The 57,671-nt window shown below is 70.8% G+C and carries 45 protein-coding genes and 1 pseudogene (1 of these 46 running past the window's edge); 21 read left to right on the top strand and 25 right to left on the bottom strand.

Annotated elements, in window-relative coordinates; all coding sequences use genetic code 11:
• The 5 genes from AB0B35_RS29175 to AB0B35_RS29155 form a co-directional block, all read right to left on the bottom strand.
• Nucleotides 1-45, bottom strand: the 5' end (the start) of a protein-coding gene (locus AB0B35_RS29175) for a molecular chaperone DnaJ (RefSeq protein ID WP_361051142.1). Its footprint begins 939 nt before the window's first position; the window shows 45 of its 984 coding nt (coding positions 1-45); the start codon lies at nt 43-45; its stop codon lies beyond the left edge, outside the window.
• Nucleotides 42-773, bottom strand: coding sequence for an NUDIX domain-containing protein (locus AB0B35_RS29170; RefSeq protein ID WP_361051139.1), 732 nt, complete (start codon nt 771-773; stop codon nt 42-44). The genes AB0B35_RS29175 and AB0B35_RS29170 overlap by 4 nt, the downstream gene beginning before the upstream one ends.
• A 110-nt stretch (nt 774-883) precedes the next feature.
• A complete protein-coding gene (locus AB0B35_RS29165) occupies nt 884-1,453 on the bottom strand; it encodes a dihydrofolate reductase family protein (RefSeq protein WP_361051136.1) in 570 nt (189 codons plus the stop codon).
• 120 nt (nt 1,454-1,573) lie between these two features.
• A complete protein-coding gene (locus AB0B35_RS29160; RefSeq protein ID WP_361051133.1) occupies nt 1,574-2,830 on the bottom strand; it encodes an IS630 family transposase in 1,257 nt (418 codons plus the stop codon).
• Between the two features lie 96 nt (nt 2,831-2,926).
• Nucleotides 2,927-3,367 (bottom strand): hypothetical protein, encoded by a 441-nt coding sequence (locus AB0B35_RS29155; RefSeq protein WP_361051130.1) that lies wholly within the window; start codon nt 3,365-3,367, stop codon nt 2,927-2,929.
• A gap of 193 nt (nt 3,368-3,560) precedes the next feature.
• On the opposite strand from AB0B35_RS29155, the gene AB0B35_RS29150 reads away from it, so the two are divergent.
• Nucleotides 3,561-3,890, top strand: a complete 330-nt coding sequence (locus AB0B35_RS29150; RefSeq protein ID WP_361051127.1) for a hypothetical protein — start codon at nt 3,561-3,563, stop codon at nt 3,888-3,890.
• Nucleotides 3,891-3,920: 30 nt separating this feature from the next.
• On the opposite strand, the gene AB0B35_RS29145 is transcribed toward AB0B35_RS29150, so the two are convergent.
• Nucleotides 3,921-4,460, bottom strand: coding sequence for a HutD family protein (locus tag AB0B35_RS29145; RefSeq protein WP_361051124.1), 540 nt, complete (start codon nt 4,458-4,460; stop codon nt 3,921-3,923).
• Nucleotides 4,461-4,591: 131 nt separating this feature from the next.
• On the opposite strand from AB0B35_RS29145, the gene AB0B35_RS29140 reads away from it, so the two are divergent.
• The gene (locus tag AB0B35_RS29140) at nt 4,592-5,368 is read left to right on the top strand and encodes an NYN domain-containing protein (RefSeq protein WP_361051121.1); all 777 of its coding nucleotides are present in this window, start codon (nt 4,592-4,594) and stop codon (nt 5,366-5,368) included.
• Nucleotides 5,369-5,381: 13 nt separating this feature from the next.
• On the opposite strand, the gene AB0B35_RS29135 is transcribed toward AB0B35_RS29140, so the two are convergent.
• Nucleotides 5,382-5,864, bottom strand: a complete 483-nt coding sequence (locus AB0B35_RS29135) for an NADAR family protein (protein WP_361051118.1) — start codon at nt 5,862-5,864, stop codon at nt 5,382-5,384.
• Between the two features lie 373 nt (nt 5,865-6,237).
• Between AB0B35_RS29135 and AB0B35_RS29130 the strand changes: the two genes are divergently transcribed.
• A complete protein-coding gene (locus tag AB0B35_RS29130; protein ID WP_361051115.1) occupies nt 6,238-6,939 on the top strand; it encodes a response regulator transcription factor in 702 nt (233 codons plus the stop codon).
• 15 nt (nt 6,940-6,954) lie between these two features.
• Here AB0B35_RS29130 and AB0B35_RS29125 read toward each other — a convergent pair whose 3' ends face one another.
• Genes AB0B35_RS29125 through AB0B35_RS29110 form a run of 4 tightly spaced genes read right to left on the bottom strand, consistent with a single transcriptional unit; the run spans nt 6,955 to nt 19,017 of the window.
• Nucleotides 6,955-7,986 (bottom strand): hypothetical protein, encoded by a 1,032-nt coding sequence (locus AB0B35_RS29125; RefSeq protein WP_361051113.1) that lies wholly within the window; start codon nt 7,984-7,986, stop codon nt 6,955-6,957.
• A gap of 19 nt (nt 7,987-8,005) precedes the next feature.
• Nucleotides 8,006-18,382 (bottom strand): hypothetical protein, encoded by a 10,377-nt coding sequence (locus tag AB0B35_RS29120; RefSeq protein WP_361051111.1) that lies wholly within the window; start codon nt 18,380-18,382, stop codon nt 8,006-8,008.
• Nucleotides 18,383-18,427: 45 nt separating this feature from the next.
• Nucleotides 18,428-18,724, bottom strand: a complete 297-nt coding sequence (locus AB0B35_RS29115; protein WP_360535717.1) for a hypothetical protein — start codon at nt 18,722-18,724, stop codon at nt 18,428-18,430.
• Entirely contained in the window at nt 18,709-19,017 is a 309-nt protein-coding gene (locus AB0B35_RS29110) for a hypothetical protein (protein WP_361051108.1), read from the bottom strand. The genes AB0B35_RS29115 and AB0B35_RS29110 overlap by 16 nt, the downstream gene beginning before the upstream one ends.
• A gap of 329 nt (nt 19,018-19,346) precedes the next feature.
• Here AB0B35_RS29110 and AB0B35_RS29105 point away from each other — a divergent pair, with 329 nt between their 5' ends.
• The 6 genes from AB0B35_RS29105 (at nt 19,347) to AB0B35_RS29080 (ending at nt 24,695) form a co-directional block, all read left to right on the top strand.
• Complete coding sequence (locus AB0B35_RS29105; RefSeq protein ID WP_361051105.1) at nt 19,347-20,015, top strand: HEAT repeat domain-containing protein; 669 nt, start codon at nt 19,347-19,349, stop codon at nt 20,013-20,015.
• Nucleotides 20,016-20,022: 7 nt separating this feature from the next.
• Nucleotides 20,023-21,042 (top strand): MerR family transcriptional regulator, encoded by a 1,020-nt coding sequence (locus tag AB0B35_RS29100; RefSeq protein ID WP_361051102.1) that lies wholly within the window; start codon nt 20,023-20,025, stop codon nt 21,040-21,042.
• A gap of 337 nt (nt 21,043-21,379) precedes the next feature.
• On the top strand, nt 21,380-22,519 hold the full coding sequence (locus AB0B35_RS29095) for a hypothetical protein (protein ID WP_361051099.1): 1,140 nt from the start codon (nt 21,380-21,382) through the stop codon (nt 22,517-22,519).
• 225 nt (nt 22,520-22,744) lie between these two features.
• Nucleotides 22,745-23,632, top strand: coding sequence for a hypothetical protein (locus AB0B35_RS29090; protein ID WP_361051096.1), 888 nt, complete (start codon nt 22,745-22,747; stop codon nt 23,630-23,632).
• 59 nt (nt 23,633-23,691) lie between these two features.
• Nucleotides 23,692-24,144, top strand: a complete 453-nt coding sequence (locus tag AB0B35_RS29085) for a hypothetical protein (RefSeq protein ID WP_360535705.1) — start codon at nt 23,692-23,694, stop codon at nt 24,142-24,144.
• Nucleotides 24,145-24,233: 89 nt separating this feature from the next.
• Nucleotides 24,234-24,695 (top strand): hypothetical protein, encoded by a 462-nt coding sequence (locus AB0B35_RS29080; RefSeq protein WP_361051093.1) that lies wholly within the window; start codon nt 24,234-24,236, stop codon nt 24,693-24,695.
• A 42-nt stretch (nt 24,696-24,737) separates the two neighbouring features.
• On the opposite strand, the gene AB0B35_RS29075 is transcribed toward AB0B35_RS29080, so the two are convergent.
• The 3 genes from AB0B35_RS29075 to AB0B35_RS29065 form a co-directional block, all read right to left on the bottom strand.
• Nucleotides 24,738-25,130 (bottom strand): GntR family transcriptional regulator, encoded by a 393-nt coding sequence (locus AB0B35_RS29075; protein ID WP_361051090.1) that lies wholly within the window; start codon nt 25,128-25,130, stop codon nt 24,738-24,740.
• Nucleotides 25,127-25,846, bottom strand: coding sequence for a hypothetical protein (locus AB0B35_RS29070; RefSeq protein ID WP_361051087.1), 720 nt, complete (start codon nt 25,844-25,846; stop codon nt 25,127-25,129). The genes AB0B35_RS29075 and AB0B35_RS29070 overlap by 4 nt, the downstream gene beginning before the upstream one ends.
• Nucleotides 25,847-25,925: 79 nt before the next feature.
• Nucleotides 25,926-26,408 (bottom strand): GNAT family N-acetyltransferase, encoded by a 483-nt coding sequence (locus AB0B35_RS29065; RefSeq protein WP_361051084.1) that lies wholly within the window; start codon nt 26,406-26,408, stop codon nt 25,926-25,928.
• A 32-nt stretch (nt 26,409-26,440) separates the two neighbouring features.
• On the opposite strand from AB0B35_RS29065, the gene AB0B35_RS29060 reads away from it, so the two are divergent.
• On the top strand, nt 26,441-26,731 hold the full coding sequence (locus AB0B35_RS29060; protein WP_361051291.1) for a hypothetical protein: 291 nt from the start codon (nt 26,441-26,443) through the stop codon (nt 26,729-26,731).
• Here AB0B35_RS29060 and AB0B35_RS29055 read toward each other — a convergent pair.
• Both AB0B35_RS29055 and AB0B35_RS29050 read right to left on the bottom strand, forming a co-directional pair.
• Nucleotides 26,715-26,849, bottom strand: coding sequence for a hypothetical protein (locus AB0B35_RS29055; protein ID WP_361051288.1), 135 nt, complete (start codon nt 26,847-26,849; stop codon nt 26,715-26,717). The genes AB0B35_RS29060 and AB0B35_RS29055 overlap by 17 nt on opposite strands.
• A gap of 130 nt (nt 26,850-26,979) precedes the next feature.
• Nucleotides 26,980-27,111, bottom strand: a pseudogene (locus tag AB0B35_RS29050) (NUDIX domain-containing protein); the annotation flags it as partial.
• Between the two features lie 423 nt (nt 27,112-27,534).
• Between AB0B35_RS29050 and AB0B35_RS29045 the strand changes: the two are divergent.
• The 3 genes from AB0B35_RS29045 (at nt 27,535) to fxsT (ending at nt 34,039) form a co-directional block, all read left to right on the top strand.
• Nucleotides 27,535-30,837, top strand: a complete 3,303-nt coding sequence (locus AB0B35_RS29045; protein WP_361051082.1) for a hypothetical protein — start codon at nt 27,535-27,537, stop codon at nt 30,835-30,837.
• 402 nt (nt 30,838-31,239) lie between these two features.
• Nucleotides 31,240-31,614 carry a hypothetical protein gene (locus tag AB0B35_RS29040; RefSeq protein WP_361051079.1) on the top strand — a complete coding sequence of 125 codons (375 nt, stop codon included), beginning with the start codon at nt 31,240-31,242 and terminating at the stop codon, nt 31,612-31,614.
• A 13-nt stretch (nt 31,615-31,627) separates the two neighbouring features.
• Nucleotides 31,628-34,039 carry an FxSxx-COOH system tetratricopeptide repeat protein gene (fxsT, locus tag AB0B35_RS29035; protein ID WP_361051076.1) on the top strand — a complete coding sequence of 804 codons (2,412 nt, stop codon included), beginning with the start codon at nt 31,628-31,630 and terminating at the stop codon, nt 34,037-34,039.
• 87 nt (nt 34,040-34,126) lie between these two features.
• Here fxsT and AB0B35_RS29030 read toward each other — a convergent pair whose 3' ends face one another.
• From AB0B35_RS29030 to AB0B35_RS29020, 3 genes are all read right to left on the bottom strand, one after another.
• Nucleotides 34,127-34,927 carry an FAD-dependent monooxygenase gene (locus AB0B35_RS29030; protein ID WP_361051072.1) on the bottom strand — a complete coding sequence of 267 codons (801 nt, stop codon included), beginning with the start codon at nt 34,925-34,927 and terminating at the stop codon, nt 34,127-34,129.
• A 51-nt stretch (nt 34,928-34,978) separates the two neighbouring features.
• Nucleotides 34,979-35,713, bottom strand: a complete 735-nt coding sequence (locus tag AB0B35_RS29025) for a VOC family protein (RefSeq protein ID WP_361051069.1) — start codon at nt 35,711-35,713, stop codon at nt 34,979-34,981.
• 77 nt (nt 35,714-35,790) lie between these two features.
• Nucleotides 35,791-36,801 (bottom strand): hypothetical protein, encoded by a 1,011-nt coding sequence (locus AB0B35_RS29020; RefSeq protein ID WP_361051066.1) that lies wholly within the window; start codon nt 36,799-36,801, stop codon nt 35,791-35,793.
• Between the two features lie 173 nt (nt 36,802-36,974).
• Between AB0B35_RS29020 and AB0B35_RS29015 the strand changes: the two genes are divergently transcribed.
• The gene (locus AB0B35_RS29015; protein WP_361051063.1) at nt 36,975-37,802 is read left to right on the top strand and encodes a hypothetical protein; all 828 of its coding nucleotides are present in this window, start codon (nt 36,975-36,977) and stop codon (nt 37,800-37,802) included.
• A 108-nt stretch (nt 37,803-37,910) separates the two neighbouring features.
• On the opposite strand, the gene AB0B35_RS29010 is transcribed toward AB0B35_RS29015, so the two are convergent.
• From AB0B35_RS29010 to AB0B35_RS29000, 3 genes are all read right to left on the bottom strand, one after another.
• Complete coding sequence (locus AB0B35_RS29010) at nt 37,911-38,618, bottom strand: GGDEF domain-containing protein (protein WP_361051061.1); 708 nt, start codon at nt 38,616-38,618, stop codon at nt 37,911-37,913.
• 256 nt (nt 38,619-38,874) lie between these two features.
• On the bottom strand, nt 38,875-39,534 hold the full coding sequence (locus AB0B35_RS29005) for a hypothetical protein (RefSeq protein WP_361051058.1): 660 nt from the start codon (nt 39,532-39,534) through the stop codon (nt 38,875-38,877).
• A 123-nt stretch (nt 39,535-39,657) separates the two neighbouring features.
• Nucleotides 39,658-41,460, bottom strand: a complete 1,803-nt coding sequence (locus tag AB0B35_RS29000; RefSeq protein WP_361051055.1) for a discoidin domain-containing protein — start codon at nt 41,458-41,460, stop codon at nt 39,658-39,660.
• 161 nt (nt 41,461-41,621) lie between these two features.
• Here AB0B35_RS29000 and AB0B35_RS28995 point away from each other — a divergent pair, with 161 nt between their 5' ends.
• Nucleotides 41,622-42,449, top strand: coding sequence for a methyltransferase (locus AB0B35_RS28995; RefSeq protein WP_361051052.1), 828 nt, complete (start codon nt 41,622-41,624; stop codon nt 42,447-42,449).
• A 48-nt stretch (nt 42,450-42,497) separates the two neighbouring features.
• On the opposite strand, the gene AB0B35_RS28990 is transcribed toward AB0B35_RS28995, so the two are convergent.
• The gene (locus AB0B35_RS28990; protein WP_360535662.1) at nt 42,498-43,049 is read right to left on the bottom strand and encodes a peroxidase-related enzyme; all 552 of its coding nucleotides are present in this window, start codon (nt 43,047-43,049) and stop codon (nt 42,498-42,500) included.
• 204 nt (nt 43,050-43,253) lie between these two features.
• Here AB0B35_RS28990 and AB0B35_RS28985 point away from each other — a divergent pair, with 204 nt between their 5' ends.
• The 3 genes from AB0B35_RS28985 to AB0B35_RS28975 all read left to right on the top strand — a co-directional run bounded on the left by AB0B35_RS28985 (nt 43,254) and on the right by AB0B35_RS28975 (nt 46,371).
• Nucleotides 43,254-44,417 (top strand): M20/M25/M40 family metallo-hydrolase, encoded by a 1,164-nt coding sequence (locus AB0B35_RS28985; RefSeq protein ID WP_361051049.1) that lies wholly within the window; start codon nt 43,254-43,256, stop codon nt 44,415-44,417.
• 108 nt (nt 44,418-44,525) lie between these two features.
• Nucleotides 44,526-45,659, top strand: a complete 1,134-nt coding sequence (locus tag AB0B35_RS28980) for a glutamate--cysteine ligase (RefSeq protein ID WP_361051046.1) — start codon at nt 44,526-44,528, stop codon at nt 45,657-45,659.
• Between the two features lie 112 nt (nt 45,660-45,771).
• The gene (locus AB0B35_RS28975) at nt 45,772-46,371 is read left to right on the top strand and encodes a nitroreductase family protein (protein WP_361051283.1); all 600 of its coding nucleotides are present in this window, start codon (nt 45,772-45,774) and stop codon (nt 46,369-46,371) included.
• Here AB0B35_RS28975 and AB0B35_RS28970 read toward each other — a convergent pair.
• Nucleotides 46,345-47,922, bottom strand: a complete 1,578-nt coding sequence (locus tag AB0B35_RS28970; protein ID WP_361051043.1) for an NAD(P)-binding domain-containing protein — start codon at nt 47,920-47,922, stop codon at nt 46,345-46,347. The genes AB0B35_RS28975 and AB0B35_RS28970 overlap by 27 nt on opposite strands.
• Before the next feature lie 121 nt (nt 47,923-48,043).
• Between AB0B35_RS28970 and AB0B35_RS28965 the strand changes: the two genes are divergently transcribed.
• A complete protein-coding gene (locus tag AB0B35_RS28965) occupies nt 48,044-48,700 on the top strand; it encodes a hypothetical protein (protein ID WP_361051040.1) in 657 nt (218 codons plus the stop codon).
• 43 nt (nt 48,701-48,743) lie between these two features.
• Here the strand turns inward: AB0B35_RS28965 and AB0B35_RS28960 are convergent, their stop codons facing one another.
• A complete protein-coding gene (locus AB0B35_RS28960) occupies nt 48,744-49,586 on the bottom strand; it encodes a CHAP domain-containing protein (RefSeq protein WP_361051037.1) in 843 nt (280 codons plus the stop codon).
• Between the two features lie 445 nt (nt 49,587-50,031).
• On the opposite strand from AB0B35_RS28960, the gene AB0B35_RS28955 reads away from it, so the two are divergent.
• Both AB0B35_RS28955 and AB0B35_RS28950 read left to right on the top strand, forming a co-directional pair.
• Nucleotides 50,032-56,517, top strand: a complete 6,486-nt coding sequence (locus tag AB0B35_RS28955) for an RHS repeat-associated core domain-containing protein (protein WP_361051034.1) — start codon at nt 50,032-50,034, stop codon at nt 56,515-56,517.
• A gap of 132 nt (nt 56,518-56,649) precedes the next feature.
• Nucleotides 56,650-57,366 (top strand): hypothetical protein, encoded by a 717-nt coding sequence (locus AB0B35_RS28950; protein ID WP_361051031.1) that lies wholly within the window; start codon nt 56,650-56,652, stop codon nt 57,364-57,366.
• Nucleotides 57,367-57,671 lie beyond the last annotated feature (305 nt).

The following is a 57,671-nucleotide window of genomic DNA, read 5'->3' as shown; positions in this document are numbered from 1 at the left end:
GCGAGCCGCCAGCACGCGGGTGACCGCGTCGTCGAAGCCGCTCATCGCCGTTCCTCTGCCGACGGTCGCAGCAGCGCCGGGTGCAGGATGCGGGCGTCGCCCGCCCGGAAGAGCTTTGCCCGGGGGCCGCCGCGCTCGCCGCCGCGCTGGGTCGTCGCGCCGGTGTCCTCGACGAAGCCCGGCACGGACAGCACCTTGCGGTGGAAGTTGCCGGCGTGCGGCTCCTCGCCCCAGACCGCCGTGTAGACGCCGCGCAGCTGCGCGATCGTGAACTCGTCGCCGACGAACGCGGTCGCCAGCGGCGTGTACTCGATTTTGGCGCGGGCGCGTTCGAGTCCGGCGGCCAGGATCGTGTCGTGGTCGAACGCGAGGCCGGTCGCGGCGGCGACCGGGACCCAGCGGGCGGCGGCGGCGTCACCGCCGACGGTCGGTTCGGGCAGGCGCGGCGCGAAGGCCAGATAGGCGACCGACATCACCCGCATGCGCGGGTCGCGGCCCGGGTCGCCGAACGTGGCGAGCTGTTCCAGGTGTACGCGGGGGAGGATGCCGGTCTCCTCGGCGAGTTCGCGCAGTGCCGCCTCGTCGAGGGTCTCCTCGCGGACGAAGCCTCCCGGCAGGGCGAGGCGGCCAGTGTAGGGCTGCTCGCCGCGCTCGACCAGCAGCACGTGCAGCACGCCGTCGCGGATGGTCAGCGTGACGACGTCGACGGTGACCGCGACCGCCGGGTAGGCCCGCGGGTCGTAGCCGTCGAGGAATTCGCGCTCGGAGACCATCGCATGTCCTTCTCGAATCGAGATTAACTCTAACTGAGAAGAACTGTAGAGCCGGGTCCGTCCACTGTCAACGCCAGGACGTCAGCTATCGGCAGCGGCCGACGTGCACATCAAGCCGTTGCCCGCGCGGGTCGGTATCGCAGAGCGGCCGCCCCAGACCGGAACTCGTGGCGATCCACGAGTTCGAGCTGGATGCGCTCGCGCAGACCGGCGAGCAGCGTCGGCCCGTGTCCAGCAAGGACCGGCTGCACCACGAACACGTACTCGTCGATCAGTCCCAGATCCGCCAACGCCAGGGGAAGCGTCACGCCACCGACGAACAGGCCTTCGCCCGGCTCCTGCTTGAGTCGCTGAACCGCCTGCCCCAAGTCGCCTCGCAGCAGCTCGGCATTCCAATCGACCCCGCTCGCCTTGCTCGACACGACGTACTTCTTCGCCTGGTCGATGGCCTCGGCGAACGGGACCTGCCACGCACCCATCCAGTCGGGCCAGGTGCCCGTGGCCGGCCGCCGCCACGCCGATTCCATCATCTCGTAGGTCACCCGGCCGAACAGCAGGGCATCGGCTCGTGCCATCTCCGCGGTCCAGAAGCGCATCGACTCCTCGTCGGGGGCGAGCCCTGCCTCGTGATGGCAGCAGCCGTCGAGCGTGACGTTGATCGAGTATCGAAGCGTTCTCATCTCGTGGCTCTCCCTCGATGCGCGCAGCGCGTTTCGCCGGACCGTCCTCAGGCTACTGTCGGCACCGGCTCTGATCGTCGACGCGCGGCCCGCCCGGCCGCGCCTCGTTCGGCTGGACGCCTAGACGGGCTGTGGGGTGGGCGCTGCCGCGACGGCACCGGCCGCGCGAGTCTCGTGCATCATCAGCAGGCCGTTGACCGCCATGAGCGTCGCGGTCAGGCCGTGGACGCCGAGCGCGGTGGCCGCTGAGCCGTGGTGGGCCAGCACGTTGGCCATGTCGCCGTACGCGGCGACGCCGCCGCCCCGCGGGCCGCGCTGATGGATAGCGTCACTGATTACCTGCGTTTGCCTGAGGAAATCAGGCGTTTCGGGCGGTGGCGTGACCGTGTCGTTCGGGGTGACGACCTTGCGCTGTACGACGGAGAAGTAGATCTCCACCTGGTTCAGCCAGCTGGCGTGCAGCGGGGTATGCACGATCGCGGCAGTGGGCCACGCGGCGGCCATGCGGTCGGCGGACGCCTGCCCGCGGTGGGAGGAGCCGTTGTCGACGATCCAGAACACCCTGCGTGCCGAGGCGTAGGGTTCGCGGGTCATGACCTGCTCGACCAGCCGCGCGAACGGGGCCAGGCCGGTTGTGGGCTCGCAGCGGCCGTAGACCTTCCTGCGGTGCACGTCCAACGCGGCCAGGTAGGCCAGCGCTTCGCCGCGGTCGTACTCGTGCTCGACGCGCATCAGCCGAGACCAGCCCGGTGGCAGGGTCGGATGACAACGGCAACGGGCCTGGATCGACGTCTTTTCATCTGCGCTGATCACGAACTCGTCGTCGCTCAACTGCCTGTTCTGCCATGTCCGGGCATACAGGTCGAGCACGGCCCCGGCCTTGGCGGCGAAGTCCGGATCGCGCGGGAAGATCCAGGACCGGTACCGCCAGGGCTTGATCGCATCCGCGGCCAGCCAACGGGCGAACGTCGAAGCGGAGATGTCGGCGACGATCCCGGCAGTGACCGCCTCATCGGCCAACTCGTCGGCGCTCCAGCGTGACAGCGGCACCCCGTGATCGGCCGGAAGCTCACACGCTAGCGCTTTGACCTGCGCCTGCTGCACCGGGGTGAACTTGGACGGTCGGCCGGGCCGGTCTGCGTCGGCCAGTCCCCGCAACCGCAGCGCCCAGAACCGTCGCCGCCACTTGCGCACCGTGCCCACGTGCACCGCCTGACGCGCGGCGATCGCCGTGTTCGTCGCGCCGCCCGCGGCGGCCAGCACGATCCGCGCCCGCACCACCAGCCGATGCGCGCTGGTGGGCCTTCGAGCCAACGCCACCAGGGCGGCATGTTCCTCAGAATCCAGGACGATCGGGTACGGGCTCGTCGGGGGCATCGACATGTTCTGCCACTGCGCGCACACCGCCGCGCCCCACCGACACGCCGCACCAGGAGCGGCACTATGACAGCCGTGGCCAAAACACCGCCGCCATCAGGTGTCGTATTCGCCGCTGTCCCACGGCTCGGAAAAGGCCATGTAGTCGCCCGGCTCCATAGTTACTTGCCAGGTGTCATCCTCGTCTTCGGGCTCCTGAGGGATGAGGCCGAACTCCACCCCGAAACGCTCGACACAGAACGGTGCCACCTCGATCCGCTCGAAGCTGACTTCGCCCAGGCCAGCCAGCCGCGCATCGTAAACCCTGCGCCGGGCGGTCTCGTCCATGGTGTCCCGACTGCCGAACTCGTCGACCTGCGCTTCAAGCAGGCCACCGGCCGTGTCGAAGAGATACAGCGCAACGAACTCATTGCCCTCAGGCCCTGGCACGAAGGGCGTCGTGAGCAGAAACTGCCGACCGTCCGAGGTCCTACCGACGTGCTCGGCGTGGTAGTCGTCATGATCTATCGCGATGATCTTCGGTGCGTGGGGGCGCATCTGCACACCGTAGCGATCAGAGGCGGCGGATCGGAGCCTGGAAAGCGGGCTTCGAGGGCCATACAGCCTTCATACTATGAGCTGATCCAGGACGATCGGGTACGGGCCCGTCGGGGGCATCGACATGTTCTGCCACCCCGCACACCGCCGCGCCTCACCGACACGCCGCACCGGGTGCGGCACTATGGCAGCCGTGGCCAAAACCCCGCCCGAGTCGACCAAGATCTCACTGCACAACCGGTTGGCCGAACACGCCCGCACCCACTGGCCAGCCCTGACCACCGTCGACGTGCGCTACCACGGCGTGTTCGCCTACGTCGGCGGCCGTCTCGGTGACGGCACCACCCCGCCGCTGGTCAGGCTGCGTTACGGCGGCTACGCCAACATGTGGGGCTTCGCGATCTACCTCGCCGGCAAGGACGGCTACGAAGACTCGTACCTGCCCAGCGGCCACACCGCCGGCACGGCCGAAGAAGCACTCGACTGCGCCTGCGGTCTCTACCTCGACAACTCGGTCACCTAACGACCCCCGACGAATTAACGCCGAGCAGCACTAAGGCAGGTCGATCAGGGCCACGGTCGTCGCGCCCTGCGGCTGCAGCACCGTGTCCGTCGCGCGGTCCACGAGCGCGGAGTCCGGTGTGTGCATAGGGTGCCCGTGCACGGTCGCGGATCCGCGTACCACGACGATCGCGGCCGGGCCGGTGACGGTCAGCGGTTCGGTGACGTCGATGACGCGGACCGATCCCCGATCGCCTGCCCGCACGATGAGGTTGAGGTCGGTGATCGGCCCACCCGGCAGCGAGCAGCTGGTCTGGGCGCCGCCGTCGAACTCGAACGGCTCCAGCGGTCCGACGTCGTGCCCGGCGCCGTCAACGGTCAAGCGCATGCCCGCGCCGGTGAGGACCGTGATCACGCGCCGGTAGCCCGGGAAGGCCGAGAACGGTCCGTCCACGACGACGTCGGCGATGCTCAGCCGCCACCGGAACTCTTCGGCGCCAGCGGGTTGGACGAAGATCTCCCGAGTGATTCCGCCGCCGTTGCGCCACGCGACGGCGATACGGTCGACGGCCGGCAGCAGCGTCACGCCCATGACGCGCAGCCTATGCCCTTTGGCGCGCGAATGCGGCGAATCGCATCGGTGTTCAGCCGCGGATATGCTCGTGTTGCAGCAGACGCTTTCCGGGCGCTCCGGGCGACATTCTTCACCATCGACGGAGCAGCATGGTCATCGCCAGCGACAACGCCGCCAAGCTCGCGGTGCTCATCGACGCCGACAACGCCCAAGCGGCGATCGTCGAGGCGTTGCTGGCCGAGGTTGCCAAATACGGCACCGCGCACGTCAAGCGTGCTTATGGGGATTGGACCGGCACGAGCCTGAAGGGCTGGAAGGATCAACTGCTCGCTCAGTCGATCCAGCCGATCCAGCAGTTCGCCTATACCAACGGCAAGAACGCCACCGACGCCGCGATGATCATCGACGCGATGGATCTGCTGTACACGGGTCGACTGGACGGATTCTGCATCATTTCCAGCGACAGCGACTTCACTCGCCTGGCCGCGCGTATCCGCGAATCCGGCCTGACCGTGTACGGCTTCGGCGAGCGCAAGACGCCGAAGCCGTTCGTGGCGGCCTGCGACAAGTTCATTTACACCGAGAATCTCACCTACCCGCGGATTCCGGCCGTCCGAGCCGAGGTGTTGCTGAAATCCCGTCCGGTGGCTCCGACGATGCTGCTCACGGACGACACGGTGCTGACGGACCAACTGCGCAACGCGATCGAAGCAGCCTCCGACGACGACGGCTGGGCTGACCTCGCCAACGTCGGCCACATCATCACCAAGCAACGCCCGGACTTCGACTCACGTAACTACGGCTACGCCAAACTCAGTGCTCTGATGGCTGCCACGGACCTGTTCGAACTGGATCGCCGCCATCCGGGCGAAGGGAAGCCTGCGGTTGTCTACGCTCGGGACAAGCAGCGCAGACCTGCCGTCTAGCGCTCTGACCGGATCACCGCCTCGGGCGGCGGCCGTCGCCGGCAAGCGCTTCGGCGAGCTCGGCGCGCAACTGGTTACGGCTACGCACCAGAATCCGCCCGAGCATGTTCTTGCCCTTCCCGGTCCTGCCCCGACCCCAGTAGTGATCGGTCGTGGTGTCTTCGACGATCTCTTCGTCACCGGTGGACAACAGAATGTCCCGGATATCGGCATGGGCGTGGAACTTGGCTGCCACCGCGCGGCGCATCACGTCGTCTTTGACCCGCTCCCAGTCCCTGCGCAGCGGTTCGGACGAGTTGCGGCCCAGCTCCGCTGCCCGCAGTGGCGTACGCGCACGCCGGATGAGATCCGCATGGCGGGTGCCAGGGAATTTCTGTGCCTGGAAGTAGTGCTCCGAGGTCGGCCACCAGACCCCGTCGAGGTGGAAGCCGTGATCGGAGAAGTTCGAGAAGCATCCATAGGGCGCTTCACCAGCGCCATAGAAGTAGATCGTCATCGGAACCTCACGGGTGTTACGGAACTCGCACCGTGTCAGGCATGCCCAGCCTCCGCAACCAGTTTCTTTGCCGGGTCGGCGTCTTCGGCGCACTTTCGCGCTGGCGGGCGCTGGTATGCGAGGTCGGGCGGGCGAGCCGTCGGTCGGCCTCTGGCCCGTCTTGGGTCGGGGCCTACCGGAACGGGGACGATGTCGGCCCGGGTCACCGTGCCCGTAAGGCCCGGTCGGGCGGCCATACGAGATGGATGGCTATGTGCAGCGGGGCAACCGTTCACCGGCGCGCCACCCGCGCTTCCGTAGGCCCGCCTACGTTGCTGGTGGGAAGAGCTACGGGCAACCCCCGCTCCACCGGCCACCGACCTAGGAGAGCCACATGATCACGCATGCCCCCAGCAGTCCGGCGACTCGCGTGCGCGCCCTGATCAGCGACGACAATCTGCTGGTCAGGCTGGGCATACGTGCGGTGCTGGAGGGCAGCGACATGATCTCGGTGATCGGGGAGGCGGGCGACCGGACCGAGACGGTCAGCCGGGCCAGGAGCCTGTCGCCGGATGTCATCGTGGCGGGCCACGGCGCGCTGGCCGCCGACGATTCCGCGCCCCCGCTGCCGGACCAGGCTCTGGTGCTGGTCGTGTCGCACAGCGAGGAGCGGCACCTGGTCGAGCACGCGTTCCGCAACGGCGCGACCAGCTACCTGATCCACGGGCAGTTCGCCGCGGCCGACCTGGTGGCCGCGGTGGTCGCCACGGCGGACCGGCGGCCGTACCTGTCGCCCGGCGCGGTCGCGGCGATGGTCGAGTCGTTCCGCACCCAGTCCGTTCCGGAGCCGGAGCCGACGCCGGAGCCCGAACCGGAGCCGAGTCCCCGGGCCCGGGTGTCGCGGCGCGAGGCGGAGCTGATGGAGCACATCGTCTGCGGTCGCACCAACCGGGAGATCGCGGCCCGGCTCTACGTCACCGAGAAGACGGTCAAGAACCACATCAACCACATCTACACGAAGCTCGGGGCCCGTAGCCGCGCCGAGGTGATCGCCATCTGGCTCGGTCTGGCCGACCGGACGGCCGCGCCGCGCTGACCCGTACGCCGGGGCTCACGATGAGAGCAGTGCCGCGGTCGCCCGGTGCAAGGCGGCCCCGTCGACGTGGGGGTGCCGGAAGCGGTTCGCGCGGATCCAGGCCGTGAGCTCGGGGTCGGGTGCGAGCCGGTGCCGGTCCAGGTAGTACGCGGTCGCTTCGGTCCAGATCCAGCGGCCGTCGGTGCGGAACGTCATCGGGACCACGTCGCCTTGCCGGGGGTCGAAGGCGTCGGCCATCAGCGCTCCGGTTGCCAGCAGGGGGACGCCGCCGGTCAGGTAGGCGAGCAGCCTGGCGCGTTCGGCGTCGTCGGGCACGAGGGGATGTGCCGGGTCGAAGTAGGGCCCGGTGGCCGGGCCGGTGCCGTCGTATACGCGGGCGAGGGTGATCGGTTCGGCCGGGCTCGCCGCCCAGAGCAGTGCGCCGTAGGCCCTGGCGTGGCGCTGGAACGGGGGCAGGGACATGCCGTCGGTATAGGACTCCACCAGCGGATCGGGCTCCCCGGCGGCCGCGAGTGCCTGCTGCATGGCCAGGGTGACCTGGGGCAGCGCCGTCGGCGGCCCGGCGCTCACCTCGACGACGTACATCCGTTTGGGCCCGGCCCACGGTGTGGCTGCCGTGGGGTAGCGCCACACCCGCCACAGCCCGGCGGTCCGGGGCAGTGACGCGGCTGTGGCCGACGCGGTGAGGTCCAGGGTGTCGAGTTCGCGGATCTCGTCGTGCGGGTCGCCGGGGACGGTGAGGTCCAATGTCTGCGGCACCTGGTCGCCGTGTGCGGTGAGCAGCTTCGGGCTGACCGGGGCGAGCCCGTACGGCGGTGGCACGTCGTCGTGCACGGGGTCGGCCGCAGTGGTCCCGAGCAGCGCGGCGGCGTCGGCGGGCAACGCCGGTTCCATTGCCGAGACCCAGGTGCCGACCTGCTGGGCGAGTTCGTCGTGCCGTTCGTGGGCGAGCAGTTCGCGGGCCTGGACCAGGAGCCCGTCGGGGATGTGGCCGGACAGCAGCAGCAGTAGGCGGTGCCAGGACGCCGGGTCGGCTGGGGTGGTCAAGGCTGTCTCCGTTCGGTGCTCAGCGGGCCAGTGCGGCCAGTAGCCGGTCCAGGTCGGTCAGGGCCCGCTGCCAGGCGGTCAGTGCCGCGCGGCGACGGTCGTCGCGGTGGCGTCCGGCGGCGCCGGTGAACTCGCGTTGCGCCTGTTCGAGCCGGCGGGTGAGTTCGGCGAGGGTGCGGCGGGCCTGATCGAGGGTGCCCAGCGTGGTGGTGAGCGCCGGGGCGGGCAGCGCGCCGACCAGCGCTCGCGCCTGCCGGTCGAGCGACTCGGCGGCCCCGCTCAGGGCGAGGACGGCCCGATTGCGCTGGACGATGGTGCCTGGCATCTGCCCGGTCCAACCGGGCACGGCGCGTACGGCCGGGGTGAGTGCGCCTGCCGCCGTCTCGACGTGTCTGCGTGCGTCGGCCACGGCGTCGAGCGCGGTGTTGACGGCGTCGACGTCGAGGACCGGGGAGGTGAGGGTGTCGTGCAGCTGCTGCCGGGCGGTGTCCCAGCCGGTCAGGCGGCCGGCGAGCTGGTCGGCGACCTCGTTGAGGCGCGTGGTGGTGGTGCCGGCGGCGCTGAGCCGGGAGCCGCCCAGGTTCGCGGCGTCGTAGTCGCGGATGCGATCGCGCAGCCCCTGCAGCGAGGTGCCGACTTCGGTGCGGGCGGTGTCGTGGCCCGGTGCGGCGGTGGTGAACGCGGTTACCTGACCTGTCCAGGCGGCCATGGCCTGGCTGACGATGCCCTGCTGGGCGGTCCGTGCGCCGTCGAGTTCGTCACGGCGGGTGGTCGCCGTGTCGAGGTCGTCCTGGGTGCGCCGGTAGGCGTCGCGGCTGGCGGTGTCGGCGACGCCGAGCAGATTGGCGTGGGCGGTCAGCAGTGCGGCGGCGTCGACGGGAGCGGCGGCTGCCAGGGCGTTGGTGGCCGCAGTGTAGGCGTTGTCGTGGTCGAGCGCGGCGGCGTCGGCGGCGCGGCGCTGGCGGGCCAGGTCGGTGCCGGTCGCCGCGAATCCGTCGGCTTCGGTCTGCGCGGCGGTGGCCTCGGTGATCAGGTCGGTGGCGCGTTGCGGCGGGCGGGTGCCGGGTGGGAGGCCGGTGTTGACCACACGGGTGACCGAACTGACCGCGGCGGTGGCGGCCTGCTGGTATGCGGCCAGGGCGGGCTGGACGCGGACGATGGTGTGCTGGTGGCCGGCCAGGGTACGGCTGTGCTGCCGGGCCGTGTCGCGTAGTGCGGCGAGGGCGTCGACGGCCGCCTGGGCGGTGTCTCGAAGCCGGCGCAGGGGGGCGTTGGCGGGCTGGCCGGGATCGAGTCGTGCCGCGGCGTCGCGGACGGCCTGGAGCTGGGCCGGGGTGGGCTGCGGCGCCAGGGCGGCGACGGCGGTGTCCCAGTCCTGGCGGCGGCGGCGCAGCTCGGTGTTGTAGGCCGCGATCGCGGTGTCGGCGACGGCGCGCGGTGTGGGCTGGGCGGATGCCGGTGGGGTGAGCCAGTCGCGTACGGCCGCGGCTGCCGCGGCGGCGGCGGTGGCGGTCTGTCGGGGTGTCCGCCCGCTGGTCGTTTCGGGGTGGTCGAGGTCGGCGGCGGCGCGGTGGCGGGCGTCGAGGTGGTCGCGGTCGGTCCAGGCCGCGGCGGGGACGAGCGGGTCGGTGCCTGCCGGGGGGTGGGGCCGGTGGACCATCGCCTGCCGGGCCAGGTCCGGGTCCAGGTGGGCCAGCACATGGTTAGCGGCGTCACGCAGGGCCTGGGTGTCGGCCTGCACCCGCAGCACCGGTCCGGCGGGCACGGCCGGGGCGTCGTGCGCGGTGCGGGTGTCCGCGGCGGCGGGGTCGGCGGCGTCGCGGATCCACAGCCCGGAGGCGGTCGCCTCGACCCGGACACCCGGGTGCGCGGCCAGGGTGAACACCCCGGGGCTGTCCGGCACCGGGAGGAGGCCGTGGCCGGGCAGCGCCCACGTGCCGACCGGGCGCACGCCGGCTGGAGTCGTCGTGACCGGGCCGTTCCGGTGGGGCGTGTGGCGGATCTCCTCGACGACGGCCGGCCAGCCGGGGTCGCGCGCCAGGTCGGTTCCGGGCCGGACGGTCACGCCCGTGTTCGGGGCGAGAGCCCGCGCGCCGTTGGCCACGACGACCGGCACGCCGGTCGCGGTCGCCAGGGTCGCCGCCTGCGCGGGGGTATGGCCGTCCGCGCGGATCGCCGGCGGCCGCGCGGTGGGCGGCAGCGCGGTGACGAACGCGGCGGCCTGCGCGTCGGTCACCCCGGCGTCGACGACCAGGACCGCGCCGGAGTCCGAGGGCAGGTCGGTGATGTCGCCGACCGGTGGCCCGGCGCCCGGTGCCAGGTGCAGTTGCCCGTTCACGACCGCCAGGTGGGTGCCGGGGGCGACGGCGACGCCGGTGAGGTCCGCGGGATCGTCGAGGCGTTCGCGCCAGCCGAACATGCCCATCGCGTTCACGTCGCCGGCCCACAGGCGCAGCTGGGCGCCCCAGTCGACGACCACCGACGCCGGTGTCACCGGCAGCTGTCCCTCGACCAGGGGCAGACGGCCGTCGGTGTGGTCGGGTTCGACGTACAGGGCCAGGCCGACGCCGTACACCCCGGACCAGTTCTTCTGTTTGATCTTCGTGCCGCCGCTGAGGCCGTCGCCGGACGAGGCGCTGTCGCGGCCGCCGGAACCGGGCGCGATGTCGGCCAGCAGCTCGTTCGGCTTCCAGTCGAACGCCCGGCGGGCGGCATCGGTGTCCGGCTGGGCCCCGACGACCGCTCCGGAGCGTACGCCCGCGGCGCCGGCGTTGACGTCGACGCCCGACGATCCGGACTCGCGTTCGATCTCGCCGACCTCGTGCTGGGCCTCCTGCTCCACCGTGGTGCTCTGGGACAGCAGCAGTGGTCTGCCGTGCAGCCGGGCGGTGACTTTGAAGCCGCCGAGCCGGACGACGAGCCCGGAGTCGTCGAACAGGTCGCCCGAACGCAGTTCGCCGTCGAGCATCGTCTGCACCCGCGGCAGCATCGTCTCGCCGCCGGTGATCCGGTCGAGCACGAGGTCGGTGACGTAGTCGGTCAGCAGCCGCGGCGTGCTCGCCCCGGCCGGGGTGAACGCGCGGGTGATCGCGTCGCGCAACGCCGCGCCCGCGACCACGCCTTCCAGCGAGTACGAGGTGCCGGGTGGCAGGCTCCAGGCCGGTGTGGCGCCGTCCCCGCCGGGGGTGTGCGTGACCGCGGGCGGGGTGTCGCGGGCGGGTGCGGTCTGGCCGATGCCGTTGAGCTTGGTGTCCAGGCCCGCCGGGCGGTCGGTCGAGGTGACCGGCACCGCGAGGGTGACCGCGTTGTGCTGCACGACCGGGGTGCCCGGCCAGACCTGGCGGCGTACGCCGTCGAGGAAGTGGGTGGCGGCGCCGACCGCGACCGTGGCCACGCCGAGTTTCGTGGACACGCGCTGGCGGGTGACGGTCACGGTGTACGTGTGGTCGGCGTCGACGCCGGTCAGCGGGCCGGACTTCTCCACGTAGCCGGACGTGTTGCGGCTGGCGGCCTTCAGCCGTGACCAGTGGCGCACCTTGTTGACCGCCGCGGTGAGGCCCAGCGGCACCGACTGCAGGCCGGTGCCGGCGCCTTCGCCGGTGGTGAGCCGGGAGCCGCCGCCGTAGATCGCGGGAACGCTCAGGCCCATCACCCGCTGGCGGAACCGCTGCCATTTGGTCCCGGTGGCCGCCGAACTGAACAGCGACGCGCGCAGCGCGGCCGGGACCTGCGCCGCGGCCGCGCGGTGGTTGCTCGCGGCCGCCTCGACCACGACCTTGACCTCGTCGCGGTACAGCACGCCGTCGATGGTGAACGTGTCGGACACCCCACCGTCGTAGAGGCCGTCGACGGTCGGTTTGAGCCGGTGCAGGGTGATCAGGTCGGCGGCCATGTCGGCGGCCCGTCCGCGGATGCGCGCTGGCACGGCCTGCGGCAGCGAGTCGGCGAACCGGTCGCGCAGCGACGGCTGCGGCGGGGTGCCGGCGGGGGCGTTGGCGGGTGGGGGCACCGGATCGTGCGGCGGCACCGCCCGGTGTACGACACCCAGCCCCAGCATGCGGGAGAGGAACGGCGGCATCCGGGTCGCGGCCGGCGCCGCCGCGGGCGCGGCCGGTGCGGGCTGCTGGTTGGCGACCGCGATGAGCCTGGCCGCTTCGGTCTCGGTGACCAGGAACAGCAGCGAGTCCGGCGCGGTGACGCGCACGGTCACGTCCGGCGTGTGCGACGACGCGATGACGTTGCGCGCGGACAGCCCGCCGGTGAACGTGACGACCAGGTCGGCGAGCATCGCGGTGCTGACCTGGTTCTCCACGACTTCGCGGCGGGCGATGCCGTGCACGTTCTCGGCCTCGGTGCGCTCGCCGGTGCGGGAGCTGTGCCCGACCTGCGGCAGGGCGGTGACCCGGTGCACGCCGCGGGGGTCGGTGGTGCTCGACGGGGCCGCCTCGCTGTTGATCTGTACGGCGGCCGTGATGTCCAGACCGCTCTCCTTGCGGCGGCCCGATTCGGTCTTGTCGGTGACCTCCGCGGAGTCGTAGATGCTGTAGCCGGTGTTGGCGGTCATCGCGCGCCGGGGGTTGGCCAGCTGCACGGTCATGGTGAGGTCGCCGACGATGTCGGTGAACGTGCCGCCGCGCAGCACCGTCGCGGGGCCGCCGCCGCGCTCGTACACGTCGAGCGCGGAGCGGATCGCGTCGGGGGTGAGCCGGTTGCGTACGGCCATCTCGGCGGGCGAGCCAGGCTCGGTCACCGGAGTGGACTGGTAGGTGTAGGTCTGCCCGCTCGTGGACGCCACGCCCGCGGTGCTGCGCCATCCGCTCCACAGCCGACCGACGCGCCCGCGCACCGAGCGGGGGCCGGGACCTGGCTGTTCGCGGGTGATCGCCTCGCCCAGCGCGATGTCCGCGGCGGTGAACAGGGCGTCGTCGGCGATGTGCGCGTCGAGGAACTGGTGCGGCCCTTCGATGTGGACGGGCGCGGCCTGGGGTGCGGCCGCGGTGTCGACGATCTCCACCCGGGGCGGGCCGCCGGGTGCCGCGAGCTGGTGCACCTGGTCGAACTCCGGCAGCCCGGCCCGGAATCCGCCTGCCACGGTCAGCGCCGGGCCGGGCAGGGTGACCTGGTGGAACCTGCCGGGTACGGGGTTGGCCGGGGCGTTGAGGGTGCGCGGGCGGTCGGCGTACTCGGCGCGGACGGAGAAGGCCAGGTCGGCGGTGTGCGCGCGCAGCGCCCGGTCGACCTTGGTCAGGTGGCCGGTGGCGGGGGCGGTGCCGCCGGACAGCGACCGCTGGTGCCGCCAGGACATGACCGCGCCGAACCGGATGAAGAACGACCGGACCTTGCTGGCGGCGGTGCTCGCCTTGCCGGTGCTCATGCCCAGTTGGGCCTGCGCGCCGGCGCGTGCGCCGAGGCTGACCGAGCGTCCGTCGGTGTGCGCCTGGGCGGCCCGGGTCGTCTCCTCGATCTGCGTGCCGGTGATGTGGGCGTCGTCGGCGGTGAGCGGTGAGCTGAGTTCGGCGCTGATCACGATGGAGACGTACTGCGAGGCGCGCATGGTGTCGTGGGTGAGGTCGGAGGGCCGCTCCAGCGATACCCGGATCCCGGATTCGAGCAGGGTTCGCCAGTTGCCGCGCAGGTGGGACTGGGTGACGGCGTTCTGCAGCGCCTGCAGGTTGCGCAGCCGCGCCCGGTCGGGGGTGACGCCGGGGCGTGGCAGCAGGTCGGGGTCGACGGCGTTGACGGTGCCGACGACCCGGTCCCACAGCCGGGTGCCGTTGTCGGCGGTGGTGCGGATCTCGCGGACGTCGGGCAGCGCCATCGGCTGCCAGGCGCCGATCGCCGGGGGCAGCGGCGAGGCGGGTGCGGTGGCCTGCGCCGGTACGGGTGTGGGCGCGGGTGCGCCCGGGTAGCCCAGGCGGTGGGCGTCCAGCGGCGTCACCCACAGGTAGACGTGTGCCGGACCGGTGCCGATCTGCCGGGCCGGCGATGCGGTGCGGCCGACGTGGTCGTGGGCGTACACCGTCAGCGGCACCCGGTAGAGCAGCATGTCGCCGGTGACTTTGCTCTTGGCCTCGATCTGCGTCGAGAACTCCGTCGAGCTGCTGCTGCCCGAGCCGCGTTCCACGCCGAATACGCCCGACGCGGCGAAGGTGCCGTAGTTGAGCGGGTCCTGCACGTCCTCTCCGAATGCCACGCCCACCCCGGCGGTTCCCTGCAGCCGCAGCGTGGTTTCGTGGCTGGTGGAGCTGCTGCCGGAGGCGCCGGCCCGGATCGCGGACTCGGCACGTCCGGGCAGGGTCAGCGGGTTGACCATGAGCACGGGGGTGCCGGCCACGGCGGTGAGCGTCGTGTAACCGCGCTGGGTGGCCGTGAACGGCCGTTGCCAGGCCGGGGTGTCCTCGCCGCGCCGTGACGTGATCTTGTCCGTGGACAGGCCCGCGTTGGCGGTCCCGTTGGCGGGTGCGGGCTGACCAGGCGGCACGACCAGCCCGTGGCGGTTCAGGCCCAGGGTGTCCGCCCTGGCCAGGTCGGCCAGGGCGGCGCGGTGGTCGCTGCCGGGTTTGCGGAAACCCGGTGGGATCTGGCCGTGGTTGACGAGGGCGTCGAACAGGTCGCCGGGCACCGACGTGGTCTCCAGCACCGCGTTGGGTGGCAGCGTCCAGCCCCGCTGCGGCGACTGCGGCTGCCGGTTGCCCGCTGCGGGCACCGCGGTCAGGGCGGTCATCGCGTTCAGCGCGGACACCGTCACCTGCAGGCTCCCGCCGCCGGGCAGCGCCTGGGCGGCATGTCCGCGCCGGGTGACCTCCACGGTCACCGCCGCCGTGGTCTGCCACGCCTGCGCCTGGGCCGCTGCGGTGCCGGCGGCCGGTGCGGTGATCTCCTCATTGGTGCGCAGCCGCGTCTGCGCGGACTGGCTCAGCATGGTGGTGCTGGTGCCCTGCACCGACACCGAGCCCAGCGGGACCACCCGCACGGCCGGGATCGGCGCGTCGGACATGCCCACCGCCGAGTAGCCGACCGCGGCGGTGAGGCTGCCCGCGCTGCTCTCGCTGCGGGTGTTGTCGACGGCGGTGCGCTGCGGCGTACGCCGGTCGGGACTGTTGCCCGCCGACACCTGCGCCGCCGAGGCGTCCGACCCCAGCAGGGGAGCCGAGCGAGACTGCGCGCCCGCCACCGCGGTCAGGCGCACCTCGATCGCGTCGCGGCCCGTGCCCAGGGTGACGCGCAACCCCGAGCCGTCGAACAGCGACCTGCCGCGTTCGGTGAGCACGGTGTCCGGCAGCTGGGCGTCGACGGCGTCGGTGAGCTGCTGCTGGTCCCAGCCCCGTGGCGCCAGGGCGGTCAGCTGGGCGGCGATGTGCGCGCGCAGGGCACCGCGGGGGTCGACGACGTCGTGGATCGGCACGTTCTGCCCGCCGATGATGCCCGGCACCCGCAGCAGCACCGGGGTGTTCTGCGCGGGCCCGAACGTGCCCACGGGGGAGACCCACCGGTGCCAGCTCACCGCACCGGCAGGCTGCGGGACGGCGTGCGGGGTGGACTCCGGGGGCAGGACCGCGGCGTCGTCGGTCACGTCGATCGAGTCCGCGGTGGCCGGGTCGAGGGTCCCGCCGAGGTCCTCCATGCGCACACCGCCCGAGCCGTCCGGCGTGTGGCGCACGAAACGGCCGTCGGGCGCGCCGCCCGGACCCAGCCGGGGCCGCAGCCGGCCGGACGGGTCCACGGTCGCGGCGATCGCCCGCGACCACGAGGGCGCGCCGGGACCGACGGCGGTCCACACGGGAGTGGTCGCCCCCACCACCGGGCGGTCCAGCGCCACGGCCAGCGCCCCGGCGAAGGTCCCGGCGGTGGGCGTGGTGTTGCAGCTGATCAGCTCGATCGCGGTGCCCAGCGTGCCCGGTGGCAGCGCCGACAGCACCTGGGCGAACTGCTGCGGCGTCAGCAGGCTGTCACCGACGCGGACCAGGCCGCCCTGGGCATGCACCAGCACCCGGGTCGAACCCCTGCCCGACGGCACCCACCGTGCGGCGTTCACGTCGGCGCCGCCGTACGGCCCGGGGAACAGCACCTTGCCGTCCTCGATCACCGCGAGCGCGGCCAGCGCGGTGGCCGTCTGCACGGTCAGCGCCGTCCCGTCGACGATCGCGTCCGTGCCCACGGCGGCGTTCGCGGCGTCGGCGTCCAGGGCGGCGGTGCCGTCGGCGGCCGTCGCGGGGGCGGTCGCCGCGGTGCGGCCGCCCTCGGCGAGGGCCGTCGTCTGGTCCGCGCGCAGCGGCACGTGCAGCACGCCGGTGTCGCCGGTGGCGAAGTAGAGCCCGAACAGGTCGGCGCGCACCAGGGAGGCGTCCGGGCTGCCCGGGGTCGGCGCCGACGGCGGCAGCGGGCTCCACCTGCCGTCGGTGGTGACCAGGACACGCTCGGCCGGGTGGGCGAAGCCGCCGGGCACCGTGTGCCAGCCGTCGGCCGGCACGGTCCGGTCGCGTACGACGACGGTGCGCTCGCCGTCGGCGGGCTTGCCGTCGCGGGCGGCACCGGGCCGGGGTGCCGGCCCACCCCTGCCGAGCAGGCCGCCCGCACCTGGAGCGAGCACGGTCGGGGCGGCGGTGAACGTGTCGGCCGGCGCGGCCGGCGGGGTCGCCGAGATGGGGGCCGGGGTGATCGCGGCGGTGCCCGAGCCGGTCGGTGGTGTGCTGTCGGTGTCCGCCTGGCTGCCGGTCTGCGCCGCGGTGTGTGGCACGGGCGCGCCCTCCGACGACGTCTCGGCGGGTGGTGCCGGGCCGTCGGACATGGCGGTGACCGGCGCGAACGAGCCGGGTTCGGTGCCGCTGACCGGCGGGTGAACCGGGGTCGTGTCCGTCGCCGGTGCCGTCGGTGACGGTGATGTGCCCGGGGATGCCGGCGCGGTGGTCCCAGACGGTGCCGACGACCCCGTCGTTGCGGTAGATCCGGAAGCCGCGGTGGACCCGTGCGGCGCGGTGGACGTGGGTGGCGCGGTGGAGGTGGGTGGCGCGGTGGATGCAGGTGGCGTGGGCGGGCTGGTGACGGTGAGGCCGCTGGTCGGCGGTGAGGCCGGTGCGGAGCCGGGCCGCGGCGCGGAGGCGGGCGGGGCAGCGGCGGCCGACCCCGGCCGGGTCTGCGGCGACGTGCTCTCGCCGACAGTGCCGGGCACCGGGCTGAAGGAGCCCGACAGGTGGAAGTCCCCGTCGAGGCGGCCGCTGCCCCTGACCTCGCCCACGATCGTGTCGTTGCGGGTGCCGAGCCGCGACCTGTCGAAAGCCCCGTCGAAGTTGCCCTGGAACGCCCCCGAGCCCGTGAACGTCGTCTTCTGCGGCGGTGCGCCCGGCGGGTTCAGCGTGCCGGTGAAGGTGATGTTGCCGATGAACGTCTTCGGGTCGGGGAAGATCCCGATGAACGTGAAGTCGCCGTCGGCGAGCGCCGGGCCCGTGAACCGGTCGGGGCCGGGGTCGAAATCGAAGGGGTTGCCGTCCAGACCTGGGATGTCGAGGTCACCGACGCCGCTGTCGAGGTCCGCGCCGGCGGAGTTGCGGCCGTTGCGGTGACCGATCCAGTCCAGTACGCCCTCGACCGCACCGGCCGACGCGGAGGCCCACTCGTCCTCGTTCTGCTCGCGCCGCCCGGTGAGGATCAGGTCGGCCAGCGCCTCGGTGCTCCACTCGTGCAGCGCGCCGATGCCGGCGAATCCCACGATCGAGGTGACGAACTTCTGCCCGAAGATCCTGCCGAAGCCGCTGGACAGGATCGGTCCGAGCACGCCGCCCACCGCTCCGGCCAGGGCCGCGCCGCCGGTGCGCTTGGTGTCCCACTTGTCGCGGGTGCCGGTGATGAACAGCTGGGTGAACTGGATCGCCACGTCCAGGCCGACCTGCAGCACGATGCCGAACAGGATCGACGTGATCAGCCGCCGGAAGAACGTGGCCGACATGTAGCGCCCGAAGGTGATCAAAGCGGAGATCCAGCCGGACGCCCACGCCGACGTCGGCGGGAACGACACCCACGGCAGCAGCATGACGATCTGCACGGTCAGGATGAACAGCTGGCCGATGATCGACGCCTTCGTGTACTCCACGTTGGTGCCCGCGCCGTCGGCGAACCGCGACAGTTTGCCCGCCGCCCCGACCAGCTCGCGCAGGCTCCCGCCGTCGACGAGTTCGGCCAGCCGGCCGCGTACGGCCACGGCGGCGTCGCCCTCCCAGCCGCCGCTCTGCACCACCCGGGTGAGTTCGGCCAGCTCGGTCTCGATGGCGGCCATGTTGGTCTCGAACGTCGCCCACGCCTGGGCGATCTCCCAGAGCTGGTCCTCGTCGGCCTGCGGCCAGGACTCACCGGTGACGACGAGGAAGAACCTGCTCACCCATTCCGGCACGTGCATGCCCATGGGTCACACCCGGCCCGGCGACGCTGCGATCATGTGACGCCGCGATCATGTGTTGTGGTGCTCGACCGAGCCGAACGATCTGTGGGTCGTCCGTACGTGCTCACCCATGTCGTTCAGGAGCCGGGCGAGGTTCTTCGTCCCTTCGAGCACCTCGTCGTGGCCGGGCCGGTACTCCGCGACGAACTTGCGCGCGAACTCGTCGTCGCGGCCCCACGCGTTCGGCGTCGTGCCCAGCCCGCGCTCCAGGTCCTGCCGGTAACGGTCGACCTGGCCTGCCGCCATGAGCAGGCGGTGCCCGACGCCGTCCACGGTGTTCCCGTCGACCGTCAGCTGCTGGGCCATCGGTCGTCCTCCGTCCGGGTCACAGCGCCGGCGGCGATCCGGCCGGCTCGGTCGCAGAGCCCGGACAGCGCCGCCGAGACCTGTTCGGCGCCGTTGAGGACCGAGTCGCAGGCCGGGGCGTAACCGTGCGCCGACCACGCGGCGATCTCGTCGGAGCCGCCCCAGCAGCCGTCGGCCGTGGCCAGGCCCGACCGCAGCGCGGCGTGCGCGTCCTGCACCAGCTGCGCCACCAGCAGCAGCCGGTGCGACACCTCGAAAGCGTCCTGGTCAGCCTGCGACTGCGCCTGTGTCATCTCCCTGCACCCCCTGGTCGGCTGAAGCGTCCGGCGTCGCAATGGCCGATCACCTTGGGCAGCGCCGCCTGACCGACCGCTTCGAAGCTGAAGGTAGCCAGGTCGACCGGTTCGGCTAAGGCCCAAAGACACCCGGCGTACCGCGCCGGTCACGCACCGCCGAACGTGGGCCTGGGAACTCATCCAGCCCCCTGACGAGGCGATATGTGTAAGGGCCCCCGGGGTGGCGGACGGCTCCGGCCCGGTCCTCCCGGCCTCGCTCACCTCGCGCACTCGCTTGACCTTGACACGGTGACAAGGTCTTGACTGCGGTGTTGGAGGTGGCACCCATGACCACGCAGGAGCAGGACAAGACCATGACACAGGCGCTCAGGGCCCTGGAACACCGTGACCCTTCGGTCCGGCTGCGCGCGGCGCTGGTCGTCGGCACGACCCCGGACCCGCGGACCGTCGCGGCGCTCGTCGAGCGGTGCGCCGTCGAACCCGAGTTCTACGTACGCGAGATGCTCACCTGGGCGCTGACCCGCCAACCGTCGTCGACGACGGTCCCGGACCTGGTCGGCGAGCTGCGCTCCGAGCTGCCGCAGGCGCGTAGCCAGGCCCTGCACACGCTGTCCAAGATCGGAGACCGGCAGGCGTGGCCGGCGATCACCCAGGCGCTGCTGACCGACCCCGACGACACGGTCGCGCAGGCCGCCTGGCGGGCAGCCGTCGTGCTGGCGCCCGAGGAGGCACAATCCGAGTTGGCAGCCGTCCTGGCCACGCAACTCGGGCGCGGCGGGCGGGAGACGCAGCTGAGCCTCAGCCGGGCGCTGATCGCGCTCGGTGAGGTGATCACGCCGATCCTGCACGCCGTGGCCGAGCACTGCGACCCTGCCGTACGCGAGCACGCGTTGGCCACGCACCGGCTCTGGCTCGACCCGGACGCCGGCTTCCAGCTCGCGGTCGAGCAGGCCAAACGTGTCGCGGCCCTCGGCAGGGCCGCCGAGGAAGGATGATCGCCCGATGCTGATCGGTGAGGTGGCCCGCAGGTCCGGGGTCAGCGCCCGCATGCTCCGCCACTACGACTCGCTCGGCCTCGTCCGGCCGACCGGGCGCAGCGGCACCGGCTACCGGGAGTACTCCGACGACGACATCCGGCGGATCTTCCACATCGAGAGCCTGCGCTCGCTCGGACTGTCGCTGCGTGAGGTCGGGCGAGCCCTCGACGACCCCGACTTCACGCCCTCGAGCCTGGTCGACGACCTCATCGGCCAGACCGTCGAGCGCATCGCCACCGAGACGGAGCTGCTCACCCGGCTGCGCCGGATCGGCGCGGCGGAACCCGGCGACTGGGCGGACGTCCTGCAGATCGTCGCGCTGCTGCAGGCGCTGGGCTCCGACAGCGCCGGCAGGCGCCAGCGCGCCGCGCTGTCGACGGCACCGGCGGACCGCACACCGGTCGAGGCGCTGGTCGAGGCGGTGCTGAGCGAGGCCGACCCGAACGTCGCCGGAGCCCTGCGCTGGGCTCTGGCACGTTCGGGTGACGACGGGCTGGCACTGCTGGCACCGGGCCTGCAAGCGCCGCAAGCCGAGGTGCGCGAGCGTGCCGTGCACGCCATCGTCGCCATCGGCACCGAACCGGCCCACACACTGCTGCACGAAGCGCTCACCAACGCCGACATCGTGGTCCGCAGGCGCGCCGCCCTGGCCCTCGGTCCGCACGGCGTGGCCGACACGATCCCGACGCTCATCGACATGGTCGTGGCGGAGGTCAACGACGTCGAGGCGGCCGACGCCCTGGGCGTCGTGGCACGCGACCCTGCCTGCGCGGACCGGATCGCCGCCGGACTCGTCGCCCACCTCGACTCCGCAGCCGCGGACTCGTCCGCGCGCCGGCGGCTGACCCAGGCGCTCGCGGACATCCCGGGCGACACCGCCTCCCGCGCCCTCGCCGCGCTGGCCCAGGACGAGGACCGCGGCGTCGCGCTGACCGCGGCGTACATCATCCGGTTGCGCGACGCCGGCGACGAGCACCGACGCTGATCAGCGGCGTGGTTCACGGGTGACCAGCAGCCACGACCGCGCTGCGGGCCGGACGTTTCGCAGTGACGACACGCCCGTTCCTCGGCCACGGCCGACGAGTCCCGCCGCTGTCACCAGCGGCGAAACAGGGTTGCCGCCGTGGTATCGAAGTCCGCACGATGCCGTCGTGGATCTGTTGCCCTGCGGTCACGCCGCCCACGCCGGAACCGGTCGGATGTGCCGGCATCTACTGGCCGACGCCGAACGTCACGGCCATGTCCGGTTGCTGACCGGCCGCGGGATCGAATACGACATGTGCTGCCGGGACTGCGCCAAAGGTGCTGATCAGGGCGAACCGGTGGACCTTCTGGCCGCGTGCGAAGGCTGCACGGCCCGATGCGAGGCCGACTGGAGCATCATCGGCTGGCAGGGCACACCGGGCATCGGCCGACGTCCCGAGCCGTGCGACTCCACGGTGCGGGACACACCGCTGCCGGTCGACGTCGTCGACTTCGCCCCGGTGGACGGTGGTGGCTCGACATGGCTGCTGCTGGACCGCGACGGGCGGATCGGCAGGTTCGACGCGGACAGCGGCGACTGGACGGTGCTGGCCGCCTCGTCCGTGCCCGCCGAGCCGGACCATGATCCATGGGCGGGACACGAGCTGCGTCGACGGCTGCACGCCGGCGCCGGCGGCCGGTTCGCCGCCGTGGTCAACGACTTCGGCCACCACGGGCAGGTGCTCGACCTGCGCTCAGGTGCGGTGACGCTGGTCCTGGACGGCGGCGACGAGCGGCCGGACACCGTCCCGTTCTCGGCGGCGATGTTCGAATATCGCGGCCGCACTCTGGTGATGCACCGAACGGCGTGGAACCGGCTCGACGTCTCCGACGCCGCCACCGGCGAACTTCTCACGTCCCGGCAACCGACCTCCTACACCCATGGCCAGCCGCGACCCGGAAACTACCTCGACTACTTCCACGGCGCCCTGTACCTGTCCCCGACGGGACGCCACGTGCTCGACGACGGCTGGGTGTGGCACCCGGTCGGCGTACCCCACGTCTGGGACGTCCATCGGTGGCTGAACGGCAACGTGTGGGAGTCCGAGGACGGCCCGAGCCTGCACCCGCTCGCTCAGCGGGCCTACTACTGGAACAACCCGATGTGCTGGCTGGACGACCAGCGGCTGGTGGTCTCCGGCATCGGCGGCGACGACGAGGCCATGCTCGCCGGTGTGCGTGTCTTCGACGCCGACACCGGACGCGAGACTACGGCGTTCGCCGGTCCGACCGGAGCACTGTTCGCCGACGGGCGGCGGCTGTACGCGGCCGCGGCACACGGCCTGGAGGTGTGGGACCCGGCCACCGGCGAGCACACCGGCACCGTGCCCGGTTTCGTGCCGACCCGCCAGCACCGCGGCGCGGGCGAGCTCGCCTCCACCGACGGGTCGGTGCTGCGGCGATGGCGCACACCGTCCGCGCCGACCACCGCGAGCTGACCGAAGAAGCCCATCAGCCCGGCGGCCGGTGATCGCCGCCTCGCCGCTCGGCTCCGTCCGGTCCTGTCCGGTCTGCCGACCCGGCCGAACCCTGTCACCAGCGCCGACGCTTGAGCGGTCCGGAGCGCGTCGGTGACGGCCCGGCGCACCTCGTCGCGGCGGCAGGCTGCCCGTGCAGGCCGCCCCGTCCCGGGTCGGCGACCGCGAGGGGTACGGGGAGCTGTGATGTCGAAACCGTGGCGTTGGATCGCGTCAGCCGCCGCCGCGGTCGCGCTCGCAGGGGTCGTCGCGGCGACTTCGCAGGGCGCGGCCGCGCCTGGCCCAGTCGCCACGCCACCGGGCAGCGAGGCCGATCTGCTCCATGACGCGGAGCAGATCCTGATCGGCCGCTGCCTGGCCGAACGTGGCTTCTCGTACTGGCCGCAGCCCCGCGACCCGGTGCCGGAGCTGCGCGAGTTCCCGTACGTCGTCGACGACATCGGCTGGGCCCGCCGCTACGGCTACGGCAGTGCGCTGCAGCGCCGCTTCGACGAGCCGGACCCGGACGATCCCTACACCCGTTACCTGCGGGGACTGTCGCAGGATCGGCGCGCCTCGTTCCTGCTGGCGCTGAACGGGAAACCGGGCGGCGCCGGCGACCTGGTCGCGAAGCTGCCCAACGGGATGGAGGTCAAGCGCAGCGACACCAGCTGCGTATCGCTGGCCGAGCAGCGCCTGTACGGCGATGTGCGGGCCTGGTACCAGGCCAAGCGGGTCACCGACGGACTGGCCGGGGCTCGGGCCGGTCTGGTGCTGGCCGACCCGGCGTACGCCGCCGCCGTCCGTGCCTGGAGCGGCTGCATGCGCGCCGGTGGATTCCGGTATGACACCCCGGACGACGCCCGGGCCGCGGTTGCGGACGGCACCGCGCCCGGTGCGTTCGACCGTGAGGTGGAGATCGCCGTGGCCGAGGCGACCTGCGCCGTCGACACCGGCATGGCGGCGACTGTCGCGTCTCTCGACCGGCGTTACGCCGCGGTCGTCACGCGTGACCACCAGGTTGCCGTGGACACCAGGGCACGGCTGCAGGCCGCGGCGCTGCCCCTGGCCCGCGAGATCGTCCGGGCCGGCTGACCGCCACATGGATTCCGCGGCTGACCGGCCGCGGTGCACCACACACGAGGGAGAAAACCATGCGTCTGCTCTACAAGGGGTTGATCGCAACCGGAGCCATGCTCATGGCACTGCTGCTGACCCCGGTGGCCGCCCAGGCGGGCGGCACGCCGTACTGCCAGACCTCCGACGGCAGGGGCTGCCTGAACGCCTGGGAGCTGGACAGAACCAACGGCTACCAGTGCTCCTGGTTCAACTCCGACAGCAACTGGGGTGACGACTGCGTCAACGCGCACCTGCCCGGCGGGTTCCGCAACCAGGCCTCGTCGCTGGAGAACGTGACCGCGAACAACAACTACGCCCGGTTGTACTACCACCCCGGCTACACCGGCGCGTGGGCGTGCATCGGTCCCGGCGAGTACTGGAACGACCTCTACTACTGGTGGTTCAACCACGGCTCGGGTCTCGACGGCTACCAGACGCGGATCAACAACGAGATCGCCGGCTTCAAGTGGTCGAAGTCCTGCGGCTGAACCGACCGGGGGCGGCGCTTCAGGGGGGCGCCGCCCTCAACCTGCGCGGACGGCGGCCGGCGTTGCACGAGACTTCAGGAGAGAATCACATGCGCAAGATCTACAATGTACTGATCGCGACCGGTGCCATCATCGTGTCGCTGCTGCTGAGTCCCGCGGCCGCCCAGGCGGGTAGCGGGCACACCTGGTGCTCGTCCGCCGACGGCACCGGGTGCCTGTGGGCCTGGGACAGGCCGTACGCCGACCCGTACGGCGTGCAATGCGCCTGGTTCAACTCCGACACCAACTGGGGTGACGACTGCGTCTTCGAGGAGACGCCCGGTGGTATGCGCAACCAGGCGTCGTCGCTGGTGAACGGCACCTCACGCAACAACTACGCCCGGCTGTACTACCACCCCGACCACACCGGCGCGTGGGCGTGCATCGGTCCCGGCGAGTACTGGGACAACCTGTACAACTGGTGGTTCAACCACGGTGCGGGACTCGGCGGCTACCAGACCCGCATCGACGACGAGATCGCCTCCTTCAAGTGGTCGACGTCCTGCGGCTGATCCCACGACAGGTGGCGGCGGCACGCCGGACGCCGCCGCCTGTCAACCGGCCCGGCGCTCGTCCGCGGCCGGCCAATGCCGGGCGACGGCGGCGAGGGCTTCGTCGACGGTGAGCCCGAGCTGCTTGGCGGCCTGGGCGTACTGGCGGGCCAAGGTATCCCCGCGATCCTCGCGCGGTTGTCGGGCCGGTCCGGCCACGACGGTTCCGGCGGCGCGGCGGGTGCGGACCAGCCCGGCCGACTCCAGTTCCTGGTATGCCCGCGCCACGGTCCCGGGGGACAGGCCGAGGTCGGCGGCGAGTTGCCGGATGGGCGGCAGCCGGTGGCCGGTGGGCAGGGCGCCGGTGTCGACGAGGTCGGCGATCTGCCGGCGGATCTGCTCGTACGGCGGCGTGTACAGGTCGGGGTCGACCGCGATCTCGGGCAGCTGGGTCATGCCCGCACCTTGCGGCCGAACAGCAGCACCGAGACGAGGTAGACCCAGAAGACGACCAGCCCGACCGCGGCCAGGGAGGCCACGGTCAAGGCAAGGTCCAGCCCCGGCTGCCGGTCGAAGCAGCGGATGGTCATGGCCCCGTGGACGGCGGCGAGGGCGACCCCGGCCAGCGGCGTCAGCACGGCTATCCCGTACCCGCTGATGATCACCTCGGCGGCGCGACGGCGGGCCCCGTCGTCGCCGTCGAAACGCGGCCGGCGGGCGACCGCCTGCAGTGCGACGACGGCCAGCCCGAGGCAGGCGGCGGTCGCGACGATGATCGGGATCGAGTAGTAGCTGCCAGGCCACGGCGTGTTGGTCTGCAGCTGGCCGCTGCACCAGTTGGTGATCGCTCGTCCGGCCCTGCCCAGGTCGTCGGCGACGCCGACCGCGGTGGTGGTGGTGAGCAGCGCGACGAGCAGGACGGTGCCGAGAGCTGCCACCCACGTCGGGTAGACGGGCAGGTAGTCCCGGATGCGGCGCGCCGCCAACGAGGCCGAGCGAGGCCCGGTCGCAGCGGGACGGGGAGCGAACCGCTCGGCTGCCAGCGCGGTCAGCAGCAGGACCACCGCGAAGGCGGGCCCGGCCAGGGCGTAGCCGCGACCCAGTGGCAGGTGGACGGCGGTCTGCCAGGCAACGGCGACGCCCAGGGCGATGCCGGCAAGGCGAAGCAGCATGGCGGCTCCTTGTATCGAGGGGTCGGTACAAGGGTAGAACTTGTGTCAACCCCTCCATACAAGAGGAGGGTTCCCGGCCTCAGGTCCGCGGTCGGTCGGCCGCCTGGAGCCGGAACCGCAGGAAGCGCCGGCCTTCGATGCTGGTCTGTCCATCGGGGACGAAGCCGAGCCGCGTGACACCGTGCCCGCCGCGGCGGGTCGGCGGCAGCAGGATCGTCACCGCGTCGAACCCGAACGTGCCGAACGCCTCGTCCAGGACCCGGGCGCAGATCGCCTGGCCGTGGCCCCAGTACCGCGGATGCAGCACCAGGGCCAGGTCGACGTCGCCGTCCTCGGGCTGCAGGCCGCCCCAGCCGGCGAACTCGCCGTCGACGAGGAAGGCCCACGGGCCGTAGCCGTGCTCGCGCCACAGGGCCTCCTTGGCGGACACGAACGCCCAGCACTCCGCGAGGCCGAATGCGCCGTCCGCGAGCGGCATGTGCCGGCGGACCCGCGGGTCGCCCATCAGTCCGATCAGGTGGGCCGGGTCGATCTCGGTGAGGCGGGCCAGACGCAGGTTCATCGCCGTTCACCCTGCCGCCGGGCGGCGCGCCCGTGCTGGACGGCTACCAGGTGCTGCTGGACCGCGCCGCCGACGGGATCCGGCAGGCCGGTGGCTTCGGCGAGCCGGAGCAGTGGCGCTACGAGGGCGAGCGCACCTACACCCGCGACGAGTGGCTGGACCAGCTGACGACCTCCGGCGCCCTCACCCGGCTCCCGGCCGACCGGCTCGCCCAGGTGCTCGCCGGGGTCGGGGACGTCGTCAACGCGCTCGGTAGCAGTGTCGTCATCGGATACAGCACCGTCGCGGTCACCGCGGTCCGCCTGCTCACCCGGTTCGGGTGAGCAGGCGCGACAGCACGGCCGCAGCTGTCGGGGTCAGGTCCAGCTGGGTGACCTCTGGGAGCTTGACGAACACCGCGGCCTGGCCCTCGCCGATGACGATGGCGTCGGACGGCACCACGTCGCATCGCCAAGTAAGCGCGCACGTCGACGCCTGACGTGCCTTCGGCGAGGTCTGGACGCATGTCCTGCCAGATGAGCTGAAACTCCGCGTCGATGACCAGTCCGGTCTCCTCTGCCAGTTCGCGGCGAGCAGCCTGTTCGTAGTCCTCGCCTGCCTCGACATGTCCTCCGACCAGACCCCATTGCCCTGGCTCGGCCCGGGCATGGCGGTCACGAAGCTGCAGCAGGACCGCTCCAGTGGGGTCGACGAGCAGGACCACCGCGATCCGCACCGGCGGAGCGGTCGGTGTCGACAGGGGCGCACCCTCGACACGGTGCAGGCCTGAGCGCACCCGGTGCCGGAGGAGTTCATACTGTCCGCGACACCGGTTCGGCTAGCACACAGCGAGATCACAACCCCATGAATGGCCGACCGCGATCACGTGGTGACACCGCCCGCCGCACGGATGCCCTCAAGGTCGGCGATCGCTTCTTCCATGGCGTGCGGGCCGCCGCCCGAGCGGCCGACGCCGCGCGGTTCGGGCTACCAGGCACGATGGTTCGCGGCGCGATGTCGTCTCGCTCCAGGCACTGCACACAACCGGGACCACCGGTCAGGACGACGACATCAGGGCCGTGGCAGTGATGGCAACACCCGGACAGACGACTACCGCTGGCACAGCACGAGTTGGTTTGATCGATAAGTGGACACGTGGCATGTGCAGGGTGGGATGTTCGGGAACTTCAATCGGCAGTTCAATGTTTACCCGTCTGCACGTCCAGCGCGATCAGCCTATCTGCACCAAGTACGCCGGATCGCATCGCCCACGTTGGAGGGCAGGCAAGCGGAACTCGATGAGTTGACCGAATTCTGCCTGGCCGCCGGCGACGGCGGATACATGTGCTGGTTCGGTCCGGCTTGGGCCGGCAAGACGGCACTGATGTCATGGTTCGTGCTGCACTCGCCAGAGCAGACCGAAGTGGTGTCCTTCTTCATCACAGCCAGTATGCCCGGGCAGAACGACCGGGCGGCGTTCGCCGAGGTCCTGATAGTGCAGCTGGCCGCATTGCTGGGTCAGCCGGTACCGACCTTGCTGACACCGGCGACCCGCGAAAGCCATTTCCTTGACCTGCTAGAGCAGGCCGCCACAGCATGCCGAGAGCGGGGCAAGCGGTTGGTACTCGTGGTGGACGGGCTCGACGAGGATTGCGGGGTAACCGCTGAATATGACGCATACAGCATTGCGGCCCTGCTGCCGGCCGACCCGCCGGCCGGACTACGCGTGATCGTGACCAGCCGGCCTCACCCGCCAATCCCCGTCGAGGCCGAGCACCCGCTGCGCCAGCAGGAATCGATCCGCAAGCTGACGGTCTCACCTGTCGCGCAGATCGTGCGCACCGACGCACGACGAGAACTCAAACGCCTCCTCCGCGGTGAAACCATCGGGCAGGACCTGCTCGGCTTGCTCGTCGCTGCAGGCGGCGGGTTGAGTGCGACGGACCTGGCCGAGCTGGCCAAAGTGCGCATTTCGGAGATCGACGAGAAGCTTGGCACTGTGGCGGGACGTACCTTTCAGTCCCGGACCAGTTTCCTTCGTGCGAGCCGACCCGATGTGTTCGTGCTCGCACATGAGGAACTGCTGCAAATCGCAGCCGCGTTCTTCGGCACTGAACGGCTCATGCGCTACACCGAAAGCCTGATGACATGGGCCAACTCATACCGGGAACGCAGTTGGCCCACCACCACTCCTGACTATCTGTTAAGCGGCTACTTTGTCCTTCTGCGCGGTCACGACGACCTCGCAGCCATGATCGAACTGGCTGTGGACCGGAAGCGACAGGATCGGATGGTCGCCGTCACCGCAAGCGACGCTGGGGCGCTAACCGAGATCGGAATTTGCCTGAGTGCTTCAGCCACCCGCCACGACCTGGATCTGGCTGCGATAGTCAGGCTCGCGATGCACCGTGACCATCTGAACGGTCGTAATGCTGTCGTGCCCGAGGGGCTCCCGGAGTTGTGGATGCGACTCGGATATCCAGAACGCGGCGCTGCGCTCCTGCAAACCATGTTCGCCTCGGCGGGGTACGGCGACGCTGCGACACGATTCGTCGAAACAGCCGTCGAATCGGGGCAGGAGCCCTGGATATGTGAATGGTTGCGGGCGCCATGGTCTATTCAGCCAGAACAATATCAACTGGACGAACGCCAGGCGCTGCAGGCAACGTTCCATATGAAGAAAGGCGAGTTGCGCCGAGCAGAACAGGTTGCCGGGAGTATCGCCGACGCAGAAATGAGATCGCATCTCATTTCACGGCTCCGGGCGATCGAGGCCACCGCAGACGACTCGGGACTTCAAGACACTCTTTCGGCATCTACAGTCGACTCCGAGGCGCCTGCGTCCGATCCAGCCAGGTGGGTACTCCTGCCACCCGAGCCGGACGAGCATGAAGCCGTCGGCCTCTGGCGCGAGCCGGTTTGCGCAAGGGACATCGAGGCAACCGAGCAGGCCCTCCGGTGGGTGCGTGCTGGCAGATGGGACAAGGCCGAAGCTGTAGTCAGCCGCATCAGAGACCGGCGACAGCGCGGGCGAACCGTCCTGGGGGCAATCGCCGTCTGCCTCGTCGCCGGAGATCGCGGGCGCGTCGACAGTATCCTCGGGGCATTCGGTGCCCCTTTCGAAGGCACGGTCTTCGACAGGGAATCCTGGAACATGTGCGCGACCGCGCTCTCCACGGGCACTGCCATCGAACTTTTCCCCGACGAGACACTGGCGCTTGTCGGTGGCACCATCATCGAGGAATTGGCACACCGCGATGAGCCGAGACGGGCTGAAGAGTTCGCAGGCTGCTTCGATGATCGTGACCTGCGGGCGCGTCTGCTCGTGAGATTCGCCGCCACGGCCTTCGCCGCCGGACGGCCCGCTCAGGCAGAACAGTTCGCGTTCGCCGCGGCTCACCTCGCGCGCGATGCCGACGTCGTCGAATGGCTGGCCGACCTCTCCCGTGAAGTGGTTGATCTCTTGGCCGACACTGGGCACCGGCAACGAGCGAAGGACGTCATCACGCAGACCATGCTGAGGCTCGGGACACGAAGTGACCACGACGGTGGCTATGGTGTCACGGAACTGACGCTATTGGCCACCGTAGCGGACGATGAAGAGGTCCTGCCCCTGCTCCGCAGAGCGGCAGAGGTCGCCGAAACCGATGAATGGGGGCCGCTCGAAGTAGCCGAAGCAGCAATCCATCGTGGCCTACATGCATTCGCGAGGAAGCTCGCCGGACTTCTGGATGATGGGCAACTGGCCGAACTGGCGATCACGGCACTGCTGGGTGACTTGCCGGACATCGCAGCCGACTGCTGGGGCAAAATCAAGTCCAAGGAGGCGCGCACCTGGGCGATGACACGTGCAGCGGTTCGGTGTGTCGTCGGCGGAAGAATAGAACTTGCGAAATTCGTGGCGATTGCGACACGGGAAACTGTCGACAGCGATGGTCTTGCCGGCATCGACTGCATGCTTGCGTTGTGTGAGTACGACGACCAGCGGGCTGAAGAGCTGCTTACCTCGGTGCCCGCGGGTAGTATCGTCGCCACTGCGGTGACGGCGGAGCTTGCCGCCCGCTGGACCGCAAAAGGAGACATCGCCCGAGCGGACTCGCTGGCACGTGCCGACCCGGACATCCATGTCGCCGGTAAGATAATCGAGGCTCTGGTGGTCCGCGGTGAAGCACAAGCGGCGTTCGAGCGCACCCTTTCGCTGCAACCCAAAGACATCTTCTCCACGAGTTACTCGATCCAGGCGATCCTCTGCCACGTTGCAAGAGTCTGTCAACCGACCGACGCGCGACGGTTCTTGGCAACAGCAGTCCACTACGGTCGGTGGGCACCCGTGGCAAGGGCAGCTGCAGCGCTGGAGCCTTCCCTCGCAATCCTCGTGGCCGACGAGTATGAGACCATTCGCGGTAGCGATCCCACCCGAAGCGATCGTCCTCCGTCGCGTGAAGTGTGACCGCCAACGCCTGCCAGCGTGGGTTTCCTGGCATGGCGCGTCCAGCGGTCAGCGCGACCACTCAACCTTGCCGGTAGTCAGCCGAGGCGTTGCTGCCATGGGCGCTGTTCATCTTCGACGCTGCACTGGCCAACTGCGACCAACGGCAGGACACACCGCCGGCTTGCAACCGACGGTCCCAGCTGCGCGTCGTCGGCCGGTGTCCACAGCGGACTGGCACAGGCCACATGACGTGCGGGACCGGGCCGTAGAAGTGGTTGTTCTGGGTGTTGTGCCAGCCCCGAGTCCGCTGGCATCGACGTGGAGGTCGGGGCCTGTCGAAGCCTCTTGGCCGACATCGTTATTAGGGCAGGGTTCTAGTGTGGAGGCAGGATCGTAGAAGAATGAACGTTGGGGGTAGCCATGGACCCGGTATCGCTGGTCGTCACGGCCCTGGAGGAGGGCGCCAAGGCAGGGCTTGCCGGTACGGCGACGAAACTGATTGCCGATGCGTACGACACGCTCAAGGGCCTGGTGGTGAAGCTGCTGCACCGCAACGGCGCCGACGAGGACACCAACCGCGCTCTGGTTGAGCAGACCAACGGCACCGCCGCTGACCGCCAGACAGCGCTCACCGCGCAGCTGACCGCAGCTGGTGTCGACGATCCGACACTACAGGCCGCCCAGCAGCTCTTGGACCTGCTCCGTGCGTCCGGGACCAAGTACAGCATCAACGCTCCCGACGCCAAGGGCCTGCTCATCGGCGACCACAGCACGCAGCACAACACCTTCAACTGATCGTCAGCCGGCCGTGACCGACGACAGCCCGCCCCGGTACGAAGTCAACGCACCCAACGCCAAAGGCCTGTACATCGGCGACGGCGTACAGGTGAACGTCTTCGGCGGCCGACCGGAACCGGCCTGGCCGATCGCGGTAGGCCGGGTGCCGCCGCTGGCCGACTGCTGGCAGCCCCGGCCCGACGAGCAAGCTCTCTTACCTGTGGGCGACAGCCGGACGGTGGTGCTCTCAGGCATGGGCGGGGTGGGCAAGACTCAGCTCGCCGTCGGCTGGGCGACCAGCCTGTGGCAGCGCGAGCACGTCGACCTGCTGCTGTGGGCAGACGCCGGATCGCGGCAGTCGATCGTTTCGGCCTACGCACAGGCTGCCGCTGCCGTCGGCGCGGACTCGCGGTGGGAAGGAGAGCAGGCCGCGCAGTGGTTGCTGCAATGGCTGGCCACTTCGGGCAAGCGGTGGGCGGTGGTCCTGGACGACCTGACGCGGCCGGCGGACCTGACCGGATGGTGGCCGCCCGCGACCGGGGCTGGATCGGTGGTCGTCACCACCCGACGCGGCGACTCCGCCCTACGGCGTGACAATCGGGTGCTGGTGCAGGTGGGCCTGTTCGCGGCCTCGCAGGCTCATGAATACCTGACCGCGAAGCTGGCAGCACACCCCGGCCTCGCTGACGACATCCACGGTGTGGCTGCCGACCTGGGATACCTGCCACTGGCCCTCGCGCAGGCTGCGGCCTACATGATCGACCGAAACATGGCATGCGGCGCCTACCGCGGTCGGCTCGCCGACTGTCGGCGTGGCCTCGAGCATCTGGTGCCTGAGCCGGAGTCGCTGCCCGACGAGCACCGGGCGACCGTCGCCGCGACCTGGTCGCTGTCCGTCGACCACGCCGACACCCTGCACCCGGCAGGCCTGTCACGGCCGTTGCTGCAGTTGGCGAGCCTGCTCGACCCGAATGGCATCCCGGCCGCGGTGCTCACCGCCCCGCCGGTATCGGCGTGGCTCAGCAACGCGGCCGGCGCCGAGGTCATGGCCGAGGACGTGCACGATGCGGTGCGTAACCTGCATCTGCTGAGCCTGGCCGTCCACGACCCGGGCAACCCCGCCCGCAGCCTGCGCGTACATGCCCTCATCCAGCGCGCCACTCGCGACCAGACCCCGCCCGCCGTGCGAGACAGCGCCACGGTTGCCGCCGCCGACGCGCTCCAGGCGGTATGGCCTGCCGCCGATACCGACCTGGATCCCGACCTCGGCCAGGCCCTACGAGCCAACACCGAACACCTGCACCACACCAACCCCGACCCGCTCTGGATACCCGACAACGGCGTACACGTCGTGCTGTTCACCACCGGCAGTCGCCTCGGCCAGGTCGGGCAAGTCCGGGCAGCCGTCGACTACCTCCAGCGCATGCACCAGATCGCGCACAGGCGCCTCGGACCCGTCCACCGTGACACCATGGCCGCCCGCGCCAACGTCGCCTACTGGCGGGGTGCGAGCGGTGACGTGGCTGGGGCAGTCGCGGCGTACGGGCTGTTGCTGGCCGACATCTCTCGCGTGCTCGGCCCCGACCATCCCGACACGTTGACCACCCGTGGCAATCTCGCGCGTTGGCGGGGGCAGGCCGGTGACGCAGTCGGGGCTGCGGCCGAGTCCGAGCAGTTGCTGGCCGACCGGGTGCGAGTGCTGGGACCCGACCATCCGCACACCCTGACCACCCGTGCCAACGTGGCCTACTGGCGGGGGCAGGCCGGTGACGCGGCCGGTGCGGCGGCCGCGTTCGAGCAGTTGCTGGCCGACCGGCTGCGGGTGTTTGGCCCCGACCATCCCGACACCTTGGCGACCCGTCACAACCTCGCCACCTGGCGGGGGGAGGCTGGTGACGCGGCTGGTGCGGCGGCCGCGTTCGAGCAGTTGTTAGCCGACCGGGTGCGCGTGGTGGGAGCCGACCACCCGGACACCCTGACCAGCCGTCATAGCCTCGCCGGTTGGCGGGGCGCGGCGGGGGACGTGGTCGGGACGGTTGCCGCGTTCGAGGACCTGTTCGCCGACCGGCTGCGGGCGCTCGGCCCTGACCACCCGGACACCCTCGCCACCCGCCACAGCCTGGCCTACTGGCGAGGCCAGGCCGGTGATGCGGCTGGTGCGGCGGCCGCGTCCGAGCAGTTGCTGGCCGACCGGCTGCGGGTGCTGGGACCGGATCACCCCGACACGCTGAAGACCCGCAGCAACCTCGCCGGCTGGCAGGGCCGGGCGGGAGATGCGGCTGGGGCGGTCGCTGTATACGAGCAGCTGTTGGCCGACCGGCTGCGGGTGCTCGGGCCAGACCACCCCGACACCCTGGCGACCCGCCGCAGTCTCGCCCACTGGCGGGAGCGGTGCGGCGACCTCTCTTCCGAGAACGGAGCCCGCACTGACACTGAAGAATGACGAAGACTGGACGTCACAGGTCCTCGCCGGCCCAGGCGGTTTCGAGACCGAGCTCTCACCGCCCATGTGCGTGGGGGAGCGGAGCGGTCAGCTCGCCCTGGCTGTGAGCCGCTGCCAGCCGGTGACGAGGCGGGCGCCGTTGTCGCGCAGTGCCACCCCGAGCCGGGTGGCCGGCACCATGAGCGTCGCGGCCGTCGCGAACGCGTTCTGCTTGGGCGCGGTGAGTTTGCGGTGCGCGCGCTCGTAAGCCTGCAGGGCCTGCTCGGGGTGGTCGTGGTGCTCGGCGAGAGTGCGGGCAAGGGTGTGCGCCCCCGCCATCGCCAGGCTCGACCCCTCCCCGAACAGCGAGACCGATGACGTGGCGTCGCCGAGCAGCCCGATGCGCCCCCCGGACCAGGTGTCGAGACGCACCTGGCTGACGGTGTCGAAGTAGAGGTCTTCGGCGTCACGTACGCGTTCGACCAGCTCGGGCACGATCCACCCGCCGCCCGCGTACGCCTGCTCGACGATGTTCTTGTGCTGGGCCGTGTCGCGGTGGTCGTAGCCCGGTACGGGCTTGCCGCGCCAGATGAGCGCCGCGATGCCGCCGTCGCCGCGTACCGGGTGGACGGAGGCGAGGCGGCCGGGCATGCCGTGCAGCAGCACGTCGGTCGTCGGGTTGAGTTCGCGTTCGACGGGCAGGGTGGCCACGTAGATCCCGCGGTGGGTGACGAAGCCGGTTTCCGGTCCCCAGACGAGCCTGCGGACCGTCGAGTGCTGCCCGTCGGTGCCGATGACCAGGTCGAACCGCCGGGGCGTGCCCCATTCGAAGGTGACGTCGCCGCCGCCGCCGTCCTGGCCGAGGGTGGCGTTGGAGTCACCGTAGATGATCTCGACGCTGTCGGCCACGGCATCGGTGATGATCGCCGCCAGGTCGGCTCGGGGTACCGTGTTCGTTGATCAGGCCGGAGCGAGCAGGCAGAACTCGTTGCCTTCCGGGTCGGTCAGGACCGTCCAATGAACGTCGCTGCCCAGGTCGACGGCCGCTGCGCCGAGCGCCAGCAGCCTGGACTTCTCGGCCTGCACGTCGTCGCCCGGGTATGGGCGCACGTCGAGGTGGACCCGGTTCCAGCCGGTCTTCACGTCGGGGGAGCGGATGAACTCCAGGAACGGGCCGACGCCCTTGGCGGAGCGCAGTGCCGCGCCGGTCTCGCTCGTCTCCAGCACGGCCCAGTCCGTGGCGCTGCCCCAGAAGCGGGCCATGGCCTGCGGGTCGGCGCAGTCGACGACGATTGCGGCGACCGGCCCGGTGTCGCGGTAGATCGGACGTGGTTCCAGTACGCAGAACTCGTTGCCCTCCGGGTCGGCCATGACCACCCACGGCACGTCGACCGGGCCGACGTCGACGGGGGTGGCGCCGAGGGCGGTCAGGCGCGCCACCAGTTCGGTCTGATGGGCAGCCGAGGTGGTGGCGAGGTCGAGGTGCACGCGGTTCTTCACCGTCTTGGGCTCCGCGGAGACGACCAGGTCGACGACGACGGCAACCGGGTCGGGGTACACGAAGCCCTCGGGTTCGAGGTTGGTCACGCCGGGTCCTTCGCTGGACATCGCCCAGCCGAGCGCTTCGGCCCAGAAGCGGCCCAGCGCGGAGTCGTCCCGAGCCTTCATGTTGATCTGAACAAGCCGCGTCGCCATGCCGGTGATCTTATCGGCCTCGCTGCGACCAGGGCCGACCACACCAGGTTTCCAGGACAGGCCGATGCCCGCCGAGTTCACTGCATCGCGGTGCGGTGCGGGTGGTCGAAGGACGTCGGGCAGTGGAACACCCACAGGCCGTAGCCCCGACCGATGGTGATGCCGGTGGGGCTGTTCGGTCCCTCCAGGGAGTGGAACTCGCCTGGCTGTTCGTCCTCTTCGACCGGTCGCCAACTGCCGGAGCCGCCGTCCCACTCGGTGCCGTGGATCCTCAGCAGCAGGCACATCGGCTCGTCGCACACCGTGCAGTCCATCGGGTACGGGTCGGTGAGGTGCCAGGACGCGAATCCTCCCAGCTTCCAGCCCGGGGCGATGGACAGGTCGTACTGGTAGCGGCGTGGGGGCGCGGCCGGTTCCTGCTCCCAGGCCCGGACCCGCACTGCCAGTTCCTTGGGCAGCAAGCCCGAGTACTGGTACTCGCGTACCTGCTCGGGGTGCAGCACACACGGTTCGGGCAGGTATTGCTCGGACAGGACCGCGGGTTCCGGTGGCGTGGTCGTCACCGCGCCCACGTCGGCGGCACGCCGCCAGCGCAGTTCCAGGCGCGGACAGTACCCCAGATCGTCATGGTCGAGCGGGCACCAGAGCACCTGGAGCAGGTCAGCGGTGTCAGGGCCGAGCCAGCCGGGGACGTCGCGCCGGTACAGCTGCAGCACCGGCAGCATCGCGATCGGCTGCTCGATCGACTCGTCGGGCTCAGTCGTGTCGAGGCCGTCCAGCTCCAACTGCTCCGCCTCGCTGAGCTGCAGCCGCTCGCCGCGGCGGGTCCGCCGCCAGGCGGTGTCGAGCAGCTGCCGCCACCGCCGTACCTGCTCGGGGCGCTTGGGGTCGTACGCGTAGTGGGTGTCCTCGTCGCAGTGCGGCCAGGGTTCGCCGGCGGGCCACAGCAGCGGACCGCCCACCGAGCTGTCGTGCACGGTCGGGTTGCCGGGGCGCGGGTGCAGGCGGGTGGCTGTGGCCGAGTGGGCCGCGAGCTCCGGGAACGCTGCGAGGACGGCGTGCGGGCGGGGCGGGGTCGTCCTGGTCATGGGCACTCCCTCGGGACCGTGCTGATCGGCGCGAGCCTAGCGGGAGCGGCTTCGAGAGTGAGTTCGGGTCCTCGGGCGGGAACGGTGCCCGCCCATGCCTTATGCCGGACCAACGACAGTCACACTGACCGTGCCGTGAGGCAACCGTGACGTCCGTGCCGACCCTGGCTGACATGAGAAAACAACTCGCCGCGCTACTCACCATCGCGGCAACTGCCGCGATGGTGCAGATAGCGACTCCAGCACAGGCCTTCATCGGCCTGTACCAGGTCAACGCCGTGAGCCCGGCAAACGCCAACTCACCGAAGAACATCTCCGCCTCATGTGCCCCCGGTGACGACATCGTCAGCGTCATGGGGCAGGTCAACAACGGCGGCGGTGACGTCCTGCTGACCCGTGCCTACATCGACGCCGCCGGCGGCGGCACCGCTTCCGGCATCGAGGCCATCGCGACAGCCGTCGCCTGGACCGTCGAGGTCACCGTCGTCTGCGCCCCGGCCGGTGCGCTCGTCAACCGGTCCGTGGTCCAGACGGTGTCCGCCTCCAACGTGAACGACAAGTTCCAGACCGCGGCCTGCCCCGCGGGCGACAACATCGTCGGCGGCGGCTACTTCCTGACCGACGCCTTCGGCAACGTGTCCATCGACGAGGTCAGCTACGACGCCGCGATGACGCAGCTGTCCGTCACGGCCTACGACAACGCGGCCGTCGGCAACTACACCCTGACGACGCAGGCGGTCTGCGCCGACCCCCTGCCCATCAGCGACTACTGGAGCGCCACCTCCGCGTCCAACCCCAATTCACCCAAGGGCACCAACGGGGCTGCCTGCCCCGCCGGCTCGCAGGTGTCCGCAGTCGGTGGCGTGATCACCGGCGCGCTCGGCGACGCGTCGATCGCCACGCTCACCCCGCTGCCCGTGGGCGGCGGCATCGTGGCACGCGAGGTCGGCCCCTTCGCCGGCAACTGGAGTCTGCAGATGCAGCGCATCTGCATCGGATAGCGGTCCGCCCGGACACCGCGCCCGGTTCTCCCAGGAGGAGGACCGGGCATGTCCGCGCCCGCTGGTCGGCGGGGCTCCAGATCCGCTGGGAGGCCAGGCGGCCGGCGGTCAACCCGTGTTCGGTGTGGTGTGATTCGATGCCTGGCTCCCCAACGGGGTGGGGGCGTGGCGGCGTTCCCGTGCGCGTAGCCCCGGTCGGGGTGTCACCGCGCTGACGTGGTGCTGCGGGTTGTAGGGGGCACAGCCGCTGTCGCTGGCCTTCGCGTCGTGCATGGCCAGGTCGGCGTGGTGCATCAGCAGCCGCAGATCGCCGGTGAGGCTGCGTTCGGCGACGCCGATCGACATGCGCAGTTCGATGAGCTCGCCGTCGGGCAGCCGCAGCGGGTGTGCGCTGACCAGGTGCCGTACGTGCCATGCGTGGGCCAGGGCGTCGGTCAGCAGCGCGTGCCAGGCGAACACGAACTCGTCGCCGTGGATGCGGGCGGCGAACGTGTCCGGCAGGTGTGTGCGCAGTACGAGCGCGATGTGCTGCAGCGCCCGGTCGCCGACCTCGTGGCCGTGGGTGTCGTTGATGGCTTTGAACTGGTCGAGGTCGGCGAAGCCGAGGCTCAGCGGCCGGTGGTCGGCGTAGCGGCGGCCCAGTTCGTCCAGCGCGCCAGCCCGGTTGGGCAGGCCGGTGAGGGCGTCGACGTGCACCGCGTGCCACAGCCGGGCGAGCAGCCGCCGTCGCAGGCGGGAGCCGGTGAGCCGGCAGATGATCAGTGCGGTTCCCGCGGCCAGCGTCGCGAGTGTCAGGGCGGACAGGGTGGTCGACATCGCGGAGCGCCTCCTCGGCGGCGTCGGCTGCGGCGGGTCGGTGGGCCGCGGCGTCCGCGCCGGTCGGTGGTGGCGGCGAGGGGCCGCCCGGGGGCCACGTACGTACAACGGTCGATGCCTGTGATGTGTGGCGGCTGCGGGCGGCCGGATCTGACGGAATGCCGCGACGCCGGATCCTGCTCGGCTCGGCCGTCCGTGATCAGCACACGTCCTCGGCGGCACGTCGAACCGCCCGCGGCGGGTGTCGCCGAAGGTCTCACGTGCTGCGGACTACCTGGTTGAACGCCTCCTTGTGCCACGGTGCCGGGGCCGTGTCGTCGCGGCGGCGGTCTTCGGGCAGGCAGGACAGCACGTAGAGCACGATGGCCGGGCCGCCGAACATACCCGCCAGGATCAGGAGCGTCAGGGCATCGGTGCCCGGTTCGTATGCGGCGATCTCGGTGGGATGCGCCCAGCCCTGCGGATCGACCAGCACGGCGACGTCGCTGCCGATGCCGCGCTGGTTCGGCGTGCGCAGGAGGCCGGCCAGCGGCCTGCCCTGCGCGTCGGTCACCCGGTAGAGGTAGTCGCCGCCGTCCTCGGACAGGTCGTGGCCGACGAGCTGGGTCACCGTCGCGGTGACCGTGCGTCCGCGCTCTCCGAGCACCGCGTCGGAAGCCGCCATCATGATGGTCAGCTGCCCGAAGGACAGCAGACACCAGGCGATGCAAGCCATTACGGTGCGCCCGACTCCGGTGCAGCCGAGCAGGCCCACGGCCGTGATCGGAACGGCGGTCACGGCCAGCATCACCGGAAACCGCAGGCTTCCGGGTCCCGGGTCGAGGCCCTGCGCGGTGCCGATCCACGCGCCGGCCGTCAGCGCCGCCGCGGCCAGCGCCGATACGACCCCGATCCGGAACAGGATTCGCAGAACCACGCCTGGACGGTATCGCCCGCGCGCTCGCCGACGAGCCCGGCCGATCTCCAGGCCGGACCGTCGCGTTGCACAAGCCCGGTGCCCGCACGTGTCGTCGTACAGGCACCGGGCCGGGTCGGAGGACTACCAGCCGACGGCTACCAGCAGGAACTTCGGGTTGCCGGCGGAGACGAACGAGGACTGGTCGGCGTAGTCGTCGTACGGGAAGCCGTACGACAGTTTGTTGATCGCGTTGTCGTGCCAGAACTTCGAGTAATAGTTCGCGGGCGCGGCCTGGTAGTACAGGCTCGGCGTCGACCATTGGGCGCGTGGCAGGTGCGCCACGTGCCGGTTGAGGGCCGAGCACATGGCCGGGTCGTTGGCCAGCACTCCCGCGCAGCCGGTGATGTCGGCGGTGGTCGCGGTGACACCCACCGACGCGGCGTACGAGCTGAGGTAGTCGGCGTACTGGCCGCCGGGCCGGAACGCCGGGTCGCTGCCCGGCGTCGGGATCCGGTACGGCGCCTGCACCTGTCCGAGGTGCTTGAACTCGGCAGGTACGGCATTGACGAACCGCTGGAACGTCACGGCCCGGTCCTCGGCGAACGTGGCCTGGTCCTCCCCGACGGACACGTCGTAGCCGGTGTGGGAGACCAGCCGCATGGCCAGCTTCAGCCCGAACGCGTCGACCCGGGTGGTGTTGCCGTTGAACTGCGCCGGCCCGACCGTGAACTCGATGAAGTCCCAGTACTGGCCGGTGGGGGAGCCGAGGTGGAAGTACATGCGCCCAGCCGTGTTGACCGGCATGTCGAAGTACGGCTGCTCGGCGATCGACCGGGCCACGCCGTTGTAGCTCCAGAACACCTGGCTGTCCGGGTACCGGCCGTTCGTGCGGTTCAGAATCTTGAGCATGACGACGTTCTGGGCGGGCGGGATGCTGCCGGTCTCACCCCAGAAACCGCCCGGGCTCGGCGACGGCGAGCTGCTCGGCGGCACCGGGCTGGGGCTGGTCGGGCCGTTGCCGGTCCGCACCGCGAACTCCCACAGCGAGTAGCCGTAGGCGGTGGTGCGGGCGGTGCCGTACAGGCGCACGTACCGGCCGACGCCGTTGACGTTGAGGGTCTGGGTGCCGCCGGCTGCGGTGGTGGTGGCGTAGACGTCGGTCCACGGGCCGGTGGCGCTCGGTCCGACCTGGATCTGGAAGGCGCGGGCCGAGGCCGCCTCCCAGTTGAGCACGACCTGGCAGATCGGCAGTGCGCCGCCGAGGTCGACCTGGATCCACTGCGGGTCGCTGAACGCGCTCGACCAGCGGGTGCCGGTGCTACCGTCGAACGCCGCGGCGGCGGACATGGCGGCGCTTTCAGCCGACGACGCGGTCGCGGGCCGGTTCAGCGCGGCGTTGGCGGTGCCGCAGCCGCCGGTGCCGCCGCTCGTGCCGTACACCTGGAACTCCCACAGCGAGTAGCCGTAGGCGGTGTTGCGGGCGGTGGCGTACAGGCGGAGGTAGCGGCCCGAGCCGCTGACCGCGAGGGTCTGCACCCCGCCGGGACCGGTGGTGGTGCTGTAGACCGTGGTCCACGGCCCGGACGCCGAGCCGGCCAGCTGGATCTGGAACGCCCGCGCCGACGCGGTCTCCCAGTTCAGCACGACCTGGCTGACGGTGTGGGTGGCGCACAGGTCGACCTGAATCCATTGCGGATCGCTGAACGCGCTGGACCAGCGGGTGCCGGTGTTGGAGTCGAACGCCGCGGCTGCGGGCGTGGCCGCGTTCTCGGCCGACGACGCCGACGCGCCGCAGTGGGGGGTGATCAGCGGGTCGGCGGCGTGCGCGCCGGATCCGGTGAGGGCCACGACGTAGGCGGCCAGCAGCAGCATCAGTGCCGCTGTGACGGCGAGCAGTTTGGCGGGTCCGCGGTGGCGAGCCACGGACCGCACGAGCGTAGACATGGATTCTCCCTGTTGGGGTGGACGGGACAGCGCGGCGCGGGGGGCTGTTCCGTGCCGCGGACAGTGCAGAGAGCGCTCTCCCGCGAGATTCGTCGCCGCGAGTCCTCCTGTCAAGTCCATCGATGCCATCGCTGGCGGGCAGACCCTGTGAGGATGGGGCCATGAGTTCTTCGCAACCCGCCGCCGGCCCCGGGCCTGCCCGGGACCACGGTTACCTGCTCGACAACGCCCGAGTGCAGGCGGGCGAGCGGTTCACCTGGCTGGCCGAGCTGTTCGACGGTGTCACGCGCGGGCACGTCGACAGGCTCGGGGTGGCCGCGGGCTCGCGCTGCTGGGAGGTCGGCGCCGGCGGCCCCAGCATCCCCGAGGCGCTGGCCGCGGCCGTCGGGCCGACCGGCCATGTCCTCGCCACGGACATCAATCCGGCCTGGTTGGACCCGCACGCCCGGTACGAGGTGCGCCGGCACGACGTCGTCGCGGACCCGCCGCCGCAGCCGGGCACGTTCGACCTGGTGCACGCGCGGCTCGTGCTCGTACACCTGCCCGACCGGGCGCGGGCGCTGGCGTCGATGGTGGCGGCGCTGCGGCCCGGCGGATGGCTGCTGGTGGAGGACGCCGACACCGAGCTGCAGCCGCTGGCGTGCCTCGACGAGGTCGGCCCGGCGCAGGAGCGCGCCAACCGGCTGCGGCGCGCCGTGCGGGAGCTGATGACCCGCCGCGGCGCCGACCTGCGCTTCGGCCGTACGCTGCCGCAGGTCTTGCGGGCGGCGGGCCTGGTCGACGTCGCGGCGTCGGGCTGCTTCCCGGTCGGCGGGACCGCCTGCGACCGGCTGGAGGCCGCGACCGTGCGGATGGTCCGCGCCGAGCTGCTCGCCGCGGGGCTGGCCGACGACGCCGAGATCGACTTGCACCTGGCCGCCGTCGACGCCGGCGAGCTCGACCTCACCCTCGCGCCGCTGATCTCGGCATGGGGACGCCGCCCGGGTTGAACAGCCATCTGCCGCAGGTGGCCGGGTGCCGCCCGGCCGGCGGTGGCGTCAGGCGGGCGCGCCGTACCCGTGTTCCTTGATGCGCTGCGCGGACTGCTCGTAGACGGCGGGATCTGCGGCCGGCAGCGTCCCCAGGCCGTCGACGTAACGGTTGTACATGCAGAACGCCGCCGCGATCAGCACCGTGTCGTGCACCTCCAGGTCGGTGGCGCCCTCGGCGCGGGCCGCGTCGACCAGCGCCGTGGTCACCTTGCGGCCGTCCTGCTGCACGGCGGCCGCGATCCGCAGCAGCGCGCGCAGCTTCGCGCTGATGTCGGCGGCGTCGAGGTCGGCCCGGACCTGCTGGACCAGCGGCATGCCGGCGTCGAGCTGCGCGGCCGCGAACGCCGAGTGTGACGAGCAGCAGAACACGCACTCGTTGAGCCCGGAGACGTAGGCGGCGATCAGCTCCCGCTCCCCGGCGCTCAGCGTCGGGTGCGGCGCGTGCAGCAGCGCCTCGGCCAGCGCGTTGAGCGGCCCCGCGGTCTCCGGCCGGAACCGCATCGGCCCGTTGATGCCGGGAAACCGGCTTTCGTCCACACCGAGGTCGATGTGCGCCATCGCCACTCCTCACTGACCGGCGTGCGGCCGCCGCACACTCCTTGGGCATTCTCCCAGCTCGATACGGGGGTTCGCTTCTTCGTATGTGCGCTTCTGGGGCCGGTCGGTCCGGTGTGGAGCAGTCGGCCTGCCGCGACGCCAGGCCCGGCCGGTTGCGCAATTTCGCTGCTGGCAGGCGCGCGACGGCGCTGCCACGCTGACGACATGTCCGACGTGGAGCATATGGGCGGTCAGGCGCAGCTGCGGGCCGCGACGATGACGGCGCAACTGCGCGAGCTGGTGCACACCGAGTCGCCGCCGGGGGCGCTGCCGCAGCTGAACGCCTGCGCCGACCTGCTGTCGGCGTGGGGCACGGCGGCCCTGGGCCGCCCGCCGCGCCGGGTGGTCCACGACGGGCTGCCGCATCTGCTGTGGGCCGCCGAGGACCAGCGGGTGCTGCTGCTGGGCCACTACGACACGGTATGGCCGGCCGGCACCGTCGAACAGTGGCCCTTCACGGTACGCGGGCCCATCGCCACCGGGCCGGGGGTGTGCGACATGAAGTCCGGCATCGTCCAGATGCTCACCGCCCTGACGCTGCTGCCCGACACCTCCCGCGTCGGCCTGCTGCTGACCTGCGACGAGGAGACCGGCTCGGTGACGTCCCGGCCGCTGATCGAGCAGCAGGCCCGCCGCTCCCGGGCGGTGCTGGTCGGCGAGCCGAGCACCGAGGACGGGGCGCTGAAGGTGGCCCGCAAGGGCGGCTCGATGTACCGGATCACGGTGCAGGGCCGGGCCGCGCATGCCGGGGTGGAACCGCACCGGGGCGTCAACGCGGCCGTGGAGCTGGCCCACCAGGTGCTGGCCGTGCGTTCCTTCGCGGCGGGCGGGACCAGCGTCACCCCTACCCTGCTCAGCGCGGGGACGATGACCAACCAGGTGCCGGAGTCGGCCGTGTTCTGCGTGGACGTGCGCGCCTGGACCCGTGACGAGCTGGAGCGGGTCGACCGGCTGGTGCGGGCGATGACGCCGCAGGTGCCCGGCGCGGCGCTGTCGGTCGGCGGCGGCGTCAACCGCTACCCGCTGCCCGAACACGTCGCGCTGCCGCTGCTGGACCTGGCCCGGGGCGCGGCCCGCCGGCTCGGCCTGGCCGAGGTGCGCGGCGCGCACGCGCCGGGCGCGTCCGATGCGAACTTCACCGGCTCGCTGGGTGTGGCGACCCTGGACGGGCTCGGCGGGGTCGGCGGGGGTTCGCACGCGCGCAGCGAGTGGGTCGACGTGTCGCAGATGCCCGCGCGGGCGGCGCTGCTGGCGGGGCTGATCGCCGCGGTGCTGGAGCAGCCGCGCGGCCGGGCCCGGCGGGCGGCGGCGGGAGCCGCGACCGGCTGACAGTCCACATCGGCGTGTCGTCGGCGTGCCTGACCGCAGGTGGGCCGCGGGCCGGTACGCTCCGGGCGGCCGTGTCGCGCGGCCCCGACCATGCCGGAGGCGACGACCGTGACCCAGCAGCCGAACCGGACCCCGCCGCGGTTCGGTGTCGAGGAGGAGTTCCTCGTCGTAGACGCGGCCACCGGCGTTCCGGCGCCCCGCGCGGCCGAGGTCGTGGAGAAGGCGTCCGCGACGCTCGGCGCCCGCGTCTCGGGTGAGATCACGACGCTGCAGCTGGAGACCCGGACCGACCCGTGCGTGGGCATGGCAGAGCTGGCCGCGCAGGTCGGGCAGGCCCGCCAGGTGGTCGCCGCGGCCGCCGACGCCGCCGGGCTGCGGCTGCTGTCGGCGGGCTCCGCACCGGTCGCCGGGCCCGTCCCGCCGCCGATGACCACCGGGCCACGGCAGACCCGCGGCATCGAGACGTTCCGCGGCCTGCACGACGAGCTGGCCATCTGCGCCCTGCACGTGCACGTCGAGATGCCCGACCGTGACCTGGCCGTCGCCGTGTCCAACCACCTGCGCCCGCACCTGCCCGTGCTGCTGACCCTGACCGCCAACTCGCCGTACTGGGACGGCCGCGACACCGGGTACGCCAGCTGGCGCACCATGACCTGGCCGCGCTGGCCGGTGGCGGGCCCGCCGCCGCGCTTCGACTCCGCCGCCCACTACGACCAGGTCGTCGACACGTTGCAGGAGGCCGGTGCGCTCGTGGACCGGGGCACCGTCTTCTGGGACGTGCGTCCCTCGGCGCAGCACCCGACCCTGGAGGTCCGGGTCGCCGACGCGGCGCTGACCGCCGAGGAGGCGGTGTGGTACGCCGTCGTCGTCCGGGCCTTGGTGACGCACCTGTCGGCGGTCGCCGGGCGCGGTGAACCCGCCCCGGATGTGCCCGAGCAGCTGCTGCGCGCCGCGTACTGGCGGGCCGCCCGCGACGGCCTCGACGGCGACGGCCTGGACCTTGCCACCGCCCGGCTGCGCCCGGCCGGTGAGCTGGCCCGTGACCTGGTCGCACTGGTCGAGCCGCAGCTGCTCGCCAACGGCGAGTACGAGTACGTGACCGCAGGACTGGATCGGCTGCTGGACGGCGGGTCCGGGGCCCGGCGGCAGCGCGCGGCGTCCCAGCGCGGCGGCCCGGCAGCGGTCGTCGACTACGTCGCCGAGCAGACGACGGGTCAGCGCCAACAGGGCAATCCGGCGTAAGCGCGACGGCCCGCCGGTGGGCGATGCTGGACGGCGAAGCCACCCCTTTGGAGGCCCCGTGAACGCCGTCGCCACTGTCCCGTTTCACCTGGACCGCCTCGACCCCGAGCAGATGAGCCGCACCGCCCAGGAGTTCGCCGACCGGATGGCCGCCCGCCGGTCGGTGCGCGAGTTCTCGCCCGAACCCGTCCCGCTGGACGTCGTCGAGAACGCCGTCCGCGCCGCCGCTACCGCGCCCAGCGGCGCGAACGTGCAACCGTGGCGTTTCGTCGTCCTCACCGACCCGGCCCGCAAGCGGGCGCTGCGGCTCGCGGCCGAGGCCGAGGAGCGGGAGTTCTACACCCGCCGCGCCCCGCGCGAGTGGCTGGAGGCGGTCTCGGCGATGGGCACCGACTGGCACAAACCGTTCCTGGAGACGGCCCCCGTCGTCATCGTCGTGTTCGAGGTCCACCAGGGCCCGAACACCCCCAAGCCGTACTACGTCAAGGAGTCCGTCGGCATCGCCGTCGGCGTGCTCATCACCGCGCTGCACCTGGCCGGGCTGGCCACGCTCACCCACACGCCGAGCCCGATGCGTTTCCTCAACGAGATCTGCGGCCGCCCGGCCGAGGAGCGGGCGTGCGTGGTGATGCCCGTCGGCCGGCCCGCCGACGGGGTCACCGTGCCCGCCCTGTCCCGCAAGCCGCTACCGGAGGTGCTCGTCCACCGCTGAGCGGGCCAGGTCCTGGGTGAAGAACTCGTGCAGGGGCCGCACGTGCCGGTCCTCGCGCCGCCACTCGGCGAGCAGATCCTCCAGCAGATGCAGCTCCTGCACCAGCTCGCCGCCGCGGTACCGGCGGACCACCGGGTGGATGAAGGCGCTCTCGGCGGCCCGGTCGGGCTGCGGATGCCGCTCGATGGCGAACACGTCGGCGTACTCGTCGCGGCCCCAGCGCAGCCCGAACGTGTACAGGTGCGGCTGGTCGCCGAACCGGGCGACCGCGTAGTCCTCGGGCAGGTCGTGGTAGTGCCGCACCCGCCCGGACGCCGGGTCGACGACGAGGGCGTCGGTGAGGAACTCGAACTGCGTCCACAGCGCCGAGCTCCAGTTGACCCGGTCCAGCACCGCCGCCGTCAGCGAGCCGGCGTCGGCGTCGACCTCGTCGTAGGGCAGCGGCACCTGCTCGTAGCGCTCCCGCAGCAGCTGGGTCAGGGTGCGCAGGTTGTACCGGAAGCCGTCGATGAACGCCGAGGACGCCTTCTTGAAGTCCCGGTCCTGGGCCAGCGTCCCGGCGAAGTACAACCCGTCGACGTCGAGCGACTGCCAGTCGGGGCGGGTGGCGGGCATCCGGCCGTTCGGGGTCATCCGCGGCCGGCAGCCGTCGCCGAACAGCGACGTGTCCATGGCGAACCCGGTGCAGCGCAGCACCGACTCGTACTCCATGACCGCGGTCTCCCCGTCGGCGTGGGTGTAGGTCAGGCTGACCTCGAACCGGTCGCCGACCGGGCGGATCTCGTCGATGACGCAGTCGAGCACCGAGTGCAGCGTCTTGAACTGGTAGCTGTCCAGCACCGCCCCGTGGTGGCCGCGTACGTCACCGGGATGCTTGGTGTTCCATGCCAGCCGCAGCGGCCGCGGGCTCGCCAGATGGATCATCGCGGCATGGCCGAGCAGCGCCGATGCGGTCTCGAACGCGGAGTTGCCCTTGCCGAGGATCAGCACCCGCTGGTCGGCGTAGTCGGCCGGGTCGGTGCTCATCGCCTCGTAGCCGACGGCGTGCTCGATGCCCTTGACGTCGGGGATGTTCGGCCGGCCCCAACCGGTCGCCACGACCAGGCAGTCGGCCAGGACCACCCCGTCGGCGGTGTGCACCGCGAACCCGTCCCCGGCCCGGTCCACCCGCCGCACATCGGTGTCGTAGCGCACGTTGAGCTTGTGGTGGCGGCCGAAGTCGCCCAGGTAGCGGACCATGTCGTCGGCATGCGGGAAGTACTCGCGGCTGTAGTCGGCGAACGGCAGCTCGGCCGGGTCCTGCAGCAGCGAGTTCCAGTCCCAGCGCAGGCGGATCTCCGGGTCGGTGCTGACCGAGTGGACCTTGTTGAGGGAGATGAGCTTGCGATGGCGGGGGAAATGGCGGAAGAACTCGGCAGGCTCCGGCGCCCGTTCCAGGGTGAGGTAGTCGGCTCCGGCCTGCTGCAGGTAGTAGCTCAGCTGGAGTCCGGCCGGGCCCGCGCCGACGATCACATACCGGTGGCGGACCCCGACCGGCGCACTGTCTGTCATGGACACTCCTCCTCGGGGATGCCACGACACTCCATCATCGATAACGATGCGTCAATGCTTCGTGCGCGGTGGGTCGCGCCGCCGATCCGGTCCGTTGGCCGCGCGGTGCTAGATTCGCGCGGTGACCTCGCTGCTGTCGTTGGCCGTCGAGGGCCTGCGCGTGATCGTGCGGATCGACGGCGAGGACGTCAGCCGCGCCGATGACAACGACGGCCCCGACCCGTGGCACGTCCTCGTGCCGGTGAACCGCTTCGTGGCGACCGACGAGCCCACGACCGCGACGATCGCCTGCTGTCCCGGCTGCGGCCCGGACTGCGTCGCCATCGAGACGCGCATCCGCCGCGAAGGCGATACCGTGCGCTGGGAGTGGGGCCGGACCCGGGTGAGTTGGCAGGTCGATCGGCGAACGGCGGTGTTCGACGCTGCCGCCTATGACGCCGAGGTGGCCCGCATCGGGGCCGACCACAGCTGGGAGACCGCGGAACGCCGGGCCGGGCGCCTCATCCTGACCGACCTCGCACTGCCGCCGGGAGTCGGGGCCGTCAAGGTTCGTGCCGCTGACGCCGGTGAGCTCGTGGTGTGGCTCGAAGAGCTGGACACATACCAGATCTTCGTGAGCGTGCCGTGGGAGCCGGAGCGGCCCGACGAGAGCGCCGCGCAGGTGCGGGCCCTGCTGGCCGGACCACCCGAGCGCTGGCATGCGGAATGGCACAGCGTCAAGGGCAGCCAGGATCCGCCGGTCTACGCCGGCGGATCCTGGACAAGGCTTCAGTGGTGAGGAGGCGGCCCTGCGCGGTCGGTCTCCTCGGTCCGGGTCTTGCTCACTTGAAGCGGACGAACTGCGAGAACTGGCTGTTGGCGGTGCCCACCGACACGGTGCGGTGGCTGTAGGCCGATCCGCCGTTGTAGTTGTACTCGTCGACCTCGAACGTGCCGTTGGAGTTCACCCTGGTCACGAACGCGACGTGGCCCCAGGTGCCGCCGAGGCGGACCGCGACGTCACCGGCTTTCGGGCTGCCGTACACCGGGATGCCGGCGCTGCGGGCGGCGTTGGCCCAGTTGTTGGCGTTGCCCCAGTGGACGCCGTCGTAGTAGTTGTGGAACGCGATGCCCAGGCGGCTGCGTACCGCCCACGCCGCGAAGCTGGTGCACTGGCCCTTGTAGAAGTTCCACGGGTCGACACCGGTCGTCGCCCCGCGGTAGGGGTAGTCGTCCTTGGCCGGGTAGCTGTCGCCGCCGCCGGTGGGTGCGGGCTGGTGCGAGGCGTTGTTGTTCTTCAGCGAGGCGTTGAGGTTGACCTTCGCCCCGGACGCGATGTCCTGCGACGTGCCGCCGAAGTCGCTGTTGTAGTACACGCGGATGGTGCTGCCGGTGCGGTTCCACGCCGACGCCGCGTTGTTCTTCACGCACAGGCCCTGGCCGTTGCCGGCGCTCTTGAACTCGTAGCACGACGGCTGGGTGGCACCGTAGTCGGCCAGCGACGACCCGTGGTCGGAGATCGACCCGGCGAAGTCGCTGTTGTAGTAGTAGCAGAACTCGCCGCTGTCGCAGACGCCGTCACGTGACGCCGCGTGGGCCGGTGTCGCGGCGACGCTCGCGCCGGACACCGCGATGGCGATGATGACGCCCGCGGCGCGCAGTGCGCGTCCGACTCTTCCTGACATGGTTTGCCTCCCCGGGGGATGGAACTGAGGTGCACGGTGAGGCGACGGTACGAAGCCGACTTACACACTTCGTACATTCCCGCTACAAACGCCGGACTTGCCAGCGCGATCTGACCCATCGTCGAACCGAAGCTTCACGATGCGAGGGATGCGACAGGGCCTTGCTCCGCCACGATGTCTGTCCGTTGTGTGCGGCCAGGTAACGGCCAGATAACGATCTTCCGGTCGTCAGTGACGGCCGGGGATCGATGCGTGCTGAGAGCTGTGAGTCCAACGACATTTCCGTGACCGCTGATCATGGCCAGGATGGGTCGGCGCCGGACGGCCCATGCCCGTTCCTGTGCCCGCCGCGTCCTACCGGCCAGGCTCGACAAGCGGGGCTGACATTGACGCCAACCCTGGCTAGGTTGCCTCCCGTTGCGGCATCCGAGCGGAGAGAGTCGTCGTGCGTCAGATCGTGTCGCCCATTTCATCGAGACGTAGGCCATTGCCGGTGCCGCCGTCATCCACATCGTTCGCGCCGGTGACGCCGCGCCGCAGCGCACCGGCGCGGCACGCGGGGCGGTGGGTCGGTGTGGTGCTGGCGGTGGCACTGGGCGTGGTCGCGCAAGGCCAGTTGCCCGCGCAGGCCGCAGGTGATTCAGGCCGCCCGGCCGCCGCGGCGCAGCCGCAGCCGGCCCGTGGCCGCTCGGCGGTGACCGAGCCCGCCCGCAAGGACCCGACCGCCGACAAGCGCATGACCCGGCCCGACAACGTCGCGTGGCCGATCCTGGCCACCCGCGAGTTGGAGGTCGCGGCGGCGAACTCCCCTGCGAACGTCGGTGGCCTGCCGGTCCAGGTACTCCCGGTTCGCACGGCAGGTGCTTCGACGCGTTCCGCGCAGGCGACGCCGCAGCGGGCGCGGGTGCACGTGTACGACCGTGGTGCCGCAACCCGGGCAGGGATCGACGGGCCGGTGTTCACCGTTTCCAGATCCGACGGCGGTGACAACGCGGCCGCCCGCATCTCGGTGGGCTACGGTGGCTTCGCGCATGCCTTTGGTGGCGACTGGGGTGCCCGACTACGACTCGTGACGCTGCCCGCGTGCGCTCTCACCACACCCGAGCAGGCCGCGTGCCGAACCGTGACACCGCTGGCCTCGGTGAACGACGTGTCCGGACAGGCCGTCACCGCGGACGTGGATCTGGCGGCAACCGGCTCCGACGCGAAGGTGCTGGCGCTCAGCGCCGGTGTCTCCTCCAGCCAGGGTGCCTACACCGCGACCAAGCTCTCGCCCTCGTCGTCGTGGCAGACGCAGCTGTCCTCCGGCGGCTTCAGCTGGAACTACCCGGTTCGGGTGCCGACGCCGGCCAACGGGTTCACGCCGACGGTCGGGCTCGCGTACTCCTCTCAGGCCGTCGACGGTCGGACGTCGGCGACCAACAACCAGGGCTCCTGGATCGGAGAGGGCTTCACGTTCGAACCCGGCTACATCGAACGCCGCTACAAGCCGTGCGCCGATGACGGCCACCAGACCTCGGGCGACCAATGCTGGGCGTTTCACAACGGCACCGTCATGATGGCGGGCCGCTCCGGCGCCCTTGTGAAGATCAGCGACAACAGCTGGAAGCTGTCGCAGGACGACGGATCCAAGGTGGAGCGGCTCACCGGCGCCGTGAACGGCGACAACGACGGCGAGTACTGGAAGCTCACCGCGACTGACGGCAGCCAGTACTTCTTCGGCTTGAACCGTCTGCCGGGCTGGACCACGGGCAAGACCGCGACAGACTCCGTGTGGTCGGCGCCGGTATACGGCGACGACACCGGTGAGCCCTGCCACCAGTCGTCCGGCTTCGCCGATTCGCACTGCGACCAGGCATGGCGCTGGAACCTCGACTACGCCATCGACCCTCGCGGCAACGTCATCTCGTACTACTACGCCCGGGAAACCAACCACTACGCCAGGGGCGGGCGGACCGACGTCGACGGAGTCCGCTACGACCGCGGGGGGTACCTGACCCGCATCGACTACGGCCAGCGCGACGGCGAGGTCTACGCGAGCGCCGCGCCGGCCCGCGTGCAGTTCGACACCGTCGAGCGTTGCATCCCCTCGGCAGGTGTCGGCTGCGATCCGGCGGACCTCGATGAGAGCACAGCAGCGTCTTGGCCCGATGTGCCCGTCGACCTGATCTGCGCGGCCGGCACCCATTGCAAGGACGTACAGCGCTCGCCCACCTTCTTCACCCGCAAGCGCTTGGTGTCGATCCGGACCGAGATCCGTACCGGTGCGACGTGGACACCGGTGGAGTCATGGGATCTGGAGCACGACTTCAAGGTCAACGACGACAATTCTCGTACATTGTGGCTGAAGAAGATCACCCGGAACGGCCACTGGGGTGGTGCCACCACGAGCCTGCCGCCGACCGAGCTCGACGGCATCCAACTGCCCAACCGCATCGTGCCGGACGGCGACAACCTCGGTCCGCTCATCCGATACCGGCTGGCCACGGTGAAGACCGACACGGGCGCGCAGATCACCATCAATTACAAGGCGCCGGACTGCACCAAGGACAACCTGCCCACGGCGGGGCACTCCACGCTGCGTTGCTACCCGGTCATCTGGAACCCGCTCGGCGGCGATGACGAGGACAAGGCGACTGACTGGTTTCACAAATACGTCGTCGACAGCGTCGTGACCGACGACCTGGTCGGCGGCAATCCCGACATGGTCGCGGCCTACCAATACGTCGGCACGCCCGCGTGGCGCAAGGCCGACCCGGACGGCATCACCGAGACCGCAGACCTGACCTGGTCTGACTGGCGGGGTTACCCGCAGGTGACCGTGCGAACCGGTGACGGCCAGAACATGCCCACGCGCACCGACCACTTCTTCATGCGAGGTATGAGCGGCGCGAAGAAGGCCGACGGCTCGACTCCCGCGGTATCGGTGACCGACTCGACCGGCAAGACTTTCACTGACCACGACGAGCTGTCCGGCTTCGAGCTGGAGAGCATCGTCTACAACGGCAGCGAGATCGTCTCGAAGTCGGTCAACGAGCCCTGGCGTGTGATCACCCGTACGCAGACTGAGTCATGGGGCGAGCTCAAGGCCTCGATGGTGGACACCGGGGTGGCGCGCGAGCTCGTCGCCCTGCCGGATGACGCTCAGGGCCAGCCGCGCTGGCGCGAGACGCAGGTCGCCAGCAAGCGCGACTCCTGGGGCCGGGTCGTGGAGTTCGACGACCTCGGTGAGGTCGGACCCGGCAAGGACGGCGACGACCGGTGCGTGCGAACCTGGTACGCCGACAACCCCGATCTCTACCTTTACTTCCACGTGTCCAGAGTGCAGACGGTGTCCGTGAAGTGCGCCGTCACCTCCCCGAACCTGTCCACCCAGCTGCTGGCCGACACCCGGACCAGCTACGACCTTCAGGCCTGGGGCGAGGCGCCGGTCAAGGGCACGCCTACCCGAACCGAGACCCTCGACCAGTACGACGGCGCCGACGTGCGCTACGTCCGGGACTCGGAGACCACCGCGCTGGACGGGTACGGCAGGCCGCTGTCGTCGAAGAATGCGCTCGATGGCCGCACGCTGTACGAGTATGTCGACGTCGACGGGTTCAACGCCCAGACCAAGACCACCAACGAAATCGACCACGCGTCGACCACCGTCATCGATCCCGGCTACGGGGTGGTCACCACCGTTTTCGACGCCAACGGCAAGCGTACCGACATGCAGTACGACCCGCTGGGGCGTCTCACCGCAGTCTGGCTCGCCGACCAGGACAAGGCCCAGGGCGCCAAGCCGAATCTCAAGTTCGGCTATCAGATCCGGCGCGACCGGACCTCGGTCGTCACCTCCGAGCGACTGCTCAACGACGGCAGCTACCGGACAACCCATGAATTGTTCGACGGACTGCTGCGCGGCCGGCAGACGCAGGCGCCCGGGCCCGGCGGTGGATGGCTGCTGACCGACACGTTCTATCTGGGCACAGGGCAGGAAGGCAAGAGCAACGCCACCTACCTCGCGCTCGGCACGGCCGGCGATACGCCGATCATCGTTCCCGAGGGCTCGGTGAACGGCCAGACCTCGACCATCTTCGACGGTGCGGATCGGCCGATCGTCGGCATCTTCTCCGTCGCCGGTGACACCAAGTGGGTGACCACGACGTCGTACGAGGGCGACCGGATCAACGTCGACCCTCCCGCGGGCGCCATCCCCACCACGCTGGTCCATGACGCTCGCGGCAAGAACACCGAGTTGCACCAGTATCACGGGGAGGAACCGACCGGCCCGGCCGACGTGACCCGGTACACCTACACTCCCGCCGGTTCTCTGAGCACCGTCACCGATCCGTTGGGCACCGTCTGGCGCAACCATTACAACCAGCGAAATCTCAAGGTGCTCGTGGAGGACCCTGACGCCGGTGACAGCACCTACACCTACGACAAGCTCGACCGGCTGACCTCGACCACCGACAGCCGCAACATCAAGCTCTCACACCGGTACGATGCGATCGGCCGCCGGACCCAGACCTGGCAGGGCGACCTCGACACCGGCACCAAGCTGGCGGCGTGGTTCTACGACAACGCCGGCAACAAGGGGCAGCTCCACTACAGCCAGCGCATCGTCGAGGGTCAGAACTACTACACCATCAACCTGACCCGGGATGCGCTTTACCGGCCGATGACGGTCAGGTACAGCTTCCCTGCCGCGGGCTCCGGCGGAGTGGGCTCGCTGCTGGGCAAGTCCTACGACTTCACCACCGCCTATAACACTGACGGCACGGTTCGGTCGATCGGCATGCCGGCGGCCGGCGGGCTCGCCGCCGAGGCGGTCGCCCAGACGTACGACAGCCTGCTGCGCCCGACCACGCTCACCGGGCTCAGCAGCTACGTCACCTCCACGCTGTACGGCAACCTCGGCGAGCTGCTCCAGGTGGAGCTGTTCACCGGGGGTACCGACAGGAAGGCCTGGCTGAACTACGAGGTCGAGCGCGGCACCGGTCGGCTCAGCAAGGTGAAGGTAAACCGTCAGGGCGTTGCTGTCGTTGACATGGCTGCGGAATACCAGCATGATCCCGCAGGCAACGTCCTGTCCATCAGCGATACGCCACCCGGCGGCGGTCGTGACGTTCAGTGCTTCGAATACGATCACCTGCAGCGCCTGATCGAGGCCTGGTCCACGGCCAGCAGCACCAATGCCTGCGCCGACGGCGTCGCGCAAACCGGAGTGGGCGGCCCGGCACCGTACCACCACTCGTGGACCTTCGACGCCGTCGGTAACCGCGACGTGGAGACCATCCACTCGCCCACCGGCGGTACGGACACGGTGCGCGACTACACGTTCCCGGCTCCGGGACAGGGGCAGAACCAGCCGCACACGCTGACTGGCGTCGAAGAGGTGGGGCCGGGCGGGAGCAAGTCGTACCGCTACAGCTACGACGCGGCCGGCAACACCACATGCCGTCCCGCTGGCGGTGCCACCAACAACTGCACCCAAGGCGGCCTCGCTGCGCAGCAGACATTGAGCTGGGATGCCGAGGGCCATTTGGCCACCAGCACACCCACCGGCGGGCTGTCGACAACCTACGTCTACGACGCCGACGGCAACCGGATCGCCCGCAAGGACCCCGGCGGCAACACCACGCTCTACCTGCCAGGGATGGAGCTCGCCCAGGTCGGCACCGTCGTGAGCGGCACCCGCCATTATGGCTTCGCCGGACGCACCGTCGCGGTCCGAACTACCTCTGGGGTCTTCTTCCAGGTAGCGGACCATCACGGCACCGCATCTTGTGCCATCAACGCGGCGACCGGGGCCATTGCGTGGCGGCGAACCACGCCGTACGGTGCGGACCGGCAGTCGCCGGCGTTCTGGCCGGACACCAAGGGCTTCGTCGGCGGGACAAGGGACCTCACCGGACTGACCCACCTCGGTGCTCGGGAGTACGACCCGGCACTGGGCCGGTTCGCCTCCGTCGACCCCCTGGTCGACTTCGACACCCCTGGTGAGCTGGGCGGCTATGCGTACGCTCGGAACAACCCGGTCACCCACAGCGATCCGTCCGGCCGAGCGACGGTTGCCGGCGGCGTGCCCTGGGTGCCCAATCCAGGCACGCTCCACTGGTCGCAGACGGGCTTCACTCGTTTCTCCGATACGACGACCGGCAATGTCCGCACGGTCGTCGACCAGAACGGTGTGCCGCATGTGCTGGGTGGCAAGGTGGCCAATCCGGCGGAGCAGGCGGCGCTGGACCAGATGAACCAGAAGCTGGCCGCCGACGGGCACGGGTACGATCCCACAACCGGGACCGGCACGAGGTATGAGCTTCAGGACGCGACCGCCACGGACAAGCTCATGGCAAAGGGCTCCGTGGTAGGTCCTGACGGCAAGACGGTGGCCCGGGGAACAACGACCGACTACGTCAAGATCACCTACGTCAACGGCAAGGTCGTCAACGTCGATGCCTGGGATGCCACGTCGTCGAACTCCAACAATCCGGCACGCAACGCCCTGGATGACGCCGAGGCCACCATCCGGAAGAAACTTGACCTCTCCTCGAACAAGGGTGCCAAGAAGCAGGCTCAGTACGTGGTGTACGTCGCCAAGTCCGATGCCGAGGCGATAGAGATGCAGAAACGGTTCGCCAATGACCCGAGGGTGCGCATCATCAACCCGGCGACCGGCTTCGACACCGGTGACATCTTCAGCGCCTCGCACCTCAAGGCGCTCGCCACGGCCCGCGCCAAGGGCCTGATACCGCGGGGTCCGGCGGCAGCGGGCACCCGCCCGACGGGAGGAGGCACCGTGGGCAAGCCGACCCCTAAGGTCGTCAGGGGTGCCGGAATGCTGGACCTCCTGGCCGGCTTCTACTTCATGGGTCGATATGGTGAGAATGGCCCATGTGTGATGTATGGGATTAACTGCAACTACTACGTTCCGGACGCGTGATCATCTGACGTGCGATCCCTCGGCAGGGTCTACCCTGCCGAGGGATCGCATGATCGCGGCGGCGGTGCCCTCGGCCTGCGCTGGTATGGTGCCGACCTGCTGCAGGGCGGCGTAGTGAGAGGTGGAGCAGCGATGTCGAAGGCCACGGTGACCGCGTGCCTGAACCTGCTGGAGAGCCGCGAAGTCACGGCGGCGATAGCTGACGCACTCGCTCCGTTCGACCTCGCCGAGGATCCCGAAAGCGGCCGATGGGACAGCTGGACGATGAGCGACAGCCTCTTCCTCGTCGCTGCCGGTAACGAGAACGACCGGCGACTCGTCCGCATCGACACCGACGACCCGTCGCGCTGCGAAGGCGGCCCCAAAGTCCTGCTGGACCTCGACACCGGGCGGGCAGCCGCAGCCGATGCCGCCGCGCGGGAGTGGGACGCCTGGGCCGAGCTGGCCGCCGCACATCCCCCCGCACTGCCGTTGTCGCACTTCCTCATCCCGTTCTGGGCCGACCCGGGACCGCAGACCATCGCGCGAGCCCGGCACGCGCACGCTGACCAACCCGTCATGCGGGCGTTCAGGGCACGGCTCAACCTGCCCGACGGCACGATCTGGCAGGAGGAGAACGACCCGATCATGCGGTACGCGACCCCCCGCGAGGACTTCGTGCGCATCCGTGCTGCCCGCGTGATCCCTACCGGGGCGCTGCTGACCGCCGAGGGTGAGTGGTTCGACGACGAATCGTTCGGTGACCTGGACGATTGGCGCCGCGTGGACCGGTACTACACCTTCGCCGACGACTACCTCCGCGGTCTCGGCGACGACGTCTGGCTGATCCGAGTCCTGATCCACTACTGATGGGCACGGCGAACGGTGGGGGGTCCGCCTTCGAGCGTCGAGCTTCGAGCAGGGCCGCCACTGCTCGGTCCGATCGGCCGGTCAGGTGAGCGTTCCCCTGGAGCGTGGACCCTGACGCAAGGGATCGCGAAGATCCCTTGCGGTGGAGTGACATCGCCGGTGCCGCCAACGTGGGGTACGGATAGAGGAAGAGCGAGTGGCCGGCGTCCCAGGGACCACGGTCCAGGTGATCCCGCTGGAGGCGGCGCATGCGGCGGGGATGGTCGGGGTCGACATGAACGACGACCACCTGGCCGCGTGGCTCC

It is taken from the genome of Catellatospora sp. NPDC049133 (assembly GCF_040648455.1).
Taxonomy (GTDB): Bacteria; Actinomycetota; Actinomycetes; order Mycobacteriales; family Micromonosporaceae; genus Catellatospora; species Catellatospora aurea.
This window is presented reverse-complemented; position numbering and strand designations above follow the sequence as displayed.

What these genes read in the sequence shown, in the direction of transcription:
- AB0B35_RS29170 (WP_361051139.1), bottom strand. Translation starts at nt 773, where the DNA reads ATGGTCTCCGAGCGCGAATTCCTCGACGGCTACGACCCGCGGGCCTAC.
- AB0B35_RS29165 (WP_361051136.1), bottom strand. Translation starts at nt 1,453, where the DNA reads ATGAGAACGCTTCGATACTCGATCAACGTCACGCTCGACGGCTGCTGC.
- AB0B35_RS29160 (WP_361051133.1), bottom strand. Translation starts at nt 2,830, where the DNA reads ATGCCCCCGACGAGCCCGTACCCGATCGTCCTGGATTCTGAGGAACAT.
- AB0B35_RS29155 (WP_361051130.1), bottom strand. Translation starts at nt 3,367, where the DNA reads ATGCGCCCCCACGCACCGAAGATCATCGCGATAGATCATGACGACTAC.
- AB0B35_RS29145 (WP_361051124.1), bottom strand. Translation starts at nt 4,460, where the DNA reads ATGGGCGTGACGCTGCTGCCGGCCGTCGACCGTATCGCCGTCGCGTGG.
- AB0B35_RS29140 (WP_361051121.1), top strand. Translation starts at nt 4,592, where the DNA reads ATGGTCATCGCCAGCGACAACGCCGCCAAGCTCGCGGTGCTCATCGAC.
- AB0B35_RS29135 (WP_361051118.1), bottom strand. Translation starts at nt 5,864, where the DNA reads ATGACGATCTACTTCTATGGCGCTGGTGAAGCGCCCTATGGATGCTTC.
- AB0B35_RS29130 (WP_361051115.1), top strand. Translation starts at nt 6,238, where the DNA reads ATGATCACGCATGCCCCCAGCAGTCCGGCGACTCGCGTGCGCGCCCTG.
- AB0B35_RS29120 (WP_361051111.1), bottom strand. Translation starts at nt 18,382, where the DNA reads ATGGGCATGCACGTGCCGGAATGGGTGAGCAGGTTCTTCCTCGTCGTC.
- AB0B35_RS29115 (WP_360535717.1), bottom strand. Translation starts at nt 18,724, where the DNA reads ATGGCCCAGCAGCTGACGGTCGACGGGAACACCGTGGACGGCGTCGGG.
- AB0B35_RS29110 (WP_361051108.1), bottom strand. Translation starts at nt 19,017, where the DNA reads ATGACACAGGCGCAGTCGCAGGCTGACCAGGACGCTTTCGAGGTGTCG.
- AB0B35_RS29105 (WP_361051105.1), top strand. Translation starts at nt 19,347, where the DNA reads ATGACCACGCAGGAGCAGGACAAGACCATGACACAGGCGCTCAGGGCC.
- AB0B35_RS29100 (WP_361051102.1), top strand. Translation starts at nt 20,023, where the DNA reads ATGCTGATCGGTGAGGTGGCCCGCAGGTCCGGGGTCAGCGCCCGCATG.
- AB0B35_RS29090 (WP_361051096.1), top strand. Translation starts at nt 22,745, where the DNA reads ATGTCGAAACCGTGGCGTTGGATCGCGTCAGCCGCCGCCGCGGTCGCG.
- AB0B35_RS29085 (WP_360535705.1), top strand. Translation starts at nt 23,692, where the DNA reads ATGCGTCTGCTCTACAAGGGGTTGATCGCAACCGGAGCCATGCTCATG.
- AB0B35_RS29080 (WP_361051093.1), top strand. Translation starts at nt 24,234, where the DNA reads ATGCGCAAGATCTACAATGTACTGATCGCGACCGGTGCCATCATCGTG.
- AB0B35_RS29075 (WP_361051090.1), bottom strand. Translation starts at nt 25,130, where the DNA reads ATGACCCAGCTGCCCGAGATCGCGGTCGACCCCGACCTGTACACGCCG.
- AB0B35_RS29070 (WP_361051087.1), bottom strand. Translation starts at nt 25,846, where the DNA reads ATGCTGCTTCGCCTTGCCGGCATCGCCCTGGGCGTCGCCGTTGCCTGG.
- AB0B35_RS29065 (WP_361051084.1), bottom strand. Translation starts at nt 26,408, where the DNA reads ATGAACCTGCGTCTGGCCCGCCTCACCGAGATCGACCCGGCCCACCTG.
- AB0B35_RS29040 (WP_361051079.1), top strand. Translation starts at nt 31,240, where the DNA reads ATGGACCCGGTATCGCTGGTCGTCACGGCCCTGGAGGAGGGCGCCAAG.
- AB0B35_RS29025 (WP_361051069.1), bottom strand. Translation starts at nt 35,713, where the DNA reads ATGGCGACGCGGCTTGTTCAGATCAACATGAAGGCTCGGGACGACTCC.
- AB0B35_RS29020 (WP_361051066.1), bottom strand. Translation starts at nt 36,801, where the DNA reads ATGACCAGGACGACCCCGCCCCGCCCGCACGCCGTCCTCGCAGCGTTC.
- AB0B35_RS29015 (WP_361051063.1), top strand. Translation starts at nt 36,975, where the DNA reads ATGAGAAAACAACTCGCCGCGCTACTCACCATCGCGGCAACTGCCGCG.
- AB0B35_RS29010 (WP_361051061.1), bottom strand. Translation starts at nt 38,618, where the DNA reads ATGTCGACCACCCTGTCCGCCCTGACACTCGCGACGCTGGCCGCGGGA.
- AB0B35_RS29000 (WP_361051055.1), bottom strand. Translation starts at nt 41,460, where the DNA reads ATGTCTACGCTCGTGCGGTCCGTGGCTCGCCACCGCGGACCCGCCAAA.
- AB0B35_RS28995 (WP_361051052.1), top strand. Translation starts at nt 41,622, where the DNA reads ATGAGTTCTTCGCAACCCGCCGCCGGCCCCGGGCCTGCCCGGGACCAC.
- AB0B35_RS28990 (WP_360535662.1), bottom strand. Translation starts at nt 43,049, where the DNA reads ATGGCGCACATCGACCTCGGTGTGGACGAAAGCCGGTTTCCCGGCATC.
- AB0B35_RS28985 (WP_361051049.1), top strand. Translation starts at nt 43,254, where the DNA reads ATGTCCGACGTGGAGCATATGGGCGGTCAGGCGCAGCTGCGGGCCGCG.
- AB0B35_RS28975 (WP_361051283.1), top strand. Translation starts at nt 45,772, where the DNA reads ATGAGCCGCACCGCCCAGGAGTTCGCCGACCGGATGGCCGCCCGCCGG.
- AB0B35_RS28970 (WP_361051043.1), bottom strand. Translation starts at nt 47,922, where the DNA reads ATGACAGACAGTGCGCCGGTCGGGGTCCGCCACCGGTATGTGATCGTC.
- AB0B35_RS28960 (WP_361051037.1), bottom strand. Translation starts at nt 49,586, where the DNA reads ATGTCAGGAAGAGTCGGACGCGCACTGCGCGCCGCGGGCGTCATCATC.
- AB0B35_RS28950 (WP_361051031.1), top strand. Translation starts at nt 56,650, where the DNA reads ATGTCGAAGGCCACGGTGACCGCGTGCCTGAACCTGCTGGAGAGCCGC.